Origin of the sequence: Sinomonas humi (assembly GCF_000802235.1) — a bacterium.
Lineage (GTDB): Bacteria > Actinomycetota > Actinomycetes > Actinomycetales > Micrococcaceae > Sinomonas > Sinomonas humi.
This window is the reverse complement of sequence record NZ_JTDL01000144.1, coordinates 112,610-160,162: the sequence shown is the minus strand read 5'-3', so window position 1 is coordinate 160,162 and position 47,553 is coordinate 112,610. Positions and strand designations below refer to the sequence as shown.

At 65.8% G+C, this 47,553-nt stretch carries 37 protein-coding genes (1 of these 37 running past the window's edge); 22 read left to right on the top strand and 15 right to left on the bottom strand.

Annotated elements, in window-relative coordinates; genetic code table 11:
- From LK10_RS17585 to LK10_RS17530, 11 genes are all read left to right on the top strand, one after another.
- Window positions 1-465, top strand: a 465-nt coding sequence (locus LK10_RS17585; RefSeq protein WP_043126563.1) for an LbetaH domain-containing protein, incomplete at its 5' end; no start/stop codon positions are given.
- Complete coding sequence (locus LK10_RS17580) at window positions 462-1,589, top strand: DegT/DnrJ/EryC1/StrS family aminotransferase (RefSeq protein WP_043126452.1); 1,128 nt, start codon at window positions 462-464, stop codon at window positions 1,587-1,589. The genes LK10_RS17585 and LK10_RS17580, both read left to right, overlap by 4 nt.
- Window positions 1,583-2,584 carry a glycosyltransferase family 2 protein gene (locus tag LK10_RS17575; protein WP_052207523.1) on the top strand — a complete coding sequence of 334 codons (1,002 nt, stop codon included), beginning with the start codon at window positions 1,583-1,585 and terminating at the stop codon, window positions 2,582-2,584. The genes LK10_RS17580 and LK10_RS17575 overlap by 7 nt, the downstream gene beginning before the upstream one ends.
- On the top strand, window positions 2,581-3,657 hold the full coding sequence (locus LK10_RS17570; protein ID WP_043126561.1) for a glycosyltransferase family 2 protein: 1,077 nt from the start codon (window positions 2,581-2,583) through the stop codon (window positions 3,655-3,657). The genes LK10_RS17575 and LK10_RS17570 overlap by 4 nt, the downstream gene beginning before the upstream one ends.
- Window positions 3,654-5,213 carry a lipopolysaccharide biosynthesis protein gene (locus LK10_RS17565; protein ID WP_156144238.1) on the top strand — a complete coding sequence of 520 codons (1,560 nt, stop codon included), beginning with the start codon at window positions 3,654-3,656 and terminating at the stop codon, window positions 5,211-5,213. The genes LK10_RS17570 and LK10_RS17565 overlap by 4 nt, the downstream gene beginning before the upstream one ends.
- Window positions 5,210-6,352, top strand: a complete 1,143-nt coding sequence (locus LK10_RS17560) for a glycosyltransferase family 2 protein (RefSeq protein ID WP_081998645.1) — start codon at window positions 5,210-5,212, stop codon at window positions 6,350-6,352. The genes LK10_RS17565 and LK10_RS17560 overlap by 4 nt, the downstream gene beginning before the upstream one ends.
- Window positions 6,349-7,590 carry a rhamnosyltransferase WsaF family glycosyltransferase gene (locus LK10_RS17555; RefSeq protein ID WP_052207520.1) on the top strand — a complete coding sequence of 414 codons (1,242 nt, stop codon included), beginning with the start codon at window positions 6,349-6,351 and terminating at the stop codon, window positions 7,588-7,590. The genes LK10_RS17560 and LK10_RS17555 overlap by 4 nt, the downstream gene beginning before the upstream one ends.
- Window positions 7,583-8,485 (top strand): glycosyltransferase, encoded by a 903-nt coding sequence (locus LK10_RS17550; RefSeq protein WP_052207519.1) that lies wholly within the window; start codon window positions 7,583-7,585, stop codon window positions 8,483-8,485. Before LK10_RS17555 ends, LK10_RS17550 begins: the two co-directional genes overlap by 8 nt.
- Window positions 8,482-9,288: a hypothetical protein gene (locus LK10_RS17545; protein WP_043126447.1), complete on the top strand. Its 807-nt coding sequence runs from the start codon at window positions 8,482-8,484 to the stop codon at window positions 9,286-9,288. Before LK10_RS17550 ends, LK10_RS17545 begins: the two co-directional genes overlap by 4 nt.
- Window positions 9,289-9,941: 653 nt before the next feature.
- Window positions 9,942-11,276 (top strand): O-antigen ligase family protein, encoded by a 1,335-nt coding sequence (locus tag LK10_RS17535; protein ID WP_052207518.1) that lies wholly within the window; start codon window positions 9,942-9,944, stop codon window positions 11,274-11,276.
- Window positions 11,276-12,118, top strand: coding sequence for a glycosyltransferase (locus tag LK10_RS17530; protein ID WP_081998644.1), 843 nt, complete (start codon window positions 11,276-11,278; stop codon window positions 12,116-12,118). Before LK10_RS17535 ends, LK10_RS17530 begins: the two co-directional genes overlap by 1 nt.
- A 29-nt stretch (window positions 12,119-12,147) precedes the next feature.
- Here the strand turns inward: LK10_RS17530 and LK10_RS17525 are convergent, their stop codons facing one another.
- The 5 genes from LK10_RS17525 to LK10_RS17500 form a co-directional block, all read right to left on the bottom strand.
- Window positions 12,148-13,401 (bottom strand): glycosyl hydrolase, encoded by a 1,254-nt coding sequence (locus LK10_RS17525; protein WP_197061982.1) that lies wholly within the window; start codon window positions 13,399-13,401, stop codon window positions 12,148-12,150.
- A gap of 248 nt (window positions 13,402-13,649) precedes the next feature.
- The gene (locus LK10_RS17520) at window positions 13,650-18,359 is read right to left on the bottom strand and encodes a DUF4082 domain-containing protein (RefSeq protein ID WP_231567825.1); all 4,710 of its coding nucleotides are present in this window, start codon (window positions 18,357-18,359) and stop codon (window positions 13,650-13,652) included.
- Between the two features lie 12 nt (window positions 18,360-18,371).
- On the bottom strand, window positions 18,372-18,692 hold the full coding sequence (locus LK10_RS21045; protein WP_052207517.1) for a VanZ family protein: 321 nt from the start codon (window positions 18,690-18,692) through the stop codon (window positions 18,372-18,374).
- A 119-nt stretch (window positions 18,693-18,811) separates the two neighbouring features.
- Window positions 18,812-21,541, bottom strand: a complete 2,730-nt coding sequence (locus LK10_RS21570; RefSeq protein ID WP_081998642.1) for a WecB/TagA/CpsF family glycosyltransferase — start codon at window positions 21,539-21,541, stop codon at window positions 18,812-18,814.
- The gene (locus tag LK10_RS17500; RefSeq protein ID WP_043126436.1) at window positions 21,538-22,146 is read right to left on the bottom strand and encodes an N-acetyltransferase; all 609 of its coding nucleotides are present in this window, start codon (window positions 22,144-22,146) and stop codon (window positions 21,538-21,540) included. The genes LK10_RS21570 and LK10_RS17500 overlap by 4 nt, the downstream gene beginning before the upstream one ends.
- Window positions 22,147-22,707: 561 nt before the next feature.
- Between LK10_RS17500 and LK10_RS17495 the strand changes: the two genes are divergently transcribed.
- Entirely contained in the window at window positions 22,708-23,700 is a 993-nt protein-coding gene (locus tag LK10_RS17495; protein ID WP_043126434.1) for an NAD-dependent epimerase/dehydratase family protein, read from the top strand.
- Between the two features lie 103 nt (window positions 23,701-23,803).
- Here LK10_RS17495 and LK10_RS17490 read toward each other — a convergent pair whose 3' ends face one another.
- Complete coding sequence (locus LK10_RS17490; protein ID WP_231567824.1) at window positions 23,804-24,832, bottom strand: alkaline phosphatase family protein; 1,029 nt, start codon at window positions 24,830-24,832, stop codon at window positions 23,804-23,806.
- A 756-nt stretch (window positions 24,833-25,588) separates the two neighbouring features.
- Between LK10_RS17490 and LK10_RS17485 the strand changes: the two genes are divergently transcribed.
- Genes LK10_RS17485 through LK10_RS17465 form a run of 5 tightly spaced genes read left to right on the top strand, consistent with a single transcriptional unit; the run spans window position 25,589 to window position 31,905 of the window.
- Complete coding sequence (locus LK10_RS17485; RefSeq protein WP_043126432.1) at window positions 25,589-26,338, top strand: hypothetical protein; 750 nt, start codon at window positions 25,589-25,591, stop codon at window positions 26,336-26,338.
- The gene (locus LK10_RS17480) at window positions 26,335-27,435 is read left to right on the top strand and encodes a hypothetical protein (protein WP_231567823.1); all 1,101 of its coding nucleotides are present in this window, start codon (window positions 26,335-26,337) and stop codon (window positions 27,433-27,435) included. Before LK10_RS17485 ends, LK10_RS17480 begins: the two co-directional genes overlap by 4 nt.
- Before the next feature lie 12 nt (window positions 27,436-27,447).
- Window positions 27,448-29,565 (top strand): glycosyltransferase, encoded by a 2,118-nt coding sequence (locus LK10_RS21565; protein WP_081998640.1) that lies wholly within the window; start codon window positions 27,448-27,450, stop codon window positions 29,563-29,565.
- A complete protein-coding gene (locus LK10_RS17470) occupies window positions 29,562-31,466 on the top strand; it encodes a hypothetical protein (RefSeq protein ID WP_231567822.1) in 1,905 nt (634 codons plus the stop codon). The genes LK10_RS21565 and LK10_RS17470 overlap by 4 nt, the downstream gene beginning before the upstream one ends.
- On the top strand, window positions 31,456-31,905 hold the full coding sequence (locus tag LK10_RS17465; protein WP_197061981.1) for a hypothetical protein: 450 nt from the start codon (window positions 31,456-31,458) through the stop codon (window positions 31,903-31,905). Before LK10_RS17470 ends, LK10_RS17465 begins: the two co-directional genes overlap by 11 nt.
- Here the strand turns inward: LK10_RS17465 and LK10_RS17460 are convergent.
- Window positions 31,902-32,627, bottom strand: coding sequence for a glycoside hydrolase family 16 protein (locus LK10_RS17460; RefSeq protein WP_231567821.1), 726 nt, complete (start codon window positions 32,625-32,627; stop codon window positions 31,902-31,904). The genes LK10_RS17465 and LK10_RS17460 overlap by 4 nt on opposite strands.
- 711 nt (window positions 32,628-33,338) lie before the next feature.
- Here LK10_RS17460 and LK10_RS17455 point away from each other — a divergent pair.
- The 4 genes from LK10_RS17455 (at window position 33,339) to LK10_RS17440 (ending at window position 37,524) form a co-directional block, all read left to right on the top strand.
- On the top strand, window positions 33,339-34,142 hold the full coding sequence (locus LK10_RS17455) for a glycosyltransferase family 2 protein (RefSeq protein ID WP_043126428.1): 804 nt from the start codon (window positions 33,339-33,341) through the stop codon (window positions 34,140-34,142).
- Window position 34,143: 1 nt separating this feature from the next.
- Window positions 34,144-35,130 (top strand): glycosyltransferase family 2 protein, encoded by a 987-nt coding sequence (locus LK10_RS17450; protein ID WP_043126427.1) that lies wholly within the window; start codon window positions 34,144-34,146, stop codon window positions 35,128-35,130.
- Window positions 35,131-35,733: 603 nt separating this feature from the next.
- Window positions 35,734-36,528: a sortase family protein gene (locus LK10_RS22035; protein ID WP_156144235.1), complete on the top strand. Its 795-nt coding sequence runs from the start codon at window positions 35,734-35,736 to the stop codon at window positions 36,526-36,528.
- Window positions 36,529-36,582: 54 nt separating this feature from the next.
- Entirely contained in the window at window positions 36,583-37,524 is a 942-nt protein-coding gene (locus LK10_RS17440; RefSeq protein ID WP_043126423.1) for a pentapeptide repeat-containing protein, read from the top strand.
- A gap of 72 nt (window positions 37,525-37,596) precedes the next feature.
- Here LK10_RS17440 and nhaA read toward each other — a convergent pair whose 3' ends face one another.
- The 4 genes from nhaA to LK10_RS17420 all read right to left on the bottom strand — a co-directional run bounded on the left by nhaA (window position 37,597) and on the right by LK10_RS17420 (window position 40,331).
- Entirely contained in the window at window positions 37,597-38,940 is a 1,344-nt protein-coding gene (gene nhaA, locus LK10_RS17435) for a Na+/H+ antiporter NhaA (protein ID WP_043126418.1), read from the bottom strand.
- 148 nt (window positions 38,941-39,088) lie between these two features.
- Entirely contained in the window at window positions 39,089-39,310 is a 222-nt protein-coding gene (locus LK10_RS17430; RefSeq protein ID WP_043126416.1) for an SCO4848 family membrane protein, read from the bottom strand.
- The gene (locus LK10_RS17425; protein ID WP_043126415.1) at window positions 39,310-39,813 is read right to left on the bottom strand and encodes a DUF2505 domain-containing protein; all 504 of its coding nucleotides are present in this window, start codon (window positions 39,811-39,813) and stop codon (window positions 39,310-39,312) included. The genes LK10_RS17430 and LK10_RS17425 overlap by 1 nt, the downstream gene beginning before the upstream one ends.
- A gap of 59 nt (window positions 39,814-39,872) precedes the next feature.
- Entirely contained in the window at window positions 39,873-40,331 is a 459-nt protein-coding gene (locus LK10_RS17420; RefSeq protein ID WP_081998639.1) for a VanZ family protein, read from the bottom strand.
- Between the two features lie 159 nt (window positions 40,332-40,490).
- Here LK10_RS17420 and mfd point away from each other — a divergent pair, with 159 nt between their 5' ends.
- Window positions 40,491-44,135 (top strand): transcription-repair coupling factor, encoded by a 3,645-nt coding sequence (gene mfd / locus LK10_RS17415; protein ID WP_043126517.1) that lies wholly within the window; start codon window positions 40,491-40,493, stop codon window positions 44,133-44,135.
- Window positions 44,136-44,247: 112 nt separating this feature from the next.
- On the opposite strand, the gene LK10_RS17410 is transcribed toward mfd, so the two are convergent.
- The 4 genes from LK10_RS17410 to LK10_RS17395 all read right to left on the bottom strand — a co-directional run.
- Window positions 44,248-44,823, bottom strand: coding sequence for a hypothetical protein (locus tag LK10_RS17410; protein WP_231567820.1), 576 nt, complete (start codon window positions 44,821-44,823; stop codon window positions 44,248-44,250).
- A 691-nt stretch (window positions 44,824-45,514) separates the two neighbouring features.
- Window positions 45,515-45,748, bottom strand: a complete 234-nt coding sequence (locus LK10_RS17405) for a hypothetical protein (protein WP_043126413.1) — start codon at window positions 45,746-45,748, stop codon at window positions 45,515-45,517.
- A gap of 33 nt (window positions 45,749-45,781) precedes the next feature.
- Window positions 45,782-46,459, bottom strand: a complete 678-nt coding sequence (deoC, locus tag LK10_RS17400) for a deoxyribose-phosphate aldolase (RefSeq protein ID WP_043126511.1) — start codon at window positions 46,457-46,459, stop codon at window positions 45,782-45,784.
- Window positions 46,460-46,702: 243 nt separating this feature from the next.
- Window positions 46,703-47,553, bottom strand: the 3' portion of a protein-coding gene (locus tag LK10_RS17395; protein WP_231567819.1) for a uroporphyrinogen-III synthase. Its footprint extends 280 nt past the window's final position; 851 of the gene's 1,131 nt are visible here — the last part of the coding sequence; its start codon lies beyond the right edge, outside the window; it ends in the stop codon at window positions 46,703-46,705.

Here is a 47,553-nt window from a genome sequence, read left to right as displayed (position 1 = left end):
GGCAGCGGCGCAGTGCGCGCCGATATCGTGCGCCGGCTAGGGGCGCTGGGCCTTCCGCCGGGTCGATTCGCGACGATCGTGCATCCAAGCGTCACCATTCCCGAGGGCTGCACCGTAGGCGAGGGGAGCATCCTGCTCGCGAACGTCGTGATGACGGCGGCGGTCTCGCTCGGGCGGCACGTCGTGGTGATGCCCGGGGTCACGTTCACCCACGGCGACGTCGCGGACGACTATGCGACGTTCGGCGCCGGGGTGTCGCTCGGCGGGTCCGTCGTCGTCGGCCGCGCCGCCTATATGGGGATGAACAGCTGCGTCCGCCAGCGGATCCGGGTGGGTGCGCGCGCGGTCGTCGGCATGGGCGCAGCCGTCGTTTCGGACGTGCCCGAGGGGCAGACCTGGGCCGGCGTTCCGGCCCGGCCCCTCGCGCAGGGCGCCCACGCGGTGGGAGGCAGGGGAGAGTCATGACAGCGGAGGCGCAAGCAGGGCGTGTGCAGAGGGTCCCGTTCGTGGACCTCGTGGCCCAGCAGCAGGAGGTGAGCTCGGACGTCGTGCCCGAGGTCGTCCGTGCCCTTGACACCGGGGCGTTCATCGGCGGCCCGCACGTCACCGCGTTCGAGGACGAGTACGCCGAATTCGTCGGAGTCCGCGCGTGCATCGGTGTGGCCAACGGCACGGATGCGCTCGAGCTCGCGCTGCGCTCGGTCGGCGTGGGGCCAGGGGGCGAGGTGATCCTGCCCGCGAACACATTCGTGGCGACGGCGGAGGCCGTGGTCCGGGCGGGTGCCCGGCCCGTGCTCGTCGACGTCGACCCCGAGACGCTGCTCATCGACACGGACAAGGTGGGCCGGGCGGTGGGGCCTAGGACGCAGGCCATCGTCCCGGTCCACCTCTTCGGCCAGACCGCGCCCGTTGAAGCGCTCGTGCCGCTCGCGGCGCACCGGGGGCTTGCGCTGGTCGAGGACGCCGCCCAAGCCCAAGGCGCCCGGCACTACGGCCGCTCGGCAGGCGCTCTGGGGCACATCGCCGCCACGAGCTTCTACCCGGGGAAGAATCTCGGGGCAGCCGGCGACGCTGGCGCGGTCACGACCAACGATCCGCTTCTGGCCGACATGGTGCGGCTCCTCGCCGCGCACGGCAGCGCCGTGAAGTATGTGCACGAAATCGTCGGCTTCAACTCCCGCCTCGATGCGATCCAGGCGATCGTGCTGCGGGCCAAGCTTCGTCGGCTCGCCGAATGGAACGCACGACGGCGGGTGGCGGCAAGGCTGTACGAGGAGCTTCTCGAGGGGATCCCCGGGGTGCGGATTCCGCACAGCCGTCCCGGCAACGAGGACGTGTGGCACCTGTACGTGATCCGCGCCGAGGACCGGGAGCGGGTGCAGTCCGCGCTCGCGGGCGCCGGGATCGGGACGGGGATCCACTACCCGACGCCGGTGCACCTGACGGAGGCCTTCTCCTACCTCGACTACCACCCGGGCGACTTCCCGGTCGCCGAAGACGCCTCGGCCCAGATCCTGTCATTGCCGATGTTCCCGCACATCACGCCCGAGCAGCAGCAGCTCGTTGCGGAGGTGGTGCGGAGATGCTGAGGGGGACGCCTACGGTTTCCGTTGCCATCGCCTCCTACAACTATGCGCACTATCTAGGCGACTCCATTGAGAGCGCGCTCAATCAGGAGGGCGTCCGCCTCGAAGTGGTGGTCGTCGACGATGCATCCCGTGATGACAGCGTGGCGGTCGCCAACAGGATCGCGTCGAGGGACAGCCGGGTGAAGGTCTTCGCCCACGAGCGCAACCAAGGGCACATTGCAACATTCAACGAGGCCTTGGGACGATGCTCGGGAGAGTTCCTGGTGAAGCTCGATTCGGACGACATGCTGACCGCCGGGTCATTGGCCCGCTCGGCGAGCGCGCTGCAGTCCCACGGCAACGTGGGCTTCGTCTACGGAAATCCGCTCACGTTCGAGACTCAGACTCCGCCCGCGCGCACTGCAGGTCCGGGCCGGCTGAAAGTGTGGAGCGGGCGCCATTGGACGCAGCTCCGCTGCAGGCGTGGCGACAACGTCATCATGCAGCCGGAGGTCATGATGCGCGCTTCGGTCTTCCGCGCAACCGGTGGTCATCGCGCCAACCTTCCGGCTACTCACGATCTCAACGTCTGGCTCCGCATGGCGGCCATCGCTGACGTGGCGCGTCTAGGCGGAGTAGACCAGGGGTTCTATCGCGTCCATACTGACAGCCTTCTGCGCTCGAGCTTCGGCTCGTACCTTGCGGACCTTCAGGGGCGACTCGATGCGTTCGAGGACTTCTTCCGAGGCATGCAAGGGCAGCAGGGTGCCCATGCCGACATCGACCAGTGGCGCAGTGCGCTGCGCCGGCGGCTGAGCCAGCAGGCACTCGTCTACGCGCTCCGCGTGCGGTCAGGAGCGGCGTCCGGGGAGGTCCAGCCGTATCTGGACTTCGCCCGGGAGACGTCCGACTGGTCCCTTGGAGAAATGCGAGTCGGACTGGGATACCGACCGGAATGGTATTTCCGCATCGGAGACAAAGTCCGGTGGCGCTGGTGGCGGAGGTTCGGCACATGAGCGCCGTTGGTCCACGGGGACGACGGCTCGTGAGCGTCGTGGTTCCCTGCTACAAGTACGGTCATTTCCTGGGCGACAGCGTAGGCAGTGTCCTCGCACAGGACGACGTCGACGTCGAGGTGATAATTGTCGACGATGCCTCGCCCGACGATAGCGTCGCTGTGGCGAGAGAGTTGGCTGCGGCCGATGACCGCGTTCGCGTGATCGCTCATGATCGCAACAGCGGCCACATCGCTACCTACAACGAAGGGCTTGCCCAGGGCACGGGTGACTACCTCGTCCTCCTGTCCGCGGACGACGCCCTTGGTCCCGGCGCCCTCGCTCGAGCCGTCTCCCTTATGGAGTCGAGGCCCAACGTGGGGTTCACCTACGGCACAGTCACCCGGATCGAGGGGGAGATCCCTCACGCATCCGACCGGTCTGGCAAGGTTCGGATCTGGGACGGCCACGTCTGGCTGTCGCGTCGGTGTCGCCGGGCAACCAACTGCATCTTCTCGCCCGAAGTCGTGATGCGGAGGAGCCTCTACGCGCGGGTGGGGCCATATCGGAAAGACCTTCCGCACACGGGGGATCTTGCCATGTGGCTGAGGGCTGCCGCGCTATCGGACGTCGCCTTCATCGGGGGTCCTCCGGCAGCCTTCTACCGGGTCCACGGATCGAACATGCACTCGGAGGCCTATAGCGCGGGCCGCGTGTCGGGCATGATTTTCGACCTCGAGCAGCGCAGGCTCGCATTCCGTGGCTTCGCAGACCTTGCGGCCCCAGATGGTCGGAACCGGCTTGAGCATCTGGCAGAGCTGGCGATGCGAAACCTGTCTGCGGAGGCTCTCGCTGCGGCATCCCGGGCCTTCGCCTGGGGTCTGACGGAGTCTTGGCCCCTCGAATCACTTATTGGGTTTGCCATCGAGACGTGGCCCGAGGCGCGGGACCTCCCGCAGTGGAGAAGACTCGAGTTCCGGATGGGCCTGGGGCCACAGCGGTCGGTCGCACACCCGGGTGTCCGGGTCACTGAGAAGGCCTTGGGACTGCGGCGTCGCCTTCTGGAGTGGCGAGAAGCGGCGGTGAGGGCATGAGTGTTGCGAGCCGGTCCATTGAGGCCCCAGACCTCGGCCCTCTGATTCGTCGCGGTCTCTCTTGGAGTGCGATGGGCTCAATCGTGCTCCGGTGTGGCCAGCTCGCGGTGAGCGTCGTCGTCGCCCGCCTCGTGGCGCCCGAACAGTTCGGCATCTATGCCGCTGCTCTCGTCGTCTACGCGATTGTGACGAACATCAGCGACCTCGGGCTGACATCAGCCCTCATCGTGGAGCCAGCGCGCACGAAGGAACTGGCACCTACGGTAATGACGTCCGTCCTCATCTCGTCGACCGGAATGTCCCTCCTCCTAGCCGGACTCGCCGGGCCGCTTGCGGCTCTTCTGGGGGCTCCCGCTGCTCGACCGGTCATTCAGGTCATGGCTGCCTCGATTGTTGTCGGGGCGGTTGGTGCGGTACCGGGTGCTGTGCTCGTCCGAGATTTCAGGCAGCGCGCCAAATTCGTCGTCGATTCGTCGTCGTTCGTTTTCGGGGCCCTGGTGCTCATTGTTCTCGCGGCCTCGGGCGCCGGAGCGATGGCCTTGGCGTGGTCGCGGGTCGCCACCCAGGCAGCATCACTCATCTCCCTGCTTGCCCTCGCGCGTGAACGGTATTGGCCCGGGTTCAGCCGTGCGGCCTACGGGCACGTTCTCCGCATCGGGCTACCAGTCGCCGGTTCGAGCCTGGTCGGTTTCGCGGTGGGGAATGTCGACAACTTCGCCGTGGCCCGAACTCGGGGAGCCCACGAGCTCGGCCTCTACAGTCAGGCGTACAACATCTCTGGGTGGCCGGTCGCCGTCTTCACCGCCATGGTTGACAGCATCAGCGTCCCAGCGCTTTCGAGGGTTCGCGACAATTCAGAACTCTTCCTCCGGCACCTCAGGGCGGCGGTTTCCCTGCTCGGATTCGTCGGTTGCCTCGCCTCGGCGCTCATTTCTGCACTTGCTGGACCGCTCGTCTCTGTGCTTTTCGGCGCGAAGTGGGCGGGGGCCGCCGATGCCCTTCAACTCCTCGCATGGTTCGGCGGCATTCGCGTCCTGATCGCCCTGTGTTCGGACGCGCTTGTGGCACTCAAGCGGACCCGATGGCTTCTGTGGCTCAACTGCCTCTGGGTCACGATCCTGATCCCCGCCATGATGCTCGCGAGCCAAGCCTACGGAATGAGGGGCGCCGCGCTGATGCACACGGTCGTGGCGGCGTTCGTGATGTTCCCGCTATTTGTCCTATTGGTAGGACGCGCGGCATCCATAGGCTTCGTCTGGGTTTTGGGGTGTCTCGGCTTTCCCGCGCTGGGCGCCGTACTGGCGTACTTCGCAGCTGTGTCGGTCAGCACTCTCCCCGCGCCAGCATGGCTGCGTCTCCTTGCCGGGGCTGCGGCTGGGACCGTTGTATACCTCGCGGTGGTGGCCTTCTGGGCGAACCGGGTACTTCTGCCCGAGCTGAGGGAGCTCTACGCGCACGGAAAGACCCCCGTCGAAATCCGTAGCGCAGTGTCCGAAGACTTGTCTGTTCCGACTCCCATTCAGGAGACGGCCGATGAAGCGAGGAAACGACAATGAGCTGTCGCATTCGCGCTCCGCGAAGCACCCAGCCAGGGAAACGAATCGGGCGGCCAACTGCCACCGTAGTCATCCCCTGCCACAACTACGGAAGGTATCTTCCCCAAGCAGCCTTGAGCGCCCTCGGTCAGGAGGGGGTCGAGGTCGAGGTGATAGTGGTCGACGATGCATCGACGGATCAAAGTCTCGATGTCGCTTCCCAGCTGTGCGCCCGTTACCCCGGCGTGAAGGTCCTGGCCAATTCGACGAACTGTGGGCCGGTGGCGACCTTCAACAAGGGCCTCGCCGCTGCCACGGGCGAGTTCCTTGTTCGGCTCGATGCCGATGATTTACTGACCCCCGGGTCAATCGCGCGCGCCATCACGGTGTTCGATGCGTTTCCATCGGTCGGACTGGTCTACGGGCACCCGCTGCACTTCACGGAGATGAACCTGCCTCCCGCGCGGACGAGACCCAAGCAATGGACGGTGTGGTCCGGCAAGGAGTGGCTGCGGGACCGCTGCATCTCGGGTCTCAACGTCATCACCTCGCCCGAAGTCGTCATGCGAATGTCCACCGTCCACCATGCGGGGCCGCAGATGCCGCTGAGGCACACCCATGACATGGAGATGTGGCTTCGGCTCGCGGCCTTCGGCGACGTCGCGTTTCTTCATGGCGTGGATCAGGCGTGGCACCGCGAACATCCGGCGAGCCTTTCTGCGACGGAGGTCACGGAGCTGATCGATCTGCGCGGACGGGCCGAAGCCTTCGATGTCCTCTTTTCCGGGCCGGTCGGGGAGATGCCCGAACTCATGGCACTGCGAGAGTCGTCTTCTCGGGCGTTGGCCGAAGAATCAGTCGAGCGTGCGATTCGCGAATACGACGTCGGGCGCGGACGCTCGTTCGAGTCGCTTGCGTATCAGGCGCTGGCCGAGGATTTGGTGACTGATGTGAGCACAATTCGCAACTGGAACAGGCTCGAGGCGTACAGGAGGCGAGGCACGTCCCCGGCGGGGTTCTCGGCAGACGCGCTTGTGCGTCGCCTTCGCCGCAGAGTTCGGACCAAGGCCAGCGAGCGCCGTTGGCGTCGCGACGGTGTCTTCACCCCTGGTCTCGGGCCACGAATGGCTCGTCTTGGAATAGCGGGGCGGGAATCGTGAACGGTGAGCCCGTAGTGATCACGAAAGCGATCCGTGCTTGGCGCAACGGTGGAGTCGAGGGCCTCGGCGCGGCCGGGCGCCGCTGGCTGAATCGGCGTCTTGGACCCGAGCCTCAGGACCTTGCCCTCGCGCCGGCGGATATAGTCCAGTCTCCAGCGGCCCTGCAGGGGGACTGCACCCTTCCAAACGGCGGCTCTTACTCGATTGGATGGGTTCTGACACCGCCGAGCGGGGGCTCGGGAGGACACACGACCGCGTTCCGGATGATTCAGGCGCTCGAGCGGAAAGGGCATCGCTGCGAGATCTGGCTCTATGCCGGACGGGGGAGTGTGCCTGAGGACGCTGAACGGGTGATCCGGGAGTGGTGGCCGGACGTGCGGGCGGACGTGAAACCTGTTCCCGAGAGCGCCAAGGGATTCCACGCCGTGGTAGCGACTGCCTGGCAGACCGCCCATGTCGTTGCGCGATTCACGGAACCTGCCCGCCGCGTCTATTTCGCCCAGGACTATGAGCCCTGGTTCTATGGCCAGGGCGTAGCGTCTGAGCTCGCACGGGCGACCTATGACTTTGGGTTCGACATCCTGACCGTGGGCCGAGCCGTCGCGGACAAGATATACGACGCCCACGGGGTAGAGCCCGTCGTCGTTCCCTACGGCTGTGATCACGAGGTGTATCGAGCGGATCTCCATTCGCAGCGAGACGCCGTCGTCTTCTACTCGCGGCCGGGGGTTGCGCGCCGCGGGTATGAACTGGGCGTCGCTGCTCTCGAAATCTTCCACCGCGAGCGACCCGAGGTGCCCATTCACAGCATCGGGACGATGGCCGGTCGGGCGCCTTTCCCCGTGACGGTCCACCCGACTTTGAGTCCAAGTCAGCTCAACGCCCTCTATAGAAGGTGCGCCGCGGGATTGGTCCTCTCGTTCACGAACGTTTCGCTTGTCCCATTTGAACTGCTCGCTGCTGGCGTGGTGCCGGTCCTGAACGATTGGCGGTATTCGCGTCTCGATCTTCATGGCGATCACGTCGTCTGGAGCCCGCCGACTCCGCGGAAGCTCGCGGAGGGCCTCGTTGCGGGAATTGAACTCCAGCAGACAGCGGGAGCAGCGAGTGTTGCATCGGATGCGAGTCATCTCGATTGGAGATCCAGCGGCGATCGCTTCGCAGCGGCGCTCGAGGAAGTCCTGTCCGGCTCGCCCTCGGCGGCTTCCATGAGTCGAGCGGAGGGCCTCAATGCCTAGCTCCGCAATCGACCACGTCGTGTTGACCCGATTCAACCTCCCGTCCCCAGGCTTGGAACAATCGATTAGGAACCGAGACGGATGGCTCGAGTCGCGAGTCGATCTCTTCGAGAAGTTCTGCCTGCCTTCTGTTGCGGCACAAGAAGAGAAGGACTTCTCGTGGATCGTCTACTTCGATCCCGAAAGCCCCGAGTGGTTGAAGCAGCGGATTGCGCTATGGCGCGCTGCCGGGATCCTCCGTCCGTGCTTCCGCGCATCGGTGAGTCCCGAGGAACTGATCGGCGATCTGAGCGAGGTTTCCCGCGCGCGCCAGCAAGGTCTTGTGACGACAAATCTCGACAACGACGATGCGCTCGCGTCCGACTTCACGGGCCGAGTCAAGCGGCTAGCCGAGCGGTCCACTGGGGCCACCGCTCTTTACCTTGTCCATGGCCTGATCGCTCGTGGCGGTCGTCTCTACCGCAGAACTGATTCCGCCAATGCCTTCTGCAGTGTTGTCTCGCCATGGTCTGACCCTCAGACATGCTGGGCCGACTGGCACAACCTTCTCGGCACGAAGATGCCGGTCCTGATCGAGGAGGGGCCCCCGGCGTGGCTCCAGGTCGTCCACGGGCGCAACGTCAGCAATCGAGTGCACGGGGCGCTGACAAGTCCAGCGCTGTACACGAGACGCTTTCCCGGCCTCTTGGACGCCATGCCCGAACCCAAAGCGATGTCTCGCGCACGAGACGCGCTTCTCGACCAGCCCGGGCGAGTGGCTCGCGAGGCGACCCGCGCACTCGTGAAACGCGCGATCGTGGCGGCAGCGGGTCGCGGTGCACTGGACCGTGTCCGATTGGGAATGCGAAAAGGGACGGGGCTGGGGAGCCTCTCCGGAAGGAGCAGGAGACTATGAAGCTGAGAACACTAGGCGCTGCAATAATTCGACGATGGTACGCCCTCGTTTCGGGCCTGTTGGTTGTGGGCGGCCTGAGCTACTTCCTTTACGGTTTGATCCCCGTCGACTACAAGGTTTCAGGAAGCGCGGTGCTCCTGCCGTCAGAGCAGAGTGTGGGCGCTGGCGGAAACCCCTACCTCTTCCTCAGTGGCTTGGGGCAGGCCATGGACGTTCTGACCCGGAAGATGACGGCGCCTGACGTTACTTCGCGGTTGACCGCAGATTTTCCGAGGACGACGTATACAGCTGCACCGGACGTGACATCTGGCAGCTCCATCCTTGTGGTCACTGTCAAGAGTTCGAGCAGCGCTCAGGCGACGGCGGCATTAGCGGCCGTGTTGAACGACGTTCCCGTAGAGCTATCTGCCATGCAGGACGAGCTCAAGGTTCCCTCCAATTCGCGTATTTCATCGATGCAGGTCGCCCAGCCTGATGCGCCGATTGTCGACGGAAAGCCCAGAATCCAGGCAGTTGCCGCCGTCGGGGTGGCCGGGCTCCTGGTGGCGGTGTTGTTCACCGCCCTCTTGGACGGTATCCTCCTACGCCGCGCAGCAGGGAGGGTCCGTTCTCGCGATTCTCGTGAGGATAAGAGCGAAGCCAAGCTCGAGGCCGCTTCGGATGATGAACAAGGCAATTCCCGGGAAGCGGACCCGGTGTTGGTCGGGATTGGCCTCTCCAATAATCGGGGGAATGATGGTGAAAGCCTGAGACGGGACGAGAATTCCCCTTCACGCCGGCGGTCGGCCAATGACCGTAGCTGATGTGGTTCGTGCCCTCGTACGGCGTTGGTATGCACTCGTCGCAGGACTCTGCCTTACCGCTTTGGTAGGGGCGTCTGTTGTTCCCGGGCAGCACCTGTACACGGCTCGGACGTCTGTTGTATTCCTGTGGCCGGGCTCGGTTTCTCTATCTCGAACTGAGGATGGCGGGCTCGGGGCCTTGGTGAACTTCGCGGCAATGGTGCGGTGGGGCCTGGCCGAGGACGATGGGCAGGCCCTTGCGAGCGCGTCCTTCGGCGGCACACTGGCCGGAGCTGGCGTCAGGAACGGCTACACGGTGGTGCTTCCCAACTCGGGAGGCCAATGGTCGCAGACCTACGATCAGCCGGAGCTCGCGGTTGAAGCTGTTGCGGCGAGCCCAGACCGCGCCCGCTCGGAGGTCCAGTCGCTTCTCCAACAGATTGACAGTTTCGCGGCGCTCCTGCAGGCGCGGCAGAATGTTCCCTTGGTTTCCAGGGTGACCACATCGACTGCAAGCATCGCAATTGATGACACCGGGGTGTCGACCAGTACGCGGATACGCGGAATCTTGGGCCTCGCGGCGCTTGGACTCCTTCTTTCGATCCTAGGCGCCGTTTCATTTGACCGTGTTCTCTGCCGCGCTTCATCTCGTGCTGATAGAAGGCGGGGGAATCATGCGGTTTGACGTTGGGGCTACGGCCCGTCGATATCTGGATGCGAAGAGCGTGTTGACGCTCTTCTTGGTCCTGTCCTTCATTCCGTCATACTTGACCATTACCGTTGTCGGATCTGTTGGCCGCCCGGTCACCTTGCTCTGCCTCGGCATGCTCGCTTGGTGGATGGCGCACCAGATACAGCGCCCGTTTGCGCACGGAACAGGGTCCCAAGTGTTGCGGTGGCTTCTTGTGGCCTTCGTCGTCTCAGTACTTGGAAGCTATATCTCGGCTATGTTCCGCGGCATACCGCAGCCAGAGGTCAGCCCCGCGGACAATGGGCTGCTTCGTGCAGCAGCTTTGTGCGGGATATTCCTCGTGGCGCATGACGGACTCCGGAGCTGGGAGAGCATCCTCGTCATGCTGCGTCGTATCGTCGTAGCGGTGGGCCTCATGGCAGCGCTCGGGCTGCTCCAGTTCATGACCAAGAACTCGCTCCTCGGATGGCTCAACATCCCGGGGATGAGCGGCGACGGGATCGGAGGGATTGACACTCGCAGTGGCTTCGTCCGGGCGGCCGGAACTGCAGCTCATCCCCTCGAATATGGAATGCTGCTCTGTTTGGCGCTTCCGCTGGCCCTGACGCTCGCGATGGAGGACAGAGAGCGGCCTGTCGTGGCGCGGTGGTGGCCGGCGTTGGTCATAGCCGCTGCTTCGATCCTCTCGGTATCGCGATCTGCGCTCATCGCCGTCGTCGTAGCTATCGCCGTTCTCTCCTTCTCGTGGACGATGCGGCAGAGGGGCATCGCCATCGGCACTACGGTCGTTCTGCTGGGTGTTGTCTACGCTGCCGTACCCGGCATGGCAGGCACCCTCGTCGGCATGTTCACGGGGGCTGGCCAGGATTCAAGCGTGGCCTCACGGATCAACAGCTACGATGTGGCATTTGGCATGGTTGGACGCCTCCCCGTCTTTGGTCGAGGTTTCGGAACTCTTCTGCCGAGTTACGTGTACCTCGACAATCAATATCTGGGTATCGTCGTTGAACTTGGGCTCGTGGGGTTGCCGGTCATACTCACGCTATTCCTATCCGGAGCGGTCATGGCTTGGTCGTCGCGAAGATGTGCCAGCAGCCGGTTGGAGCGTCAGCTAGGGGCGGCTTTGGCGTCCGCCGTCTGCGCGGGCGCCGTATCGTTCACGTTCTTTGATGCCTTGTCCTTCCCGCTCTCCTCCGCCTTCATGTTCTTCGTCATCGGCATCAGCGGAGCTTACCGGCGCGTCATGCGGGACGGGGCCGTGAGAGCTGTCCATGCGGACGCGATCGCCCCAAGACTCAGACAAAGGATCAACTCGTGATGTCATCTGAAAGTTTGGATCTCCGGTCAACCCATTTCATTCTCACGCGATTCAATGTTCGTGGACGCTACTACAGGGGAGACCCAGGAGACGAATGGCTGCGGCGTCGCCTTGAACTCTTTGCCCGGTATACGTTGCCCTCGTTCAGGGCCCAATCCGTGCGCGACTTCCGATGGCTTGTGCTCATCGACTCCGAGTCTCCACATTGGTTCAGGGCCAAACTCGCCGAGCTGTCGCTGGGATCGTACGAGGTCGTCGAGGTCGAAGGGGCTTTCGACGCTCTCGCGGCAGGGCGCATCGTTCGCGAGCGGCTCGCCACTCCTTTCGTTCTCACGACGCGCGTGGACAACGACGATGCGGTCGCCCGCGATTTCGTAGAGACCATCCAGCGGGCCGCGGTCTCGCCTGAGCAGAGATTTATCAATCTCGTGGATGGGGCTCAGCTCGGGCCGAAGGGGGTCTACCAACGTCCATATACCCAAAATCCATTCATCACTCTGGTCGAGGGCGCGCGGAACCAGCTGCCCGCAACTGTATTCGTGAAGCGGCATTTCGAGGCCTCGAAGTACGCTCCCGTGCTCAACCTGCGATCGAGTCACCCTATGTGGCTTCAGGTGGTGCACGGTGGGAACGTTCTCACCGAGCTCGTCGGACTGCGTATGAAAGCGCGGCGGCTCACACCCTGGTTTGGGTGCGAGATTCCGTGTGGGGACGGCCCCTTCGAGTTCGCGCTCGACTTCACACTGGGTGCAGCCCGGATCGCCGGGCGGCTAGTCGGCGGGCCGCACCGGCTCGTCGAGCTGGGCAGGGCGCTCGCAGCGCGCCCCGCCCAGCGGCTGTAGAGGGCGAACTCTTCTGCCGGCCCCCGCGATCACGGCTCGGCCTCGACGGCGAAGACGCTGTTGGCTGGAACGGATACCGTAAGAGAACTGCCGTCGACCGCGATCGGCCTGGTTGAGGAGCCAGCAGATCCCGGCCCCGCGGTGACCAGCTGGGCTCGCGAGAGGGCTGCTGTTCCCGAGACCTTGATCTGGAAGCGTTGGGTCGAGCTCGTGGGGTTGTCTCCGACCACAGTGACGTGCCCCGTCAGGGGCCCTGCAAAGGCTTCCGAATCAACGGCCTGAGCGCCGCTTGAAACGAGGTGAACCGACCCCGGCGGGATTGCTGCCAAGAGGAGAGACAGGACGTCGAAGCTCCGTCTCGGTGTGTAGGTGCCTGTGGCTTTGTCGTACTTGAGCGCTCCCCAGTAGCCGAAGGCCCCGTGGTGCTCGTAATACCCGTCCCACGCGTCATAGAGTTGGGCGCCGCTGACTCCCTGATCGATGAGGGACAGCAGGTCGTGGGCCATCTGGAAGGCGTGATCCCACGTGTCGGCCTGCTCTACGCCATTGTCACAGCCGTCGCAGGGTGAGTTGAACTCGGTCGCCCAGACGCCCGCCGCTCGCTCCGGGCTCTGGGCGAGGAGATCGGGGACGGAGCCAGCGTTGCCGTCGTAGCTGTGGATCCCGACCTGGGCGATCTTCGCTGCGACGACAGGGTTTGCCAGCAACGCGGGGAGGTACTGGTCATGGGCCGCAGCCGCGCTTGCCGTGTCGGGGACCACAAAGCGGACGTCGCCCATACCAAGCGCATCGAGGCGGTGGCTGAGCTTCTCGAGCAATTCTGTCGCCTGGGCCGGCCCGACCTTGGGGCCTTCAATGCCGTTCCAGTCTGGCTCATTGAAAGGGCTGATGAGTTTGATGGTCAGGTGTTTCTGGTTGCGGCCGTAATCAAGCAGGGAGGCGATCATCCGCACCCAGAAGTCTTCCTTGTCCGGCAGGATCTGACTCCCACCCATCCAAGAGGAGACGCCCCCCATCACGCTGAGCGAGACCGTCTGTCCTGGGAAGGATTCGATGTACGCGATCGTGTTCCAGAGGTCCTGCATCTTCGGACTCTCATAGATGCCCTTGTAATAGTCCTCGTCGATGACATTGGGTGCGCCCACCTGACTCGGTTCCCAATCGGCTTTCTCAATGATGACCCGCCAGGTGATCCGACCGAGGGCGGCGTACCGTTCGATCGCTGGCTTGAGTTGGCCGCCATCCCAGCTGTGCACGTTGGCATCGACGCCGAGCCCCGTCATGGTTTGCTGCTTTGAGCCGACATCAACAGTCATCTCGTCAGTGGTTAGCGGTCCCGCATCAGCTTGGCGCGGTGACGGGGCTGCGGATTCGTCTGGCTGGAGGAGCGGCGGTGCCCCCGCCGGGACGGGGGAGCTGGACGATGACGGTGAGGGACTGAAGTCAGGACCGGCGCATCCAACGGGCAGCAATAGCGCTAGGCAAATGAGCGCCATTGCCACCTGTCGGATGCGCTGCCGTTGGAATCGGGTCACGGAGTCGAGAAGACGACGTCGACCCAATAGTTGGTGGCGTTGTAGCTATTGACCGGGAAGCCAGATGTGCCGTAGACGTATAGGCCGTTCAGATGGCTTGCCGTGCTCTGGAGCCCGTGCAACGGTGGGGCGTCTGCCGAGGACGTGAAGTAGCTGCCATTCGCCGAGTAGAACCCGTTCGGTGCGTAGTACGAGACCACGTAGGTGGTGTTGGCGGAGATGGCGACTGGACTTGAAAGTGTGGCGGTCTGCCATCCGCTCGAGGTCTCGCCTGTGAACGTCACGCTAGCGAGAAGCGTTCCACCGGCAGTCCAGAGGTGGCCGACGTGCGTCCCGGTATTCTGGGACCCCTTGTAGAACTTGATGGCGGTCACCGAACCGGAAACGTCAGAAGTGAACTGCATGCCCAGCTCTACCCCGTTGGGATCGTTGACGTTGACAGTGGACGGCACGGCTGACGACCCGAAGACGCTGCATGGACACGACGACCCCGAGGAGGCAGTCGTGAAGCTCCAGCTGTATGCGGACGGCATCGCCTGGCCGGTGGCGCTCTTCACACCCGAGATCGTTGCAGTGTAGGTGGTGCTCCCAGCGAGTGAGGTGTTGGGAGTGAACGTGTACGTTCCTGTCGCCGAGAGGTTGCCCACCGAGCCTGCGACCGCGGAGCCGCCACTTGAGGCAACTGTGAAAGTTGCCGAGGAGGTGTCTACGGATTGATCGAAGGTCGCAGAGACGGCTGAGGTCACCGGAACCCCCGTTGCTCCTTGTCCTGGAGAGGTGCTGAGGACAACGGGTGCCGCGGGCGAGCCCTGATTGAAGACGGCATCGACCCAATAGTTGGTCGCGTTATAGGTGCTCGTCGGGAAAGACGAGGATGCGCCGTAGGCGTAGACCCCGTTGGGGCCGCTCGCGCCATTGGCGAGGCCGGTGATCGGTGCGGATCCCTGAGCGCTAACGAAACCGTTGCTCGTGTACGAGTAGTTCCCGTTCGGAGCGAAGTACGAGACCACGTACGTGCTGTTGGCACTGACCGAAACAGGAGTCGAGAAGTACGCCTGCTGCCAACCCGAAGCCGTTTCGTTCACGAAGGTCACCGTCGCGAGGAGGGTTCCGTTGGACGACCAGAGGTTCCCGACGTGGGTACCGGTGTTCTGCGAGCCCTTGTAGTAGCGCACCCCAGTGATCTGGCCCGCGACCGTGGTTTGGAACTTCATGCCCAGCTCGACGCTCTGAGGATCATTCGCGGTCGGATTGGCAGGCGTAGCGCTCGAGGGGAAGACACTACACGGGCAGCTGTAGGAGGGAACGGTCGTGAAGCTCCAGCTGTAGGGGGACATCGTCTGGCCCGTTGAATTGGTTGCGCCGCTCACGGTCGCCGTGTACTGGACGTTGTTGGCGAGCGACGCCGAGGGGGTGAAGGTCGCCGTCGTCGTCGTGCTCGAGTAGCCCACAGACCCGGCGACCGTGTTGCCCGATGCATCCTTCAGCACGAATTGGATCGACGATTGCGTCACGGCCTGGCTGAAGGTTGCGCTCACTGCCGTGGTCACTGCAACCCCCGTTGCTCCCGGCGAGGGGCTGGTCGACGAGATGTTGGGCGCCGGCGGTGAGGCGACGGTCGTGAAGCTCCATGAATAGGGGCTCGGCATCGACTGTCCCGTCGAGTTTGCCGCTCCGCTCACCGTAGCCGTGTAGGTCATGTTGTAAGCGAGGGCGGTCGAGGGAGTGAACGTCGCTACTGTCTTGGTGCCGTCAAGGGATGTCGCACCGGAGACGGTAGCTCCGGTTGAATCCTTGAGCGTGAAGTTGACGGAGGACGAGGTGACCGCCTGACTGAACGTCGCGCTTGGTGCCGCGCTCACCGCGACGCCTGTCGCGTTGGCAGTAGGCGATGTCGTTGTGATGGCCGGTGGGGGCGGCGCGGCCGTGGTCGTAAAGCTCCACGAGTACGGGCTGCTCATCGTCTGCCCAGAGGTGTTGCTGGCCCCGCTCACCGTCGCCGTATAGGTCGTGCTGTAGGCGAGAGGCGAAGAGGGTGTAAACGTCGCCACGTTGCTGCTGGGATTCAGGGACGTGGCTCCAGCCACGGAGGCTCCGGTCGAATCCTTCAGGGTGAACGTGACCGAGGAGCTCGTGACCGCCTGGTTGAAGGTGGCGGTCGGCGCCGCATTGATCGCTGCTCCAGTCGAACCGGACGCAGGAGTCGTGCCCGTAACGGCGGGTATCGCGTTGGCGCTCGGGGAGAAGATCGGATCGACCCAGTAGTATTCGGCGTCGTAGATCTGGTTCGGGAACGCCGAGCCCGAGCTGTAGACATAGAAGCCGTTGGGGGAGCTGGGGAGGCTCCTTGTCAGGTGGAGCGGCGGGAAGTCGACCGAGTCGGAACCGGCGGGGGGCGGGGACGGATTGTTGTAGAGATAGGCGCTCGTCTGCGTGTAGTGGCCCTTCGGGGCGTAGTACGAGATGACGTACTTCGTTCCTGCCGTGATGGCTACCGGCTTCGAGAACGTCGCCGTCTGCCAACCCGAGCCTGTCTCGCCAGTAAACGTCACGCTCGCGAGGTTGGTGCCGGAAGCCGTCCACAGATTGCCAATATGCGTGCCGGTGTTGGTGCTCGCCTTGTAGAAGCGGAGGCCGGTCACGGTGCCATTCACATCGGAGTAGAACTGCGCACCAACCTCCGTCGCATTGGTGTCGCCGGAATCGGGCGCGGGCGGGGTCGTGTTGACGCCGAACAGTGAGCAGGGGCAGTTGACGACGACGGTTACTCCCGTTGAAGGGGTTTCGAGATTTCCGCTGTCGTCGACGGCGCGGGACTCGATCGTGGTCGACGGGTTGCCATGCGCGATCCACGAGTAGGTCCAGTTGGTTGTGCCGGTGGCCGGGTGCCAGGTCTTTCCACCGTCGATCGAGACCTCAACTCCGGCCACGATTCCGCCCCCAGAGTCTGAGGCCGTTCCCTTGACCGTCATGGCTGTGCCGTCAGGCACATTCGTTCCGTTGGCGGGTGAGCTGATTGTCGAGGTAGGAGCGGTCGTGTCAGCGGAGGCCGCGGCCAAGGCGAGGCCCGAGATGAGCGTGGCTGGTTGAACCCCCATGTCGGCGAAGAGATTGACCGTAGCCTGCTGCATGGTGGTGTCGGTGCTCTTGCCGGTGGTGAAGTTGTCCAGGCCCCACGACCATTGGACGGTCCCCGCACCGAAGACCAAGGCGCCGCTTGGTGCGCGGTATTCGGTCAGATGATGGGTTGCGGTCTGTCCGTTGGCGGTCTCGCTGCCGTAGTCCGTGAAGACCTGAGCGTTCGTGTAGGTCGTCGACGAGAGATCGAAGAGGCCCGCGGGCCGGAAACCGTTGTCGGCGTCGAGGTCCCATTCGTAGCCAAGCGTGCCGAGCCCTGTCCCGAGCGTAATGGACTGCGATCCGGTGAGATTGGCCACCGGCGTGTTTCTCCACAATCTGAGCTTCGCGTACTGCGCGGGCACGGTGATATCCGTCGTGCCGGAATTCACGTTGAAGAACTGGCCGCTCAGGGAATTCTGGGGGTTTCCGCCCCCGTTGGCGGTGCCGAAGCGAGGATCAGCATAGGACCCGGTCCAAGTGACTGGATCAGTGGGCGTGTTGAAGTGCGTGTCCTTGTAGCAGACGAGGGTGCGTCCCGACGTCGTCGTGCCGGCCTCGCTCGATTCCCAGCGGGTGCGCCAGAACATCTCGTTACCGGTGAACATCGCGATGTTGACGCCCTTGTCCCTCGCCGCCTCGATGTTGGCACGTTGATCGTAGGAGACGTACTCGTCGTGGCCCGAGGTCATGAAGGCCTTGTGGTTGAGCAGGGAAGAAGCGTTCGTTGCCGTGTCGATCCCGGCCTGGTACGTCACGTCGTACCCGTTTTCCTCCATGAATCGGATCATGGGCAGTTCGGCGTAGGTGAGCCAGCTGCGGCCGTTGTCGTCGAGGGCCGTGTGGAACGGGCGATTGTATGAAACCTTGAAGGCGCCCTTGTACGCCTCAGGATTGCCTGGTGGGCAGGCGACGGTGCACTGGTACAGGCTGTTGCCCCCGTAGGTGTTGTACGCCTCCCAGGTTTCGTCGGAAGTCTGGAAGAGGACCGCCGAGTTCGATGAGTCGTTGCGGACCACGAAGACGATCCAGCTGCTTCCGCCCGTGTCGTCACGGACGAGGTGAGCGATGTAAACCCCTGAGACCGCGTTGGCTGGGACGGCCCACGAAGCTGACGCTGCCCAGTTGCCGCAGTCGATGAGGCCCGTGTCCGAGAACGTCTGGCAGGATGGCTGGGATTGGGGCAACGTGGCTGTCGGCTTGAGCCCCGAGGCGATCTTCCGTGCGCCGTTGCCTTGGTAGTACCCAAGCCTGAGGATGTCGAAGTGATACGACTTGGCGTTCGTGCTGATCTTGAAGTTGACGGTCTGGCCGACGTTGACGCTCATTTGCGTCGCATAGCCCTGAATGGTCTCATCTCCGTCGCCGGAAATCATCCAGTCGCTCTGCGGGTCACCCGGCTGGGTGTTCTCGCAGGCGACTGCACTCACGATCGGTGAGCATGGGTTCGTAGCAGCTTTTGCCGGGGGTGCCGAAGCGATCGGGTCGATGGCGGTGAGGACCGCCATGACGAGGAGCGCCGAGGCCCACGCTGCGAGGATGCGGCGCAGGGAACGCCGAGGGGAGAGAGGTCCAATGTGCTGGCCCACGGTGACTCCTTGCTAGAACCTGGAAGAACGGCTAGAACCGCTGGAACGGTCATGGACATCCAGCTCCGCCGGGGCGGGGCCTCTGCGGCTTGGCCGATGCAGCCAGAGCCAGACGTAGCAAGAGGCTGCGCCGATGGCGCCGCCCAAGGTGTTCGTGATGATGTCCCGGGCATTGCCGTCGCGCCCGGGGAGGAGGAGTGCCTGAACGATTTCGATGCTGGTGGTCAGGAGGAAGCACAGGACGACGGCGGCCCAACGGAAGCCCGGGCGCAGCAGCACGGCGAGGAGAAATCCGACGGGAACGAACACCGCGACGTTTGCTGCGGCCGCCACAACGCCGGCCCGGATACCTGCCGGCAGCGGCCCGGGCAGGCGAGGGCCGACCGGGCTAAACACGAGCGCTGCGAGCAGGGCCCCATAAACGGCTAGTGAGCACCACGCCCAGCGCCGTCTCATCGCCGACTGCTTTCGTCGCGCTCCCACTGACGGGTGCCAATGGAACTGGTCGAGCTGCTGGAGCGGGGCTGGCCCCTGCCTGCGAGGGCGAACGACGCGTAGACCGCGGCGTCCAGGGCAGAGAGCGGTCCTCGCACGGAGGCGGCGAGGCCCCGGAGCGTCCGCGCGGTGCTGCTCGGCGCGGCCAGTCCTCGGGGCGTTGCTCCAGAGGACCCAGCCGCCCGGTAGACCCGGTGCAGCGTCGAGGCGAGGGAGGAGGCGGTCCGAGGCGGCCTCACGGTCACTGGGTCGCCCGAAAGTAGCACCTTCTGCTCGGGGGCGAACACCGTGTCCACATAGAAGTCGTCCGCCGCGTCCTCGGGGAACGTCCCGAGCAGGCGGTGACCCTCCTCGGTCATCGCGTAGCACCCCGCGCCCCACAGGGCCGCACGGTTCGAGGGGACCCGCACCCGAGCCCTGTAGTACGCGGCGACGAGCGGGTCGCAGTCCGAAGTGTCGTAGCGGAAGTCAGGGCGCCCGGCCAGGTGCTCATCTTTTGAGAGTTGGGCGAGGATCGAGGCGAGGGCCGTGGGCGGGATCTCGATGTCGGCGTCGAGGTACACGCGCGGCCATCGGCTGGCGGCGGCATCCGCCGCGTTGAGGGCACGGGCCTTGCCCGGCTCCGGAAGGTCCAGAACGCGAACGCCCGCGTAGGCCGCCGCGATCTCCGCGGTCCGGTCCGTGCAGGCGTTGCAGGCGACGATCACCTCGACGCGACCGCTCTCGAGCGCAGGCCGGAGCCCCTCGAGCGTCCGCGCGATGACGGCTTCCTCGTTGTGGGCCGGGATCACGACGCTCCCCTCGGGATGCGTTGTGTGCCCCGGTCCCAGAGGATGCCGCGTGGCGTGCGGCAGGGCGGCCCAGCCCCTGGGCTTGAGCAGCGTCGCGAGTGTGTGCCGGTGCGCGGCGCCCGTCGCGCGGAGCGCTTCACGGACGACGACGCCGGCGGCGGCCAGCGCGGCGGGCCCGCCTGGGTGGTGCTTGCGCATGTAGCGGATGCGGTTGACGGCCATGAGGGCGGCGAGCGCGTCCGACGTCCCCGACCCAGCGCCCGAATGCATCACACGCGCGGCGGGCTCGAACCACACATCGAAGCCGAGTCCGCGCAGCGTCCGGCAGTAGTCCGTCTCCTCGGAGTACATGAAGTAGCGCTCGTCCCACGGCCCGGCCGCCGCGGCCGCCTCCGAGGAGACGAGGATGGCAGCCCCCGTAGCCCAGTCGACGGTATGGGCGTGCACGTAGCTCTCGGCGTCGTAGTCGGTCTCGGCGATCCATTGGGGGCGCCGCGCGAACCGCGCGCCGAACAGGGCGTCGCCCCACGTGCGCACAGCGCTGGGTTCCCGTCGCAGCGACGGGTACCGGTCGCCGTCGTGCGTGAGCATGAGCGGCACCACCGCCCCGGCTTCGCTCCGCCGCAGCCGTGCGAGCAGCGCTGCGATGGCCGAGGGCAGCACCTCCGTGTCGGGGTTGAGCACGAGGTACGCCTCTGCGGGCCCGGCGACGGCCATCGCGGCGTTGATCGCCCCCGCGTACCCGAGGTTGCCGCCCGTCGAGAACGCCACGACGTCCGGGTGCTTGGCGACAGCCTCGAGCGTCGCGGGGTCGGGGGAGTTGTCCGCGACCACGACCCGCAGGCGAAGAGCGGCGGCCTCTGCCCGCAGGGAGTCGAGGAGCCGCCCTACCAGGTCCGCGCTTTGGTACGTCGGCACGAGGACGGCGACGTCGACCGGTTCCCCCGGGGGAACGAAAGCGGGTTCCGCGTCCGATTCCAGGGCTGGGAGCCCTGAGGCCGCGCGCGCGTCAGCCATCCCTCGGCCGGCGGGGTGGGCGGCACGGGCGGACGCCCTCGCCGCTGCTGCCCGTGCCTGCGCCGAGAGGGCCACGGCGCCCGAGGGCGCGCTGTGACGCCGGAGCCGCACGTATGCCTCGGGGCCCTGAACCAGGTACCGCTCGGAGAGCCGTGCCGGCTCGAGGGCGAGGCGCCATGCCCACTCGAAGCCGTGCTCCGCGACCCAGACCGGCGCACGCCGCACGCGCTCTGCGAGGAAGTCCATGACAGCGCCGAACGCGAGCAGGACCCGCGCTCCCGTCTTGGCACCGTGCTCCGCGATCCACAGTTCCTGACGTGGCTTGCCGAGGCCCACCACGAGGACGTCGGCTCCCGTCGCGGCGACGGAGCGGGCCACGACGTCGGACATCGCCCGGTCTTCGAGCTCGCCGCGACTCGGGGACCAGAAGCCCGCGACCTGGAGCCCTGGCCGGTGCTCGGCGAGTCGACCGCGGAGGAGGACCTGTGCGTCCGGGCTCCCGCCGAAGAAGCCAACGCGCAGGCCGTCCGCCTCGCACCGGTCGAGGAGCGGCGCAATGAGGTCGCTGCCTGCGAGGCGCGGCCATGCGCGTCCGGTGAGCCGTTCCGCGTGCGCCGCAAGAGGGGCTCCGTCCAGGAGCGTGAGCCAGTCGACGCCGTCGGCTGCGTCGAGTGCCCGATGCCACCTGCCCCCGTGGCCGAAGTGGTACAGGTGGTCGAGGTTGGCCGAGACGACTCCGAGCGGGCGGTCGCGCACGCGGCAGTCGGCGAGGATCGCGTCTACGGCGTCGCCGCCTTCGAGCAGCGTGACGGCTGTGCCGCCGAGCATGACCGGGCGCGCCTCCCGGGGAAGGAACTGCGGACGGGCCTCGGCGCTCATGCCTGCTCCCGCCGCAAGTGCCCATTCAGTTCCAGGTAGCGCAGGCCCGTCGCCGGGCACAGCCAGGCCTTCGCGCCGGCGCCGATTTCGCCGTCGGGCTTGAGCTGATAGCCAGCCTCGCCCACCCAGCCGATTTGGCGCGCAGGGATCCCCGCCACGAGTGCGTAGTCCGGAGCGTCCTTGACGACGACGGCGCCGGCCGCCACCGTGGCCCAGGCACCGATGCGGACGGGAGCCACACAGACTGCCCGCGCCCCGATGGAGGCTCCCCGCCCGACGCGGACGCCGACGGCGTCCCAGTCGGCGGCAGTTTTGAGCTCACCTCGGGGGGTGATTGCGCGGGGGTGGAGATCGTTCGTGAAGACGACGGCGGGGCCGATGAAGGCCCCGTCCTCAACAATCGCCGGCTCGTAGACGAGGGCGTAGTTCTCGATTTTGCAGCGATCCCCGATCTTCGTTCCCGGGCCCACGTAGACACCCCGGCCCACGACGCACTCGCGGCCGAGTCTCGTCCCTGAGCGCAGGTGGGCGTACTGCCAAATGACGGTCCCGTCGCCGACAACTGCTCCGTCCTCGACCTCAGCGGTCGGGTCAATCCGGATCATGCCCCTCCATCCCCTGTCGCCTCAGCAGCGCGTTTCGCTCAGCTGCGTGGTGGCTCTGTCGCGCTGGCACCAACAGTCCTGATGGGCCGGGAGAGCGGCAATGCGGTTCGGGGGAAACGCGTCCTCTCAGGGGCGGAATCGGGTGGTGCTGGTGCCGTGGCCGTTTGGGCCACGCGTACGGGCTTCGGATCCTTGCAAGTAGTCGTTCGGCTGCTCTCAGCGCTGCCTGCGTACCCGCTACTGGCGCTCGGAGAGGGCCAGCGCCGCGGGGTGGAAGCGTGTGGCGAGCACGATCGCTTGGTCTCATTAGGCAATCCGGGCGCGTCGAGGCAGTGTGCGCGCGGTCGGGGTGTTGCCTGCTGCGTACCGCGCAAGGGTTCCCACTCGGAGGGAGCGTGCAAGCTCGGGTACCGACTACTCGTGACGTTCCCGCCCCGGCAGGGCTTCACTGGTTGGAGTGAGATTCCGGAAGCAGCACCGGAAGGAATCTGGGAAGCCAGGAGCAGGCCATGTCGGCCAGGAGCAGGTCATGCTAGGGCGCATCCAAGGAGGAGGCAGGGCATGACGGTTTTGGCAGGGGCTAGGGTGCTGGTGACAGGGGGAGCCGGCACTGTTGGTTCCACCATCGTCGATCGGCTGTTGGACGCTGGCGTGGAGCACGTCGATGTCCTCGACAACCTCAGCTCGGGAAGACTGGCGAACCTCGGCCACGCTCTTGCGACTGGAAGGGTCCGGCTCGTCGAGGGCGACCTCCGTGACCGTGACGCCGTCCACGACGCGACGGTCGGGAAGGACCTGGTCTTCCACGAGGCCGCCATCCGGGTGGCGCAATGCCCCGAGGAGCCGCGGCTGGCACTCGATGTCCTCGTCGACGGAACGTTCACCGTGCTCGAGGCGGCATCCCAGCACGGCGTCGACAAGGTGGTCCTCGCCTCGAATGCTTCCGTCTACGGCAATCCTGACGAGCTGCCGATGGCCGAGCGCCAGTGCCCCAACACGCGGACGCTGTATGGCGCCGCGAAGTGTTTCGCCGAAGGCCTCGCCCGGAGTTTCCGCGCCATGTACGGATTGGACTACGTTGCCCTGCGCTACTTCGACGTGTATGGGCCGCGAATGGACGTTTACGGGCTCTACACGGAAGTGCTCGTGCGCTGGATGGAGCGCATCGCGGACGGTCGGCCGCCTCTCGTGTACGGCAACGGCGAGCAGACCATGGACTTCGTCTACACGACCGACGTCGCGAGGGCCAACATCTACGCCGCCGAGGCGCCGGTGTACGAAGGCGTCTACAACGTGGGGAGTGGCATCGAGACGAGTCTCCTCGCGCTGGCAGTCGCTTTGCTCGACGCGATGAATTCTGACCTCTCGGTCGAGTTCGGGCCGGAGCGAGAGCCCGACGGGGTCACGCGGAGGCTCGCCGATACGAGAGCAGCGGCGCGGGACCTGGGCTTCTGGGCCGAGGTGCCCCTTGACGAGGGGCTGCGCCGCCTCGTCGCCTGGTGGTGTCCGCTCCGCGAAGAGATCGCAGCGGCCCGGGTCGTGGCGGCCTCGTGAGCCCTTCCAGCTGAAGGGACGACGCCTTCAGAGGACGAACCCTTCAGAGCTTGTTGATGAGTCCCTCTTCTAAGGCTTGTTGCTCCCTAGGGCTTGTTGTTCTCTAGGGCTTGTTGTTGAACACGTCGGTGCCGAAGGCCTTGAGGCCGGGGGCGGCTGCGTAGCCGAGGCGGGGGAGGGAGAAGATGTCCTCGACGGTGGCGAGCAGGCTGTAGTGGTTGTAGGGGGTCTCCGAGGTTGTCCCGCCCTTGACGAAGGGTGAGAGAACGAGGGCTCCGATCCTCCCCCCGGCAGTGCCGCCCGGCAGGAGCCCGTCCGGCCCGGCATTCGTGCCGTCGGCTTCGTCGAAGGTGATGACGAGCATGCCGTCCTGCTTGTAGGCCGGGGAGGCCAGGATGGCCGGGACCTGCTGGCTCAGCCAGGCGTCGGCGCTCGTCAGTCCGCCGGGGCGTCCGTCCACGCAGGGGGCATCGTGGCCGTCGTCGCACAGGTTCGGCGAGATGTAGGAGAAATTGGGCGTCGTGTCGGCGGACTTCAGATCGGTGGCGAGCTGGGTGAATGGGACGACATTGCTCTCGCACTCGGGGGATGAGGTGATCGACTCGAAGTACACGAACGGGTTGTGGCGGGTGGCATACTCATCGCCCACCGCAGCGGAGTGGTGGTTGTCCTTGGCGCCGAGCGTGGGATGCTCACAGGCGGTCTGCATGTCCTCCATGTAGGCCTTCCAGGTCTTGCCGGCAGCGGTGAGCTGCCCGGCGACTGTGGGGACCGAGTCGGGGTACACGCAGCCGCTTCCCTGCAGCTGACCGGGCGCCGCGGTTCCTGTCTGCTCGAACGGGGCATAGACCGTGCAGTCGTTCTCGGTCGCGGTGTTCGGCGCCTGCCCTGAAATCTGCGCAAGGTAGTTCGGAGCCGAATGATGTGCGATCCCATAGTACTGGGAGAGCAGGACACCCTGCGAACGCAGGGTCTGGGACAGATAGGTGGCCACCGAGGTCGTGCCCCACGTCTTGAGGTAGTTCTTGTTCTCGAGGTTGATCACGAAGACGTGGCCCACGTTCCGCGGAGCGGACGCGACGGTCGAAGGCGAGGATGTGCACCCTGTCAACGCGAGCACGAGGGTGGCCACAGCAATCAACCACGACCGCCATCCTGACGGCCTTTTCGCTCCGCTTTCCGTGATCGTCCGCGTCATAGCTTTCCAGCTTTCCCCTATATGCCGAATCTGAGCTGAATCGACGAGCAGTTGTCGCAGGAGGGATGCTCGGCATCCGCATTGTCAACTGCTAAAACTGTTGCACAACAGGCATGGAATTGCCACGGAGAAGGCCTATGAATGTCTCGGAACTCTGCCCTCTCCGTTCACGCATTCTTCTGCTGTGCCGCCCTGCATCGCGCGCCTTCACGTGCGCCCCGGGTACGGCCCCACGCTCTGCCTGGCGGCCTCTCGACGGCTGCCTGAAGCACGGCCGTCCAAGTGGTTCAGGTGCGAGATTCTGTGCGTGAGCGCGAGTACTAGGTACACCTGCAGGGACTCGCCGGAGCTCACGGCGGGCTTTCGCGTACTGGCTACTCGTGCCCCGCGGCAGTGGCCTCAGTAGCATTGCCAGATGATGATGGATTTCCCGACGGTGATACCTGTGCACCTTTCGGGGACTTTCTGACACGAGGTGAAGCGGTGTCTGTTCCAGCTTTAGCAGAGACCATTCGGGAGAGTGCCTGAAATGGCTTTCTCTGGGGGGCAGCCACGTCACCACGGGGATAATTTATGCCTGCTCTCAAGAGCGGCACATGTGAATTTTGCTGCAGTTATTTCCTTGGGTGAGGTGACCTCTTGCCGCAGCTTCAGCTCGCCAGCCGACTTTATGGGCGGGGTGAGGCGACTATGAATTGGGAGCACTCCGGGAAACGAATACGCGCGCTCGGTGTCGCGGCTGTCCTCGTCCTGCCCCTGACCGGCAGCTCGCTGGCCCTCCCGCCCCATAAGGGGACCTGCCAGCCGTCGACGAGCACGCCGGCTGACGGCTATCGCGGCACCGTGGTGACGGCTGACAACTTCGAATCAGGAACGATGTCCGGGCATACCGTGCAGACAAGCGGGACGGGAACGGTCTCGGTCTCCTCGGCGCGGGCACACACGGGCACCTGTTCCGCATACCTGCATGCGACCGCAGATCCAGGCTCGCTAGCGGAATTCTCGACCTCCCTCCCTGGGCGAACGCGGGAGGTCTACGCCGATGGATGGTTCGACGTCGTCCAGGCCGGCGAACCGCGGGATGACGTGCCGTACTTCCGCTTCTTCTCGGCGAGCACCCGCTTCGTCGACGTCTACCGGCACAACAGCAACGGCCAGCTGTGGCTGAGGGTCCTCGCTCCCGACGGGTCGTTCGCCTACACGTGCCTCGTGGCGTCCAGCATCTCTTTGAATGCCTGGCACCACGTGGCAGTTCACGTCGTGCCGGACGGGCGCGAGACAACCGTCCAGGTGTGGTTCGACGGTTCCCGCGTGTACTCCAGCTCGCAGGTGAAGACAGTGGCCTCTTCCGTGTCCAGCGTGGTGAACGGAGCTGAGCATTACCAGCAAATGGAGGACACCTACATTGACGACCTCGTCGTAAGGAGCGTGACCAGTTGAGCCGAACCATGAGCAGCGCCGTACGCGTGACTCAACCTCAGAACAGCCTGAGCTTTGACATCCATGGGCTTGTTGCAGTCCAGGTTGAGCCGGGAACGCCAGGAGAAGCACAGCTGCGGGACATGCTGTCCCCGTTTGTGGGCGATTCCCTTGCAGCCAAACGGCTGCGCGTCGGTGCTGACTACAGTTCCTTCGCCGATCAGTCGCGTGCCGAGGACGCCTATCGCTATACCGACCGATCGCTGTTCATCCCCGAAGACCGGGTTCAAGTCGTCCAGACGGACGATGGGTACCGCGTGGAAGGCCGCGGCGAGCTTCTCACGGCGGTCATCCCTCTGCTGGACCGGTTGTGCGTCCAGGAGAAGACGGCGATGGTCCATGCGGCGATCGTGGACTATGGCGGCGCCGGCGTCTTGCTGCCTGCGTGGGGAGGCGTCGGGAAGACGAGCACGGTGGCAAAGCTCCTCGCCCTCCCAGAGGTCGGGTTCATGGCCGACGACTGGGGCTTTCTCAGCTCAGACGGGACGCTGCTGAGCTACGCAAAGCCAATGTTCATCAAGCCGCACCACCGGGAGATCTATCCGGAGCTCTTCCAGGGGTCCCGGAAGCCTCTGGCGCCGGGGTGGCTGACTCCGACGATCTCGCAGCTGGCCACCGCCGTCCACCCGGTGATCGTCCGCTATCCGCGGACCGCCTCGTTCACACGGCGTTGGTCACCCGAGCATCGGATGGTGCACCCCGAGGAGGTCTTCGGTGCCGAGAGGGTCTCAAGCCGGGCGCCCGTGCAGTTGGCCATGTTCCTCGAGCGCTACGGAGGGGACGACGCCGAGCTGGAACAGGCAAGCCTCGAATGGATGACGTCGAGAATCGTCGGCAACTTCCACTCGGAACTGCCCATGGTCTCGCGCCGTCTGGTGGAGGCCCTTGGCGCCACGGGCCTCGTGCCCCTGCAGGACCACTTCGGTGAGAAGGCCGCCGTCGTCCGCGCGGCGCTCCAAGGCGTCCCCTGCTGGCGGCTGAGACTTCCGAGCTCATGGTCTGCCGACAGGGCCTCGGACCTCGTGTGCCAAGTGGTTCGTTCCAAGCTGGACCGGTAAGGGGGGACGGCGATGGGCCAGTCGCCAGTGCTTGATGTCTCGGTGATAGTTCCCGCGCGAAATGCGGCCAAGTGGCTCGCCCGCTGCCTGCAGTCGATCCGCAGGCAGCATCCGCAGGAAATCATCGTCGTGGACGGCTGTTCCATGGACGCCACGGTCGAAATCGCGCGCTCATACGGGGCCCGGGTCATTTCGGATGAGGGGAGCGGGCTGCCGGCGGCCCGGATGCTGGGTGCGCGGACCGCCGCCTGTAGCGTCGTCGCGCTCATCGACTCCGACGTCATCCTTCCTGCCGGTGCTCTCGGCAGCCTGTTGAAGGAATTCGAAGAGGGCGGCTACGACGGGCTTCAGTTCGGCCTCGTCAGCGAGGCGGACGGGCACGGATATTGGGGTGCGGCGCTCGCTTGGCACCACAATCACAGCCGCGTGCGCTCGTGGTTCGGAGTCTGCGCGACGCTCATGCGCCGCGAGGTTCTGATGGACATCAGGTTCGATGAAACGTTCAGCTCCGGCGAAGACATCGAATTGCGGATCCGCTTGGAGAACGCCGGTCGCAAGATCGGCGTCTCCACGACGACGTTGGTGAGGCACCAATTCGCGGACACGTTCGAGTTTGCCCGTGACCAGTGGCTCCAGGACGGGGCGGGCTTGGCCTTCACGATCCGGAAGCACCCAAAGAGGGGCGGTTGGCTCCTCCTTCTGCCCTTGCTGGCAACCGTGCGAGGGATCGGCCTATCGCTGGTCCACGCGCCTCGATTCCTGCCGTACTGGGTGTGCTTCCTGCTCTACAACTACCGCGCCATGGTGTCGGGACTTCTGCACACAGCTCCCCAAGGACTCTCGATGGGGGGCAACACCGCTTGGCTCTCCGCCGCCCGCGTGGCGCCTATGGTGACGGGCTTCCTCTTCTGGGGCCTCGCAGCCTTCCTCCTGCCGCCAGCCCAGCTCGGCCTGGGCTCGGCGGTTGTCTCGGCCGCCTTGCTGACGGTTCAGCTCGCCCTGTTGGGGGTGGGCCCGGCGATCCTGACGCTGCTTCCGGGCCAGGACGACGGCGGCCGGCGCTTGACGGCGACGAGCCTCCTTGTGGTGGGGTCGTCGTCGTTCGCGGTTTCGGCGGGGCTTGCCTTGGTGACCCGCGCGCTGGGTCCGGGCGTCGGGGAGGCCTGGAATGATCCGCTCGTCCTGGGCGTCTTCCTCGTGGCTTCGGTCTTCGCTGGCGTCGCGTACCAGCTGGATCACATCGGGGTGGCACAGTCCCGGGCGGACCTCGCGATGCTGCGCAGCATCGTCCAGAGCTTGGTGCAACTGGGGGCGCTGGTCTTCTGCCTCGTAATCGGCTACCGGAATGTCGGGGCGGTGGTGGGAGCGTTCGCGGCTGGAGCCGTGGCGAGCGTGGTCCTTGGAATCCGCCTGCTTGCCCGAGCCGGTCTTTCGCCCCTGTGGAGGGAAGGGATCAGGCTGCCGGAGGCGTGGAGCCTGCTGCGGCGCGGATTGCCGAATCATGCGCTCATGCTCGCGGACCGGGCACCCGGCTACCTTCTCCCTCTGATCCTGGCCGCCACTCTCAGCGCCTCGGCAACGGCGTCGTGGTACATGGTCTGGATGCTGGCATCGGCCGTCTTCTTCGTTCCCCAGTCAGCCGGCTACTCCCTCCAAACCAAACTCGCGAGGCCAGACTCGGGGCTGTCCCTGGTCCAGGGGGCGCTGCGCATCAGTTTCATCCTGACGGTTGCATCGGGTGCGCTTCTCCTCGTGGCCGGCCCACTCGTGCTGTCGGTGATCGGACCTCAGTACGGGCGAGCGTGGGTGCTCCTCCTGCTCCTGATTCCGGCACTGGTCCTGTGCTGCGTCACGCAGGTCTACTACGGGGTCTGCCGGGCGACGGGCCGACTGGCTGAGGCGACCTCCGTGGCGGTGCTTGCAGCGCTCATGGCGGTCCTTCCCGCCGTCGTCGTGGCGCAGAACTTTGCCCTCACGGGTGTTTCCGTCCTCTGGCTCCTGGCCCAGGCCGCAGCAGCGCTGGTCGCCGCGTTGCGCCTGCGCAGTATGACGACGGCCTCCCGAACCCTCGTTTCCTACGAGGTGGCGCCCCCGGGTCTGGCCGGATCGAACAGATTGGAGCCGCGATGACTACGGAGGACCTCTCCCTGATCGCTGATCCTCCCCTGATCAGCCACTATCCTCCGTTGCAGGTGGAGCGCCATCTGGCGTCGCCCGCGCACAGGAAATCGCGCAGTGAGACCTGGCTCGGTTACACCAAACTGCCTTCGTACAGCTGGGCTCTCGTGGCTGTCGCCCTCGCGGCGTTGGTACTCGGCGTCGAGTCTCTGCTTCGCGTCAACCTGCAGTCGATCGGAGCTCTGGGCCTGGTCAGCGCCCTGCCGCCCACGTACTTCTTTGCGTTGGGGCTCGCTCTCGTGGGCTTTGTGGCCACTCTCAGCCTGCACAAGGCGCGCCCCGCTCTCTTGACGCTCCAGGTTCTCGTACTGGTGGTGATCCTCCAGGGAGCCGATCCGATCATCCACGGACTTCCTCGGCTCGAGGCGAGCTACCGCCATCTGGGCATCGCTGATTACATCGCCCAGACGGGCCACCTCGATCCCAGGCTCGACGCCTACTTCAACTGGCCGGGCTTCTTCTCGCTGCTGGCGATGCTCTCGGGCTCCACGGGCTCGCGGGACCTCAGCAGCGTGGCGACCTGGGCACCTATCGGCATCAACATCCTCATGCTGGTGCCGCTCCTCGCTCTCGCGTCGAGGATGACCTCGAACTGGCGGCACGCTTGGGCCAGCGTCTGGATGTTCTATCTGGCCAGCTGGGTCGGTCAGGACTACCTCTCCCCTCAGGCATTCGCGTTCCTGCTCATGGTGATCCTGCTCGCGTGCGTCCTGACGGTCTTCGGTGGGTGGGCTTGGCCGCCGAACAAGCAGCGCCTCATCGCCCGCCTGAAGCGGATCGTGACCTTCTTGGACCCAGCGGTCCACTTGCGGCAGAGAACCGGGCTTGCGCGCGGCGACCTCGCGGTACTCGGGCTTGGGTGCACCCTCTTCATCGTGGCCATGACGGCCGCCCATCAGCTCACGCCGTTCGCGGTTGTCCCCGTCTTGGCCGCGTTCCTTCTCACGGGCCGGCTTCGGCTGAGGATGCTGACGCTCCTGGCGATCGTGTTCCCGATCGTATGGCTGGCAGTCGTTGCAGCCCCATATACGGTAGGGCACATCGATTCGCTCATCGGTTCCCTCGGCGAGCTCGGGCAGACGACGTCGAAGGCCGTCACCGGCAGGATCGCGGGCAGCGACGAACACCTCTTCGTTGTCAACACCCGCCTGGCCGAAACAGCGGGCGTCCTTATCCTGGGGTCGATCGGTGCCGTTGTAGCACGGGGGCGCCGCGTCTCGTGGCTCACGGCAGCGCTGGGGGCAGGGATGCCAGTTGTCCTGTACGTGGTTCAGCCCTACGGGGGCGAGCTCCTACTGCGCCTCTACATGTATGGGTTGCCCTTCGCCGCGATCCTCATGGTTGTGCCTCTCATGCGGAAGAGTTCCGCTCCTCTCGGCTGGATGCGGGCATTGGGCCTGCTCCTGCTCAGTTCCGTGCTCGCGATGACCACAATCGTCTCCAGATATGGAAACGATCTCGTGGAGAACTTCACCCCCGACGAGATCAACGTCGTCAACCAGCTGTACGCGGTGGCCCCACCGGGGTCGGTGCTCATCGAGGCCGTCCACAACACGCCCTGGCGATCGCAGGAATACGCGGGCTACAAGTACGACACCTTGCTGTCTGCCGTCGCTACGCCGACCGTCACGCGCCTCACGTGCGGCACCGTGGAATGGCTGGGCCAGTCCGCGGGGGCATACCTGATCGTCACCAAGAGCCAGGTGGATGAGGCCGAGACGCTGGGAATCGGTCCGCAAGGAGATGTGAACCGCTTCGTTAGTACCTGTAGCACGCGGCCCGGCTGGTCCTTGGTCTATCAGAATCCCGGGGGAGTCGTTTACCACATCCAAGGGGCAGGCAATGCAAAATAGACGTCTTCTGCTCATCGGCGCAATTGCGGTTCTGACGGCCGCTGCCATTCCATTCTCGTTTGTCGGCGCCCCCGGACTCAGGCTCGCGGTGATCGGATTGTTCCTCCTCGTGGGTCCAGGTTCGGCCCTTGTCCTGATGCTCAGGCTGAGTACCGAATCGAACCGCTTCGGCAACCTGTTGGTGCCCCTCCTCGTGTCAATGGCCATCGGCATGAGCCTCGCAATCTCGCTCATCGTCTCGACCGTCATGGTGTACGCCGGCCTGTGGAACCCACCGGTAGCCGTAGCCTCCCTGGCCGGGGCAACCTTGGTCTTGCTGGCCTTCGACGCGGTCAGGCACGGGTGGCGCCTTGCTCGGATTCCCGGCCGCAGCGCAGGGGCTCCTGGCAGCACGGCTCGGGCTTCTACGGCTCGGGCTTCTTCTGGCCCAGCGGGCTAACCCAGCGCCCAAATCGCTACCCAGTCGACATAGAGGTGGCCCTGGGTCTTCGGGTCCGGGCACGTTGGGAGACAGGACTCAGTCTGGAGCAAGTAATGCATCGGCAAGTCAGGAACTCCTGACGTGCTCGCACCGATCGACTTCCCGTTGAGGAAGAATTCGACGCGGCCCGGGGTCCACTCGATCGTTGCGGTGTTCCACGTCTGGAACGATGCGTCCGATTGGAAGACCGCGGACGGCAATTCTTGAGTCGAGCCAGCGCTGTGGAGGGCAGCGAAGAATTTGGAGGACAAATCCTGTTCCGGGTAGTCAATTTCGCCGTCTTGCGGCCAGATCCCGCTGTCCGGCCATAGCAGCCATGCCGTCTTGAACCCAGGAAGGGCATCGGACCTGAAGCGTACGGAGTACATCCCATACGTTTGGCTATTGTAGGGACGCTGGCTGTCTCCATTGATCTTCGGTGCTGGTGCCGCACCCATGGAGACCCCGTTCTGCGAATGCAGGTACATGTCCATCATGCCGTTGTGGATGCTCAGGACTTTGGACGGGTAGTAGCCTGACCTGCCGCCATTCTTCTGCCCCGCGGTATCGGGGGTGGCGTCAAAATAGTTCGCGCTCCATTTGGCGCTGAACGAGCCGGGGAAACTGCCGAGCGGTACATTGCCTTCAGTGAAGTCGTCGGCGAATACTTGCTTCCAGCCTGGCGGATTGCCCAGCGGCACAGCCTCTCCCGAGGGCGACGTCGGGTCGCGCCGAATGAGGGAAGCGGTGGGGTCGGCATCAACGGTCGTGGGAGTCGGACTGCCTGCTCCTGGCGTACTGCTGGTCCCCGTTGGACTACTTGTCGACGTCGCGTTGTCCCCCGGAGATGGATTGGCTGCCGGAGCCGGCTTGGCTGGGGGTCTGGGGCTACCTGGCGGCGAAGGGGCCACGCTACTCGTTTCGGCCTGAGCAGGGCCCGGCGCCTTGCTGGAGGCCAGCGAAACGACTCCCCAGACGATGCCCGCAACCAGCACGGAGACGAGGAAGCCTTGTAGCAATCTCCGCCACGCCCTGTCCACCAGCGCCATACTCCCTCTTGCGGTGCCTCTCGCTGCATCTTCGAGTGACCGCCGCGCGACTCTAAGTAGCTAGGGGAGCGATCGACGCGTACTGGCTCCGGGACCCCGGAAGTAGTGGCTCGGGGCGGCTCCAAGTACGACGGGTACGGACTACTCGTGACACTCAGTAGGCCGGATTCTACGCTCAAATGCAGAGGCAGCGGCAGGGAAAACGCCATCGAACGCAGAAGCGCGTTTATGGGTTGTTCGCGAGGTTGCTTCCTATTTTAGTTTCCGGCTAGCGGGTTTTACTGGGGAAGCCCGCGAATGATGAAGTGGTGAGGCCCTGTGTCCATTGCCAGCCAAGTTCCGATTACTCTTCCCCAGGTAGAAATGTCTTCGCTGGCGTCCGTCAGTGTGGTGATCCCGACGCTGAACGAGGCAATGAACCTCCCCTGGGTGCTTCATCGCATGCCGTCCTACGTCGATGAAGTCATCATCGTCGACGGACGTTCCACGGACCTCACAGTCGACGTCGCCCGGTCCGTTCGCGTGGACGTCGTCGTCGTCGCCGAGCCCCGGAAGGGGAAGGGCATTGCTGTCCGTTCCGGTTTCGCCGCCGCGGCCGGGGACATCATCGTCATGCTCGACGCGGACGGAAGCATGGACCCCCGGGAGATCGGGTGGTTTGTGGCACCTCTCCAGCACGACTATGACTTCGTGAAAGGGTCCCGCTACGTCACAGGAGGCGGCTCGGAAGACCTCACCTGGCTGCGAAGCGTCGGCAACCGCACGCTCACCCAGCTCGCGAACACGGTCCTCCACAGCAACTACTCCGATCTCTGCTACGGCTACATCGCATTCCGCCGGCAGTGCCTCGAAGTGCTAGAGCTCGAATCGGACGGGTTCGAAATCGAGACCGAACTGATCGTCCGCGCCGCAAGAGCTGGCCTCCGCATCGCGGAAGTTCCGAGCATCGAGCTCTCCCGCATCTCCGGCGACTCCAACCTGCGGACCTTCCGCGACGGGTGGCGGGTTCTGCACACCCTCGCAAAGGAGTGCGCGACGTGGGACGCGCCGACCGCCGGCGCCCGTCCAGAATCCCTCCGCCGCGTGAAGTACATGTACCCCAACGTGCGGTTCCCCCGGACCCCTACCGATCCGAAGAGCCTGCTCTCGCTGACGGAAGGAATCTAGAATGCCGCCTGTTGCTGAACCACCCACCGTATCGGTCGTCATCTGCTCCTACACGATGGAGCGCTGGGACCTGCTCGTTAATGTCATCGGCTCCGTGCATGCGCAGACCTACCCCGTGCAGCAGATCCTCGTGGTCGTCGACCACAACCCCGACCTGTACAAGCGCCTCATGGAGACCGTGCGGGACGCAGTCATTGTGGAGAACTCCGGGCCCCAGGGACTCTCCGGGGCCAGGAACACGGGCGTGGGGCTGGCGACGTCCGAGCTCGTGGCGTTCCTCGATGACGATGCCGAAGCCGCACCCGATTGGCTCGAGCGGCTTGTCGTGTTCTACGACGATCCCGACGTCCTGGCGGTCGGTGGCCGTGCGGAACCCGTGTGGGAAGCGGGGCGCCCTGCGCACTTCGCGGAAGAGCTGGACTGGATCGTGGGCTGCAGCCATCGTGGACTGCCGAGGGTCGCGTCAGAGGTGCGCAACGTCATCGGCGCCAATATGTCGTTCCGCCGGGATGTGCTCCTGCAGGTCGGAGGCTTCAACGCCACGCTTGGCCGCCAGGGAGCACTGCCGCTGGGCTGTGAAGAGACCGAGATCTGCATCCGTTCGACCATCGGCACCCCAGGAACGCGGGTCGTCTACGAGCCCGCCGCCGTCGTGCACCACTTTGTACCGGCCGCCCGGGGGACGCTCAGGTATATGCTGTCCCGTTCGTGGTCTGAGGGGATCTCCAAGGCCCAAGTGAGCCAGCTCGTAGGGCAGAAGCGGACGCTGGGGGCGGAACGCCGCTACGTTCGGCGCGTGCTCCCTCGGGCAGTGCTTTCCGGGGTGAGCGAGTCGGTTGTCGAACGCAATCTGGACGGGCTCAGCAGGGCGGGAGCCGTGCTCGCTGTCCTAGCCTTCACGACTGCGGGCTACCTCCGAGGCCGCCAGCTCGCGCACGCGGAGGCCGAGGTGTCCGCTCCGCTGAGGGCCCAGTGGAGGGAGGCATAGCGCGACGACGATTTCTCCCGTCACCCTCCTGCCCCTCCGGCAAAGGCGCCGGAGAGGCTCGGGAGTGACGGGCCGGGCCCTGCCCACCGCGGGAGGTGAGCCGGACGACGGCGCGGAGCCCCGCCGTCGTCCGATGGCCTCCCTCCCGTGAGCCCACAGCCCTGCGTCCCTCAGGTCTGGAGGCCCCTCTTTGGTGGCTGCTCTGTGAGGTGCCCATGAATCGGGCCTCTCGAGACCAGGGCCCTCTATCCGTTCGAGGCCCGGAGCCGGTTGCGACCGCTCCGGGCCTCATCCAAGTACTGGCAGATCTCGGCGCCGGAGCTGCGTAGTCCGTCCGCGTACTCCCAGGGAGCCTTTCTGCGTACTCGCCGGAGGCCCCCGCCGAACCACCCTCCGAAGCCGGGTACCGACTACTGGTGACCCGGCCTCATTCCCCCGATGTACTGGATGGCATGAGGTTCGGTATTGACCGCAAATTTGGGTCATCGAATTTGGGAAATGCCGAACCCCTGAGGAATTCGAGGAGGCCCGCGGGCATCCTCGAATCTTCATTTGCCATGGCTGGGGATAGCAATATCGAGGGGAAAAATGGTCCGGCGGAGAATGCGGGGGAAAGGCTGGGGGTGGTGGGCCCGTACTGCGGCCCTCGGCCTCGCAGCCGCCCTCGCGGTGTTCGCCGGCTTGCACGGTCTGGGGGACCGGGAGCGGCAGGAGCTCCGGGCGCAGGCAGCGCAGCAGCTGGCGCAGCCTGCCGAGGGGGCTGGCTCTGCCCCTGCCGCTTCTTCTTCCAGCCCAGCTCCCGCCGGCCCTGCTACTCCCGGCCCTGCTACTCCCAGCCCAGATTCCTCGGCCGGCTCGCCCAAGGCGACGGGTACGGCCTCACCAGCGGCACCCGCGCGGTCCGGGGGGACACTCACGAGCGCCGCACTCCAGCCCACAGCCCTGCCGCCGCGGCATTTCGCGTGGCCGGCTGCCGGACTGAGCGTCGACATCGTGCCGATGCAGTGGAGCGCCAGCCAGACCGTCGACCCGCCGCTGGATGCCAACGGATTCGATCCGGTGGGGCACTGGCTGGTTGGGACGGGCGAGTCGGCGAGCGTGCGGCCGGTGGTCCTGGCCGGGCACACGTGCCATCAGCAGGTGGCTCTCTGCACCGACGCGACGTTCCCGTTCAACCGCCTGAGCTATCCCGGCTGGGCGGTAGGGCAGCCAGCGTCGCTGACCGAGGCCAACGGGAGCACGGTGGCCTGTGCTCTGGCTGACCGCAGGATCGTCGACAAGTCCAAGGCTTTTTCCTTCTCAAATGATCCCTGCCAAGTTGTTCTCTTTTCCTGCAATTACGACAATCCCGACGCGCAGATCGTCCTGCTGACCTTCCGCTGCGGGCAGTGCACGTGAAACCCGGAGATTGAAAGGAGGCGGTCTTCCATGCCGCCGATTCGCACCCGAAAAATGAGTTATCTGACCAGCATCTTCGCGGTGGGGGCAAGCGCCTTCTTTGTCGCGGGCGCCGCGACAAGCCCGGCGTTCGCCGCGCCGTCATCGAACAGCGGCAGCGACAAGATGGGGGTCTGCCACCTGACGAGATCGCAGTCCCACCCGTATCAGTACCAGGAGGTGGCGATGAGCTCCCTCGCCACCTACCATGCTCAGGGCAAGTACCCCGGCGACATCTTCCCTGCCTTCAGCTACGTCGACAAGGGGAGCACCGTCACGGTCGCCGCGCAGAACTGGACCACGGCCAATCAGGCGATCTACGCTGCGGGCTGCGTCATCTCGACGCCCAGCCCGACGCCGAGCGTCACTCCGGTGACCACTCCGAGTTCTGATCCGACGACTCCGGCTGCTGATCCGACGACTCCGGTTGCTGATCCGACGACCCAGGTTGCTGACCCGACGACTCCGGTTGCTGATCCGACGACCCAGGCTGCTGATCCGACGACCCAGGCGCCGACCACCCCGACGGGTTCTGGGTCCCCGAGCGATACACCCTCGGACAGCTCGTCCGCAGCGCCTGTCACAAGCGAGACGCCCGGCCAAAGCAATACTGGCCAGGGCAACACTGGCCAAAGCAATACTGGCCAGGGCAACACTGGCCAGGGCAACACGAACTCCGGCAGCGCAGGCCAGAGCAGCAGCCCCAGCTCGGTGCAGGCCCAACCCGTGCAGGCCCAGCCCGTGCAGGCCCAACCCCTCCAGGCAGTCCAGCCCGAGCAGGCAGTCCTGCCAGTCACCTCGGTTCCATCAGAGGTGAGCCTTACGGCGCAGACGGCAGCGGGCGCCCCGGCACCGGACTACACGACGTCGAACGCGTTCTTCGCCTCGGGGGCGCTCATGGTTCTGGGGGCGTTCGCCCCGAAGCTCGCGGCACGGCGGCGCGGAAGGCACTCATAGAGCCAGGGAAGCCCGGGCTGCTACCGGGCTTGAACTGCCAGTGACCCAGCCTGATTGCGCTGCCTCCGACGGCTACCGGACGTCTTCGACCCCGAAGGCGTCCGGCACGCCGTCGCCGTCGGCGTCGACCGCTTCGAGTGCGGCGAGGCGCCGGTAGTGCCGGTTGCGGGCTCTGAGGACGACGGCGGCAAGCACCGCCGCGGCGAGCGAGCCCGCGAGGATGGCGACCTTGGCATGCTCGTCGCGCAGGGTGCCCTCACCGAAGGCGAGCCCCGCGACGAGCAACGACACTGTGAAGCCCACGCCTGCGAGGAGCGCGAGGCCGAAGACGTCGACCCACGCGAGGTCGGAGTCGAGTTCGGCGTGGCGACTCTTGGTGACGAGCCAGGTGGAGCCGAACACGCCGACGGCCTTTCCCACGACGAGGGCGAGGACGATGCCGATGGCCACGGGATCGGAGAGAGCGGAGCCGATTCCGTCCGGGCCGCCCACATGGACCCCGGCGGAGAAGAAGGCGAACACGGGCACCGCGACGCCTGCAGAAAGCGGCCGGAAACGGTGTTCGAAGTGTTCGGCGAGGCCCGGTCCCGCATCGGGCCCCCCAGCCTTCTCGCTCCGGATTACGGGGACGGCGAAGCCCATGAGCACTCCCGCGACCGTCGCGTGGATGCCGGAGGCGTGGAAGAGCGCCCACGTGAGGAGCGCGAGGGGAAGCAGGAGGTACCACGAGCGCACGCGCCGCTGAACGAGCCAGGTGAACGCAGCGAGCGGCAGGATCGCGAGGCCGAGGAAGGCCGGGTTGAGGCTGCTCGCGTAGAAGACCGCGATGATCGCGATGGCGATCAGATCGTCGACGACCGCGAGCGTGAGCAGGAATGTTCTGAGCGCCGCGGGCAGGTGCGTGTTGATGACGGCGAGCACGGCGAGGGCGAAGGCGATGTCCGTCGCGGTCGGAACTGCCCAGCCGCGGAGTGCGTCCCCGCCGCCGCTTGGCCCGGCGGCCACGTTGACGAGCGTGAAGATGATGGCGGGGAGGGCGACACCCCCGCATGCGGCGACGACCGGGACGATCGCGGTTCCGGGTCTGCGGAGATCGCCTGCGACGAACTCGCGCTTGAGTTCAAGCCCAGCGACGAAGAAGAAGATCGCGAGCAGGCCGTCCGAGGCCCACTCGCCGAGGCTCAGGCGGAGGTGCCATGGCTCGAATCCCAAATGGAGGTCTCGTAACCCGAAGTAGCCGGCCGACCATGGCGAGTTGGCCCAGAGGAGCGCGACGACGGTCGCAGCCAAGAGCAGGGCACCGCCTACGGTCTCCTTGCGGAGGACTTCAGTGATCCGGCGATACTCGGAGAAACTGCCTCGGGCCAGGCTGTGAAGGCGGATGTTCGGCGTGGGCGTGCGCCAGCGGGGGACCATGAGGCCTCCTGTGTGTGAAGTCGGTCGAGTTGTTCGCCGACCAGACTTCCCGGCACACCCAGACCATCGTACCCATGGACCGCTCCGCAGCCGGCGCGAGTGGCGGCTGCGGAGCGGTCCATGGAGAAAGTCCTACACGAACCTTGCCCTACACGAACAGCGTCCTCACGCCCACCACCGCGACGGCAACACCGAGAGTCACCGAGATCGCGACCAAGTACATGTGGACGGTGAGGAAACGCGTGGCGCGCCCCGATTCGTCGCGGGCCCGCGGATCCTTCATGACCCGGCGCAGGAACTGCGGCCACACGACGATGCTCCAGACGCCAGCGACGATGAGGAGCCAGGCGAGGGCTGCGGGCAGTTGCATCAGACGATCTCGCCCGCGAGCCAGGCGGCAGCCTGCGTGGCCTCGATGTTGAGCGCCTTGCCTACGAACGGTTCGGCGGCCTGGGCGATCTTGCCGCCCAGAAGGGGCACCGAGCTCGTGACCGCTCCGGAGAGCTCGATGCGCGTGCTGGAACCCTCGGCGACGAGGCGCTGCGCGGCGGTGGCCTCGACGGGCGCGCCGGCGACCTTGACGGTGATGTTGGCCTGGCGAGAGCTGTCCGATTCGGGGGCGCCCCACGTCTCGACCTGCGTGACGGTGACGTATTCGCCGACGAACTTCCTCGCGAGCTCGGGGAGGCGCCCGGTCGGGACCTGGCGGACGATCGTCGCGGTGAACGCGGCCGCGGTATCGCCGTCGACCGTGATCGACTCGAGCTTGCCGCCGACGAGCTCGCTCACGTGACGCTGGAACGCCTCGTCGGCGAAGACCGCGACAACCTGCTCGACCGGGTAGTTCAAGGTGGTGGTGGCTTCGAGGGCCATGGAGTCCTTCCAATCTGCCTGGGCTCAGACGCCCCTAGGGGATGGGCGCCCAGACCATCCTAGAGGGCGCGGCGCCGCCTCCGGGTCCAGAGAGCAGCTAGCGCCGCCCCTATGAAGGCACCGCTCGTGTTTGCGAGAACGTCCAACACCGAGCCCGTCCGCTGCGGGAGGAAGAGCCATTGCGAGAGCTCGACGGCGGTCGAGACGGAACATGCCGCGACGACGGCCCACCGCACGCGGGAACCGAACAGGACGGCGAGAACGCCGAACGGAATGAAGAACGCGACGTTCGCGAGCCACTCGAAGAGGTTGTAGCCGAACCATAGGGGAACGCCGTGCCGGTGCAGCCAAACGAACATATGTGCAAGGGTTCCTGCGGCAGGTCGGTCGACCGGCGTCGGCCAGAACACGACGCCGGCGACGAACGCGAGATACGCTCCGCCGAAGACCCGCAGCGCGATGCGGCGGGTCGAGCCTGCCCGCGGCGAATCACGGGAAGTGGCGGAGGGGGCGTCCATTGGCCCATCCTAGGCGTCCGAGCCCGGGGTAGGCTTAACACATCCCCGGGCTGCTCCTCAGTTCCGGGTTTCTGTGTTGCCCCTTGGAGGTTCTCTGTGTCTTCAGACGTCGTGCGCTCCGGGTCCTCAGACGAGACGCGGTCGAGCTCGCTCGACGTTCTGCGTCCGGCGTCGCTCGAGGGGCTCCGGCGTGCGCTCGCGGCCGATCCCACCGTGGTCCGGCTTCGCGACTACGCGTCGAAGCCCGCGGAGCGGCGAAGCCAAGACCTCCAGGTCGCCGCCCCTGCCGGGATGCGGCCGGTGATCATTGCCGAGATCCTCGACAGTATGCCGGAGGGCGAGGGCGTCCTGCTCGCCGTGACTGCCACCGAGCGCGAAGCCGAGGACCTCGTCGACGCGCTTGGTGCCTATGTCGCGCCCGGCACGGTCGCGCTCTTCCCGAGCTGGGAGACCCTTCCCCACGAACGCCTTTCGCCGCGTTCCGATACGGTCGGACGCCGCCTCTCTGTGCTCCGCCGGCTGGCGCATCCCGAGTCCGAAGGGCAGGTTTCGGTGGGGTCGGCACCCAAGCCGCTTCGCGTCGTCGTCGCCCCCGTCCGCGCCGTGCTCCAGCCGCTCGTCGCGGGCCTCGGCGAGCTGGCCCCAGTGTCCCTTGCGGTCGGGCAGGACAAGCCGTTCGACGGCGTCGTCCGCGCGCTCGCGGCCGCCGCCTACGCGCGGGTCGACATGGTGACCCGCCGCGGCGAGTTCGCGGTCCGCGGCGGGATCATCGACGTCTTCCCGCCCACAGAGGACCATCCCGTCCGGATCGAGTTCTTCGGTGACGAGGTAGAGCAGATGCGCTGGTTCGCCGTCGCGGACCAGCGCTCGCTCACCGGACCGCACGTGCACCACCCGACCGTGCTGTTTGCCGCGCCCTGCCGCGAGCTGCTCATCACGCCGTCCGTCATGAGCCGCGCGGCGCGGCTCAAGGGTCATCTTCCGGCCGCCGAGGACATGCTCGAGAAGATTGCGGGCGGCATCGCGGTCGAGGGCATGGAGTCCTTGGCCCCGCTTCTGGTCGACGCGATGGTCCCGTTCGTCGAGGAGCTGCCCGAGGGCTCGGTCGCGCTCCTCCTTGAGCCGGAGAAGGTCCGCACGCGCGCGCACGACCTTGCCGCGACCAACGACGAGTTCCTCGCCGCGGCGTGGGCCACCGCGTCCGACGGCGGGGCGGCGCCGCTCGATCTGAGCGTCGCCGCAGGGGCGGGTCAGGACCCGGGTGAGCACATAGGACGCCTCGAGGACGCGAGCTTCGCCTCGCTCGCGGATACCCGTGCCGCCGCTGTCGCCCGCTCGATCTCCTGGTGGTCGGTCACCTCGCTCGGTGTTGACGAGGAGACGGTGCTCGACGTCGACGTCCTCTCGATCGCCGCGCGCGAGCCGCGGGGGTACCGCGGCGACGTTGCCGAGATGACCGAGTTCATCGGATCCCGGGTCGCGGACCAGTGGCGCATCGTCGTCGCGACTGACGGTCCCGGGCCCGCCCAGCGGCTCGCGGAACTCTTCCACGACGCCGGCATTCCGTGCAGCAGAGTCGAGGGCCTCGCCCGCGAGCCCGAGCCGGGCATCATCGAGATCACGACGGCGACGGCGGGCAAGGGCTTCGTCCTCGACGGCCTCAAACTCGCGCTGCTCACCGAAGCGGACCTCCTCGGGCGCGCAAGCGCCGCCGGAACCCGTGACATGCGCAAGATGCCCTCGCGCCGACGCAACGCCGTCGACCCCCTCCAACTCCACGCGGGCGACTTCGTGGTGCACGAGCAGCACGGCATCGGGAAGTTCGTCGAGCTCGTGCAGCGCCGGGTCGGATCGGCGAGTGACGCGACCCGCGAGTACCTCGTCCTCGAGTACGCACCAGCGAAGCGCGGCGCCCCGGGCGATCGGCTCTTCGTGCCCACGGACCAGCTCGATCAGGTGACCCGCTATGTCGGGGGAGACGCGCCGACCCTGTCGAAGATGGGCGGGGCGGACTGGGCGGCGACCAAGTCCAAGGCGAAGAAGGCCGTCAAGGAGATCGCCGGGGAGCTCATCCGCCTGTATTCCGCGCGCATGGCCTCTCGGGGGCACGCCTTCGGGCCCGATACTCCGTGGCAGCGCGAGCTCGAAGAAGCATTCCCGTACATCGAGACGCCGGATCAGCTCACGACCATCAACGAGGTCAAGGCAGACATGGAGCGGGACATCCCCATGGACCGCCTCGTCTCCGGCGACGTCGGCTATGGCAAGACCGAGATCGCTGTCCGCGCCGCGTTCAAGGCCGTCCAAGACGGCAAGCAGGTGGCAGTGCTCGTGCCGACCACGCTGCTCGCCCAGCAGCATCACGAGACGTTCTCCGAGCGCTTCTCCGGATTCCCCCTGCGTGTCCGGCCGCTGAGCCGGTTCCAGACCGGGGCCGAGGCGAAGGAGACCGTCGAGGGGCTCAAGAGCGGGACCGTGGACGTTGTGATCGGCACGCATCGGTTGCTCTCGAAGGAGGTCGAGTTCAAGGACCTCGGCCTCGTGATCGTGGACGAGGAGCAGCGCTTCGGCGTCGAACACAAGGAAGCGCTCAAGAAGATGCGCACGAACGTGGACGTGCTCGCGATGTCCGCCACGCCGATCCCGCGCACACTCGAGATGTCCCTCACCGGGATCCGCGAGACGTCGACGCTCGCGACGCCGCCCGAGGAGCGCCACCCCGTCCTGACCTATGTGGGCCCGTACACGGACAAGCAGGTCTCGGCCGCCATCCGCCGCGAGCTCATGCGCGAGGGCCAGGTGTTCTTCGTGCACAACCGCGTTTCCTCGATTGAGAAGACGGCGGCGGCTGTGCGGGAGCTCGTCCCCGAGGCTCGGGTCGAGGTCGCGCACGGCCAGATGTCCGAGGGGCGCCTCGAGCAGATCATCGTGGACTTCTGGGAGAAGCGCTTCGACGTCCTGGTATGCACGACGATCATCGAGACTGGTCTCGACATCTCCAACGCGAACACGCTCATCGTGGACCGGGCAGACTCCTACGGGCTCTCGCAGCTCCACCAGCTCCGTGGGCGCGTGGGCCGTGGCCGCGAACGCGCCTACGCGTATTTCCTGTACCCCTCGGAGAAGCCTCTCGGCGAGGTCGCGCTCGAGCGACTCAAGGCCGTCGCGGCGCACAACGAGCTCGGTGCCGGCATGCAGCTCGCCATGAAGGACCTCGAGATCCGCGGCGCCGGCAACCTCCTCGGCGGCGAACAGTCCGGGCACATTGCAGGCGTCGGGTTCGACCTCTACATCCGGCTCGTCGGGGAGGCGGTGGCGGACTTCCGCGGAGAGTCCGAGGAGAAGACTGCCGAGATGAAGATCGAGCTGCCCGTCAACGCGCACCTTCCGCACGACTACGTGCCGGGGGAGCGGCTGCGGCTCGAAGCGTACCGCAAGCTGGCCGCCGCGAACGACGACGCCGCCATCGCCGAGGTCATGGACGAGCTGACTGACCGCTACGGCGAGCCCCCCGCGCCCGTGGAGAACCTCGCCGCCGTCGCCCGCTTCCGGGTGCGGGCCCGCGCGGCCGGACTCACCGACGTCGCGCTCCAGGGGAATATGATGCGGTTCGCGCCCGCTGACCTGCCGGAGTCGAAGCAGATGCGGCTCACGCGCATGTACAAGGGGGCGCAGTACAAGCCGGCGCTCAGCGCAGTCCTGGTGCCGAAGCCCAAGACCGCGCCGATCGGTGGGCGCGACCTGCAGGACAAGGAGATCCTCGACTGGGCCGATCAGGTGGTGACGGCTATCTTCACCGACTGACCGTTTCGGGTACGCCAACTTGCGCTCCTGGTCGTTTCGGGTACGCGAACTTGCGCTGCTGGTCGTTTCGGGTACGCGAACTTGCGCTGCTGGCCGTTTCGGGTACGGGAAATCATCCTCGATACCCGTGGTCTCGGAGCGCAGTGACGACGAGCTTCACGATGTAGGGCTCACCCCTGGCCATATCGTGCTTGGTGATCTTGACCTGATTCCAGCCCGATGCTCTGGTTCGCCTATCCCGCCATGCGTCCATTGCCATTTGTTCGGGAGTCGTGTGATGCTCCCCTTCGTATTCGAGGCCAGTGCGGTATTCGACGTTCCCCAGGTCGATCCATACTGTCCCTCCCCAAGGATCAACGACCGGACAATTGGGGATGAAGCGAGGGAGACCGGCGCGCTCCAGAATTTGGCGAAGATGGGATTCCCGCGGCGAGTCGACCCCCACTGCGAGGAGGTCCAGCGCAATGCGCGCGCGGCCGAGACCCACCACACGGTGGCGGCTCTCGACAAACGAGCGAAGATCCGGGAGCTTGACCACTGCGGTTCTCGGGTGAAAGGTCCGTTCGTGCTCTGAGACCAAGTATTCGCCGGCGGCGATAACGTCATCCATGGTGAGCTGCGGCATCCCACAGAGGTCGAGCCAAGTGCGTGCGGGGGTCGCGACCCGCGTACCGGAAATGAGTGTCACCTCATCGTCCTTGAGCCGGAGTCGGTGACCGCGAACTTCCGGCCTACGGGGCTGCCCCAGACGCTCCTTGCTCTCCGGTATAGCCAATGCGGTTCGGGAAAGATCGAGGAGCGACGGGTCTTGTGCCCAAGCCGGGAGGGGAATGCCATGCACCATCGCGGCGCTCAGATGGCTCAGGGTGGTGGTGTCGTGAAGCGCGGTGTATGGCCGCGCGCGCTCGAGCAAGCTTTGGCGGGCAAGCTCCGGTACCCGAATACCGCGACTCGGTCGGATGAGGTCCGACTCTCGCAGTCGCCTTTGGCTAACGCCGAGCCGAACGGCCTCCTCGACGGTGAATGACGCTTGTAGGAGGTGCTCGGGCAGGGGTTCGTTAGGTGCCATGGCCCCATTGACACATAACTCCCGATGCAATGGGCATCGGTTGTCCACAGGCCCGCTATCTCGGGTACGCGAACCTACTGTGGAGGAACAATCATCCTGTGGAGGAATAGTAACGTCGAGGAACGAGAAAGCCCGGCCGACCATTGCCGACCGGGCTTTCTGACCCGAAACTCCGTCAAGCGATTATATGTACCCGAGATTTCGGTGGAGGGGTTTATCCGTACCCGAAACTCCGTAGATGGGAATTATCTGTACCCGAAACGGAAAGGAAGGGGTGGGATGGGGTGGGTGGGTGGGGGGTGGGGGAGCGTTACTTGCGGTGCTCGCTGCCCGAGTCCGAGCGGCCGAGGAACGTCATCGGGATGAAGAACGCGCCCACGAAGCAGAGGATGAGGGCCGCCATCGGCCACACGTTCGTGAAGTCCAGCCACGAAACGGCCACAATGCCAGCTACGAAGATCGCGGCCATCACGACGAAGATGATGATGTTGCCGATGAGCGGGTTCTCGTTCTCGATCGGCCGGTTCTTGGCGTTCTCAGCCATGCTCTCTCCTCAACTCCTAGTACGGTCCGGCGCTCAGTATGATCCGGCGCCTGCGCTGCCGGTCACAATGGCCACACCGGAGCTCGCGCCGATCCGGTTGGCACCCGCTGCAATCATAGCCCGGGCATCCTCGAGGGTCCGCACGCCACCCGACGCCTTGACGCCGATGTGCGGCCCTACCGTACGCCGCATGAGGGCGACATCCTCGATCGTCGCCCCGCCGCCGTTGAAGCCGGTCGAGGTCTTGACGAAGTCCGCCCCCGCCTCGACTGCGGCTTCGCACGCGAGCACCTTCTGCTCGTCGGACAGCAGCGCGGTCTCGATGATCACCTTGAGGATCGCAGAGCTGCCGTGGACGGCCTCGGCGACGGCACGCAGATCATCAATGAGTGCGCCGCGGTCGCCGGCTTGGGCCGCGGCGAGGTCGACGACGACGTCCACTTCGTCCGCGCCGTCGAGCGTCGCGCCCCGCGCTTCGTAGACCTTGACGTCGGTGGGGGTTGCGCCGAACGGGAACGCCGCTACCGAGCACGTGAGCACGCGGCTGCCCCGGAGTGCCTTCGTGGCCGTCTTGACCCAAATGGGATTCACGCACACGGACTTGAAGCCGTACTCCACCGCTTCGCTGCAAAGCCGCAGGATGTCCGCTTCGCTTGCCGTCGGCTTGAGCAGGGTGTGGTCGATGAATCCCGCGACGTCGGCGGGGCTCAGGGCGTCAAGCCCGGAAAACGCGGGCCCAGAAGACGCGGGCCCAGACGACGCGGGCCCAGAAGACGCGGGCCCAGAAGACGCAGTTCCGGAAGACACGGGCTCGGAAGACACAGCGGCGTCCTTTCGAATCGGGTCATCCCATACTTGCACAAGGCACGGGCCCGGACGCGAGACCCCACCTACTGAGACCCCACCTACTAACACCCACCTACCGGCGCTAGCACCCACCTACCGGCGCCCCACCTACTGCCGCTCGACCCGCAGCCGATACCCACGCTTGACGACCGTCTGGACGAGGTCCGCCGAGGGGAGGGCGTTGCGGAGCCGGTTGACCGCCATGTCGAGGGCGTGGCTCGAGCCGCTCTGCGAAAGGAGTCGGGCGAGCGCGTCGCGGGACACGACGGCGCCGCCAGCGTCGAAGAGTGCGCGGAACAGCAGCATCGCCGCAGGGGGGAGGCACAGCTCGTCTCCGGAGAACGTGAGTGTGCGTCCGCGGAGTTCAATGGGCCCCGAAGGTGTCTCGAGTCGCCGGACCTGGCGGCGCGCGAGGTTGTCAGTCACCAGCTTGATGAGCGCGCCCATGCGGAAGCGGTCCGGCACCCAGGGCCGAAGCCCGGCGGCTTCGAGGGGGGCGGCTGTGACGGGGCCGACGGCGGCGGTCGCCACGCGCTGGCGGAACGACGCGAGGAGCTGGGCGTGGAGTCCGAGCTCGTGCGCAGTGCTGAACAGTGCGTCGACGGCCGGTGCGCTCGTGAACGTCACGACGTCGAGTTCGCCCGCGCAGACCGCTTCGATGAGCCTCTCGAGCCGGTCCTCGCCCTCGGGCCGCACCCACCGATACGGGGTGACGGTGATGAGTTCGGCCCCAGCTCCCCGGAGGCGCTCGAGCTGAGCTCCGTCGGTGTAGCCGTGGAGCTGGATCACGGCCCGCTTGCCGTCGAGCCGGCCGCCCCCGTCGCGAAGGACGAGATCGACGAGCGTGGCAGTCGTCTCATCGTGCGAGATGCCGACGTCGGCGAGTCCCGCTGCGCGGACCGCGCCGCGCGCCTTGGGCCCCCGGACGTAGAGCGAGGCCGCGCTGAGGGTCTTCTGGA

Bases quoted from the DNA above. Each gene is read 5' to 3' on its own strand.
- LK10_RS17580 (WP_043126452.1), top strand. From the start codon at position 462: ATGACAGCGGAGGCGCAAGCAGGGCGTGTGCAGAGGGTCCCGTTCGTG.
- LK10_RS17575 (WP_052207523.1), top strand. From the start codon at position 1,583: ATGCTGAGGGGGACGCCTACGGTTTCCGTTGCCATCGCCTCCTACAAC.
- LK10_RS17570 (WP_043126561.1), top strand. From the start codon at position 2,581: ATGAGCGCCGTTGGTCCACGGGGACGACGGCTCGTGAGCGTCGTGGTT.
- LK10_RS17565 (WP_156144238.1), top strand. From the start codon at position 3,654: ATGAGTGTTGCGAGCCGGTCCATTGAGGCCCCAGACCTCGGCCCTCTG.
- LK10_RS17560 (WP_081998645.1), top strand. From the start codon at position 5,210: ATGAGCTGTCGCATTCGCGCTCCGCGAAGCACCCAGCCAGGGAAACGA.
- LK10_RS17550 (WP_052207519.1), top strand. From the start codon at position 7,583: ATGCCTAGCTCCGCAATCGACCACGTCGTGTTGACCCGATTCAACCTC.
- LK10_RS17545 (WP_043126447.1), top strand. From the start codon at position 8,482: ATGAAGCTGAGAACACTAGGCGCTGCAATAATTCGACGATGGTACGCC.
- LK10_RS17535 (WP_052207518.1), top strand. From the start codon at position 9,942: ATGCGGTTTGACGTTGGGGCTACGGCCCGTCGATATCTGGATGCGAAG.
- LK10_RS17530 (WP_081998644.1), top strand. From the start codon at position 11,276: ATGTCATCTGAAAGTTTGGATCTCCGGTCAACCCATTTCATTCTCACG.
- LK10_RS17525 (WP_197061982.1), bottom strand. From the start codon at position 13,401: ATGACGGGGCTCGGCGTCGATGCCAACGTGCACAGCTGGGATGGCGGC.
- LK10_RS21570 (WP_081998642.1), bottom strand. From the start codon at position 21,541: ATGAGCGCCGAGGCCCGTCCGCAGTTCCTTCCCCGGGAGGCGCGCCCG.
- LK10_RS17500 (WP_043126436.1), bottom strand. From the start codon at position 22,146: ATGATCCGGATTGACCCGACCGCTGAGGTCGAGGACGGAGCAGTTGTC.
- LK10_RS17495 (WP_043126434.1), top strand. From the start codon at position 22,708: ATGACGGTTTTGGCAGGGGCTAGGGTGCTGGTGACAGGGGGAGCCGGC.
- LK10_RS17485 (WP_043126432.1), top strand. From the start codon at position 25,589: ATGAATTGGGAGCACTCCGGGAAACGAATACGCGCGCTCGGTGTCGCG.
- LK10_RS21565 (WP_081998640.1), top strand. From the start codon at position 27,448: ATGGGCCAGTCGCCAGTGCTTGATGTCTCGGTGATAGTTCCCGCGCGA.
- LK10_RS17470 (WP_231567822.1), top strand. From the start codon at position 29,562: ATGACTACGGAGGACCTCTCCCTGATCGCTGATCCTCCCCTGATCAGC.
- LK10_RS17465 (WP_197061981.1), top strand. From the start codon at position 31,456: ATGCAAAATAGACGTCTTCTGCTCATCGGCGCAATTGCGGTTCTGACG.
- LK10_RS17455 (WP_043126428.1), top strand. From the start codon at position 33,339: ATGTCTTCGCTGGCGTCCGTCAGTGTGGTGATCCCGACGCTGAACGAG.
- LK10_RS17450 (WP_043126427.1), top strand. From the start codon at position 34,144: ATGCCGCCTGTTGCTGAACCACCCACCGTATCGGTCGTCATCTGCTCC.
- LK10_RS22035 (WP_156144235.1), top strand. From the start codon at position 35,734: ATGCGGGGGAAAGGCTGGGGGTGGTGGGCCCGTACTGCGGCCCTCGGC.
- LK10_RS17440 (WP_043126423.1), top strand. From the start codon at position 36,583: ATGAGTTATCTGACCAGCATCTTCGCGGTGGGGGCAAGCGCCTTCTTT.
- nhaA (WP_043126418.1), bottom strand. From the start codon at position 38,940: ATGGTCCCCCGCTGGCGCACGCCCACGCCGAACATCCGCCTTCACAGC.
- LK10_RS17430 (WP_043126416.1), bottom strand. From the start codon at position 39,310: ATGCAACTGCCCGCAGCCCTCGCCTGGCTCCTCATCGTCGCTGGCGTC.
- LK10_RS17425 (WP_043126415.1), bottom strand. From the start codon at position 39,813: ATGGCCCTCGAAGCCACCACCACCTTGAACTACCCGGTCGAGCAGGTT.
- LK10_RS17420 (WP_081998639.1), bottom strand. From the start codon at position 40,331: ATGGACGCCCCCTCCGCCACTTCCCGTGATTCGCCGCGGGCAGGCTCG.
- LK10_RS17405 (WP_043126413.1), bottom strand. From the start codon at position 45,748: ATGGCTGAGAACGCCAAGAACCGGCCGATCGAGAACGAGAACCCGCTC.